This is a genomic window from Pseudomonas sp. GT1P32, from assembly GCF_054897805.1.
This window is the reverse complement of the sequence record NZ_CM142704.1, coordinates 2,551,019-2,607,513: the sequence shown is the minus strand read 5'-3', so window position 1 is coordinate 2,607,513 and position 56,495 is coordinate 2,551,019. Positions and strand designations below refer to the sequence as shown.

At 58.5% G+C, this 56,495-nt stretch carries 52 protein-coding genes (2 of these 52 running past the window's edge); 30 read left to right on the top strand and 22 right to left on the bottom strand.

All coding sequences use genetic code 11. The features are described 5' to 3' along the window. Together ACYZUC_RS11920 and ACYZUC_RS11915 are read right to left on the bottom strand one after the other, a co-directional pair. Positions 1–819, bottom strand: partial view of a LysR family transcriptional regulator gene (locus ACYZUC_RS11920; RefSeq protein WP_461995888.1) — the 5' portion only. It extends 69 nt beyond the left edge of the window; the window shows 819 of its 888 coding nt (coding positions 1–819); the start codon lies at positions 817–819; its stop codon lies beyond the left edge, outside the window. A 133-nt stretch (positions 820–952) separates the two neighbouring features. Further along, entirely contained in the window at positions 953–1,672 is a 720-nt protein-coding gene (locus ACYZUC_RS11915; RefSeq protein WP_008026798.1) for an SDR family oxidoreductase, read from the bottom strand. Positions 1,673–1,953: 281 nt separating this feature from the next. On the opposite strand from ACYZUC_RS11915, the gene ACYZUC_RS11910 reads away from it, so the two are divergent. Together ACYZUC_RS11910 and ACYZUC_RS11905 are read left to right on the top strand one after the other, a co-directional pair. Further along, the gene (locus tag ACYZUC_RS11910; RefSeq protein ID WP_081501757.1) at positions 1,954–2,166 is read left to right on the top strand and encodes a type II toxin-antitoxin system HicA family toxin; all 213 of its coding nucleotides are present in this window, start codon (positions 1,954–1,956) and stop codon (positions 2,164–2,166) included. Beyond that, positions 2,166–2,570, top strand: a complete 405-nt coding sequence (locus tag ACYZUC_RS11905) for a type II toxin-antitoxin system HicB family antitoxin (protein WP_461995885.1) — start codon at positions 2,166–2,168, stop codon at positions 2,568–2,570. The genes ACYZUC_RS11910 and ACYZUC_RS11905 overlap by 1 nt, the downstream gene beginning before the upstream one ends. Positions 2,571–2,681: 111 nt before the next feature. On the opposite strand, the gene ACYZUC_RS11900 is transcribed toward ACYZUC_RS11905, so the two are convergent. Next, a complete protein-coding gene (locus ACYZUC_RS11900) occupies positions 2,682–3,887 on the bottom strand; it encodes an MFS transporter (RefSeq protein WP_461995883.1) in 1,206 nt (401 codons plus the stop codon). A 214-nt stretch (positions 3,888–4,101) separates the two neighbouring features. Between ACYZUC_RS11900 and ACYZUC_RS11895 the strand changes: the two genes are divergently transcribed. Continuing rightward, the gene (locus ACYZUC_RS11895; protein ID WP_461995882.1) at positions 4,102–4,719 is read left to right on the top strand and encodes a hypothetical protein; all 618 of its coding nucleotides are present in this window, start codon (positions 4,102–4,104) and stop codon (positions 4,717–4,719) included. A 185-nt stretch (positions 4,720–4,904) separates the two neighbouring features. Here the strand turns inward: ACYZUC_RS11895 and ACYZUC_RS11890 are convergent, their stop codons facing one another. From ACYZUC_RS11890 to gcl, 8 genes are all read right to left on the bottom strand, one after another. After that, the gene (locus tag ACYZUC_RS11890) at positions 4,905–5,900 is read right to left on the bottom strand and encodes a sulfate ABC transporter substrate-binding protein (RefSeq protein ID WP_461995880.1); all 996 of its coding nucleotides are present in this window, start codon (positions 5,898–5,900) and stop codon (positions 4,905–4,907) included. A 93-nt stretch (positions 5,901–5,993) separates the two neighbouring features. Continuing rightward, entirely contained in the window at positions 5,994–6,818 is an 825-nt protein-coding gene (locus tag ACYZUC_RS11885) for an ion transporter (RefSeq protein ID WP_461995878.1), read from the bottom strand. Positions 6,819–6,839: 21 nt separating this feature from the next. Beyond that, entirely contained in the window at positions 6,840–7,754 is a 915-nt protein-coding gene (locus tag ACYZUC_RS11880) for an urea transporter (protein WP_461995876.1), read from the bottom strand. Positions 7,755–7,891: 137 nt separating this feature from the next. After that, on the bottom strand, positions 7,892–9,307 hold the full coding sequence (gene pyk, locus ACYZUC_RS11875; RefSeq protein WP_461995874.1) for a pyruvate kinase: 1,416 nt from the start codon (positions 9,305–9,307) through the stop codon (positions 7,892–7,894). Continuing rightward, positions 9,297–10,577 carry a glycerate kinase type-2 family protein gene (locus ACYZUC_RS11870; protein WP_461995872.1) on the bottom strand — a complete coding sequence of 427 codons (1,281 nt, stop codon included), beginning with the start codon at positions 10,575–10,577 and terminating at the stop codon, positions 9,297–9,299. The genes pyk and ACYZUC_RS11870 overlap by 11 nt, the downstream gene beginning before the upstream one ends. A gap of 148 nt (positions 10,578–10,725) precedes the next feature. After that, entirely contained in the window at positions 10,726–11,619 is an 894-nt protein-coding gene (locus ACYZUC_RS11865; RefSeq protein ID WP_461995871.1) for a 2-hydroxy-3-oxopropionate reductase, read from the bottom strand. Positions 11,620–11,766: 147 nt separating this feature from the next. After that, positions 11,767–12,549 (bottom strand): hydroxypyruvate isomerase, encoded by a 783-nt coding sequence (gene hyi / locus ACYZUC_RS11860; protein WP_192226085.1) that lies wholly within the window; start codon positions 12,547–12,549, stop codon positions 11,767–11,769. Positions 12,550–12,682: 133 nt separating this feature from the next. After that, a complete protein-coding gene (gene gcl, locus ACYZUC_RS11855) occupies positions 12,683–14,458 on the bottom strand; it encodes a glyoxylate carboligase (protein ID WP_008026775.1) in 1,776 nt (591 codons plus the stop codon). Positions 14,459–14,725: 267 nt separating this feature from the next. Here gcl and ACYZUC_RS11850 point away from each other — a divergent pair, with 267 nt between their 5' ends. Together ACYZUC_RS11850 and ACYZUC_RS11845 are read left to right on the top strand one after the other, a co-directional pair. Next, positions 14,726–15,166 (top strand): GlcG/HbpS family heme-binding protein, encoded by a 441-nt coding sequence (locus ACYZUC_RS11850; protein ID WP_461995868.1) that lies wholly within the window; start codon positions 14,726–14,728, stop codon positions 15,164–15,166. A 197-nt stretch (positions 15,167–15,363) separates the two neighbouring features. Beyond that, positions 15,364–15,822, top strand: coding sequence for an REP-associated tyrosine transposase (locus ACYZUC_RS11845; RefSeq protein ID WP_461995866.1), 459 nt, complete (start codon positions 15,364–15,366; stop codon positions 15,820–15,822). Positions 15,823–15,935: 113 nt separating this feature from the next. On the opposite strand, the gene ACYZUC_RS11840 is transcribed toward ACYZUC_RS11845, so the two are convergent. Next, complete coding sequence (locus tag ACYZUC_RS11840; protein ID WP_008039884.1) at positions 15,936–16,541, bottom strand: TetR/AcrR family transcriptional regulator; 606 nt, start codon at positions 16,539–16,541, stop codon at positions 15,936–15,938. 134 nt (positions 16,542–16,675) lie between these two features. Between ACYZUC_RS11840 and ACYZUC_RS11835 the strand changes: the two genes are divergently transcribed. Then, the gene (locus ACYZUC_RS11835) at positions 16,676–17,590 is read left to right on the top strand and encodes a DUF808 domain-containing protein (protein WP_461995864.1); all 915 of its coding nucleotides are present in this window, start codon (positions 16,676–16,678) and stop codon (positions 17,588–17,590) included. A gap of 241 nt (positions 17,591–17,831) precedes the next feature. Further along, positions 17,832–18,728 (top strand): YncE family protein, encoded by an 897-nt coding sequence (locus tag ACYZUC_RS11830; RefSeq protein WP_461995863.1) that lies wholly within the window; start codon positions 17,832–17,834, stop codon positions 18,726–18,728. Between the two features lie 148 nt (positions 18,729–18,876). Here the strand turns inward: ACYZUC_RS11830 and ACYZUC_RS11825 are convergent, their stop codons facing one another. Together ACYZUC_RS11825 and ACYZUC_RS11820 are read right to left on the bottom strand one after the other, a co-directional pair. Continuing rightward, positions 18,877–19,665, bottom strand: a complete 789-nt coding sequence (locus ACYZUC_RS11825) for an MlaA family lipoprotein (protein ID WP_461995861.1) — start codon at positions 19,663–19,665, stop codon at positions 18,877–18,879. Then, entirely contained in the window at positions 19,658–20,956 is a 1,299-nt protein-coding gene (locus ACYZUC_RS11820) for a serine/threonine protein kinase (RefSeq protein WP_461995859.1), read from the bottom strand. Before ACYZUC_RS11820 ends, ACYZUC_RS11825 begins: the two co-directional genes overlap by 8 nt. A 225-nt stretch (positions 20,957–21,181) precedes the next feature. Here ACYZUC_RS11820 and ACYZUC_RS11815 point away from each other — a divergent pair, with 225 nt between their 5' ends. Then, the gene (locus ACYZUC_RS11815) at positions 21,182–21,550 is read left to right on the top strand and encodes a hypothetical protein (RefSeq protein ID WP_461995857.1); all 369 of its coding nucleotides are present in this window, start codon (positions 21,182–21,184) and stop codon (positions 21,548–21,550) included. A 121-nt stretch (positions 21,551–21,671) separates the two neighbouring features. Here ACYZUC_RS11815 and ACYZUC_RS11810 read toward each other — a convergent pair whose 3' ends face one another. Then, on the bottom strand, positions 21,672–23,267 hold the full coding sequence (locus ACYZUC_RS11810; protein ID WP_008026761.1) for a glycoside hydrolase family 17 protein: 1,596 nt from the start codon (positions 23,265–23,267) through the stop codon (positions 21,672–21,674). A gap of 301 nt (positions 23,268–23,568) precedes the next feature. On the opposite strand from ACYZUC_RS11810, the gene ACYZUC_RS11805 reads away from it, so the two are divergent. The 3 genes from ACYZUC_RS11805 to ACYZUC_RS11795 all read left to right on the top strand — a co-directional run bounded on the left by ACYZUC_RS11805 (position 23,569) and on the right by ACYZUC_RS11795 (position 26,635). Then, positions 23,569–24,420 carry a glycine betaine ABC transporter substrate-binding protein gene (locus ACYZUC_RS11805; protein ID WP_008026760.1) on the top strand — a complete coding sequence of 284 codons (852 nt, stop codon included), beginning with the start codon at positions 23,569–23,571 and terminating at the stop codon, positions 24,418–24,420. 248 nt (positions 24,421–24,668) lie between these two features. Next, complete coding sequence (locus ACYZUC_RS11800) at positions 24,669–24,980, top strand: DUF485 domain-containing protein (RefSeq protein WP_150630181.1); 312 nt, start codon at positions 24,669–24,671, stop codon at positions 24,978–24,980. After that, positions 24,977–26,635, top strand: coding sequence for a cation acetate symporter (locus ACYZUC_RS11795; protein WP_461995854.1), 1,659 nt, complete (start codon positions 24,977–24,979; stop codon positions 26,633–26,635). Before ACYZUC_RS11800 ends, ACYZUC_RS11795 begins: the two co-directional genes overlap by 4 nt. Positions 26,636–27,787: 1,152 nt before the next feature. Here the strand turns inward: ACYZUC_RS11795 and gltA are convergent. Next, a complete protein-coding gene (gene gltA / locus ACYZUC_RS11790) occupies positions 27,788–29,077 on the bottom strand; it encodes a citrate synthase (protein ID WP_008032658.1) in 1,290 nt (429 codons plus the stop codon). Positions 29,078–29,441: 364 nt separating this feature from the next. On the opposite strand from gltA, the gene sdhC reads away from it, so the two are divergent. The 12 genes from sdhC (at position 29,442) to ACYZUC_RS11730 (ending at position 43,949) form a co-directional block, all read left to right on the top strand. Beyond that, positions 29,442–29,816, top strand: coding sequence for a succinate dehydrogenase, cytochrome b556 subunit (gene sdhC, locus ACYZUC_RS11785; protein ID WP_017127965.1), 375 nt, complete (start codon positions 29,442–29,444; stop codon positions 29,814–29,816). Further along, on the top strand, positions 29,810–30,178 hold the full coding sequence (sdhD, locus tag ACYZUC_RS11780; RefSeq protein WP_461995852.1) for a succinate dehydrogenase, hydrophobic membrane anchor protein: 369 nt from the start codon (positions 29,810–29,812) through the stop codon (positions 30,176–30,178). Before sdhC ends, sdhD begins: the two co-directional genes overlap by 7 nt. Before the next feature lie 3 nt (positions 30,179–30,181). Further along, positions 30,182–31,957 (top strand): succinate dehydrogenase flavoprotein subunit, encoded by a 1,776-nt coding sequence (gene sdhA, locus ACYZUC_RS11775; RefSeq protein WP_008032662.1) that lies wholly within the window; start codon positions 30,182–30,184, stop codon positions 31,955–31,957. A gap of 11 nt (positions 31,958–31,968) precedes the next feature. Then, a complete protein-coding gene (locus ACYZUC_RS11770) occupies positions 31,969–32,673 on the top strand; it encodes a succinate dehydrogenase iron-sulfur subunit (protein WP_010456852.1) in 705 nt (234 codons plus the stop codon). Between the two features lie 262 nt (positions 32,674–32,935). Continuing rightward, complete coding sequence (locus tag ACYZUC_RS11765; RefSeq protein ID WP_008032666.1) at positions 32,936–35,767, top strand: 2-oxoglutarate dehydrogenase E1 component; 2,832 nt, start codon at positions 32,936–32,938, stop codon at positions 35,765–35,767. 42 nt (positions 35,768–35,809) lie between these two features. After that, the gene (gene odhB / locus ACYZUC_RS11760) at positions 35,810–37,030 is read left to right on the top strand and encodes a 2-oxoglutarate dehydrogenase complex dihydrolipoyllysine-residue succinyltransferase (RefSeq protein ID WP_461995849.1); all 1,221 of its coding nucleotides are present in this window, start codon (positions 35,810–35,812) and stop codon (positions 37,028–37,030) included. A 108-nt stretch (positions 37,031–37,138) separates the two neighbouring features. After that, positions 37,139–38,575: a dihydrolipoyl dehydrogenase gene (gene lpdA / locus ACYZUC_RS11755; protein ID WP_008032670.1), complete on the top strand. Its 1,437-nt coding sequence runs from the start codon at positions 37,139–37,141 to the stop codon at positions 38,573–38,575. A gap of 196 nt (positions 38,576–38,771) precedes the next feature. Beyond that, positions 38,772–39,938 carry an ADP-forming succinate--CoA ligase subunit beta gene (gene sucC / locus ACYZUC_RS11750; RefSeq protein ID WP_007898980.1) on the top strand — a complete coding sequence of 389 codons (1,167 nt, stop codon included), beginning with the start codon at positions 38,772–38,774 and terminating at the stop codon, positions 39,936–39,938. Next, positions 39,938–40,819 carry a succinate--CoA ligase subunit alpha gene (sucD, locus tag ACYZUC_RS11745; RefSeq protein WP_214381631.1) on the top strand — a complete coding sequence of 294 codons (882 nt, stop codon included), beginning with the start codon at positions 39,938–39,940 and terminating at the stop codon, positions 40,817–40,819. Before sucC ends, sucD begins: the two co-directional genes overlap by 1 nt. Before the next feature lie 428 nt (positions 40,820–41,247). Then, positions 41,248–42,561 (top strand): branched-chain amino acid transport system II carrier protein, encoded by a 1,314-nt coding sequence (gene brnQ, locus ACYZUC_RS11740; protein ID WP_192417000.1) that lies wholly within the window; start codon positions 41,248–41,250, stop codon positions 42,559–42,561. Positions 42,562–42,810: 249 nt separating this feature from the next. Beyond that, complete coding sequence (locus ACYZUC_RS11735; protein WP_008032675.1) at positions 42,811–43,548, top strand: DUF599 domain-containing protein; 738 nt, start codon at positions 42,811–42,813, stop codon at positions 43,546–43,548. Then, positions 43,548–43,949: an MAPEG family protein gene (locus ACYZUC_RS11730; RefSeq protein ID WP_461995845.1), complete on the top strand. Its 402-nt coding sequence runs from the start codon at positions 43,548–43,550 to the stop codon at positions 43,947–43,949. Before ACYZUC_RS11735 ends, ACYZUC_RS11730 begins: the two co-directional genes overlap by 1 nt. A gap of 67 nt (positions 43,950–44,016) precedes the next feature. Here ACYZUC_RS11730 and ACYZUC_RS11725 read toward each other — a convergent pair whose 3' ends face one another. After that, entirely contained in the window at positions 44,017–44,250 is a 234-nt protein-coding gene (locus ACYZUC_RS11725; protein WP_008039236.1) for a hypothetical protein, read from the bottom strand. A 158-nt stretch (positions 44,251–44,408) separates the two neighbouring features. Here ACYZUC_RS11725 and ACYZUC_RS11720 point away from each other — a divergent pair, with 158 nt between their 5' ends. The 3 genes from ACYZUC_RS11720 (at position 44,409) to htpG (ending at position 47,320) form a co-directional block, all read left to right on the top strand. Then, positions 44,409–44,885: a PaaI family thioesterase gene (locus ACYZUC_RS11720; RefSeq protein WP_008032683.1), complete on the top strand. Its 477-nt coding sequence runs from the start codon at positions 44,409–44,411 to the stop codon at positions 44,883–44,885. Continuing rightward, positions 44,882–45,334: a PaaI family thioesterase gene (locus tag ACYZUC_RS11715; protein WP_008039225.1), complete on the top strand. Its 453-nt coding sequence runs from the start codon at positions 44,882–44,884 to the stop codon at positions 45,332–45,334. Before ACYZUC_RS11720 ends, ACYZUC_RS11715 begins: the two co-directional genes overlap by 4 nt. An 81-nt stretch (positions 45,335–45,415) precedes the next feature. After that, complete coding sequence (htpG, locus tag ACYZUC_RS11710) at positions 45,416–47,320, top strand: molecular chaperone HtpG (RefSeq protein ID WP_461995842.1); 1,905 nt, start codon at positions 45,416–45,418, stop codon at positions 47,318–47,320. A 232-nt stretch (positions 47,321–47,552) separates the two neighbouring features. On the opposite strand, the gene ACYZUC_RS11705 is transcribed toward htpG, so the two are convergent. From ACYZUC_RS11705 to purM, 5 genes are all read right to left on the bottom strand, one after another. After that, on the bottom strand, positions 47,553–48,413 hold the full coding sequence (locus ACYZUC_RS11705; RefSeq protein ID WP_461995840.1) for a pirin family protein: 861 nt from the start codon (positions 48,411–48,413) through the stop codon (positions 47,553–47,555). Between the two features lie 61 nt (positions 48,414–48,474). Continuing rightward, on the bottom strand, positions 48,475–48,891 hold the full coding sequence (locus ACYZUC_RS11700) for an OsmC family protein (RefSeq protein ID WP_461995838.1): 417 nt from the start codon (positions 48,889–48,891) through the stop codon (positions 48,475–48,477). A gap of 1,173 nt (positions 48,892–50,064) precedes the next feature. After that, on the bottom strand, positions 50,065–50,778 hold the full coding sequence (locus ACYZUC_RS11695; protein ID WP_008033516.1) for a DUF3108 domain-containing protein: 714 nt from the start codon (positions 50,776–50,778) through the stop codon (positions 50,065–50,067). 8 nt (positions 50,779–50,786) lie between these two features. Then, positions 50,787–51,437, bottom strand: coding sequence for a phosphoribosylglycinamide formyltransferase (purN, locus tag ACYZUC_RS11690; protein ID WP_008039219.1), 651 nt, complete (start codon positions 51,435–51,437; stop codon positions 50,787–50,789). After that, on the bottom strand, positions 51,437–52,495 hold the full coding sequence (gene purM / locus ACYZUC_RS11685; RefSeq protein ID WP_008033526.1) for a phosphoribosylformylglycinamidine cyclo-ligase: 1,059 nt from the start codon (positions 52,493–52,495) through the stop codon (positions 51,437–51,439). The genes purN and purM overlap by 1 nt, the downstream gene beginning before the upstream one ends. Before the next feature lie 385 nt (positions 52,496–52,880). Here purM and ACYZUC_RS11680 point away from each other — a divergent pair, with 385 nt between their 5' ends. The 4 genes from ACYZUC_RS11680 to ACYZUC_RS11665 all read left to right on the top strand — a co-directional run. Next, positions 52,881–53,939 (top strand): DUF2066 domain-containing protein, encoded by a 1,059-nt coding sequence (locus tag ACYZUC_RS11680; protein WP_461995835.1) that lies wholly within the window; start codon positions 52,881–52,883, stop codon positions 53,937–53,939. Positions 53,940–53,977: 38 nt separating this feature from the next. Next, positions 53,978–55,051 carry an AI-2E family transporter gene (locus ACYZUC_RS11675; RefSeq protein WP_461995833.1) on the top strand — a complete coding sequence of 358 codons (1,074 nt, stop codon included), beginning with the start codon at positions 53,978–53,980 and terminating at the stop codon, positions 55,049–55,051. 230 nt (positions 55,052–55,281) lie between these two features. After that, on the top strand, positions 55,282–55,986 hold the full coding sequence (gene hda, locus ACYZUC_RS11670) for a DnaA regulatory inactivator Hda (RefSeq protein ID WP_008033543.1): 705 nt from the start codon (positions 55,282–55,284) through the stop codon (positions 55,984–55,986). Positions 55,987–56,199: 213 nt separating this feature from the next. Then, positions 56,200–56,495, top strand: partial view of a C40 family peptidase gene (locus ACYZUC_RS11665; RefSeq protein WP_008033546.1) — the beginning only. It continues 331 nt past the right edge of the window; the window shows 296 of its 627 coding nt (coding positions 1–296); its start codon is at positions 56,200–56,202; the stop codon falls past the right edge of the window.

Sequence of the window (56,495 nt, the reverse complement as noted above, 5' to 3'; positions counted from 1 at the left end):
CCCGGTTGGAAACACCGCCCACAGTTCCTGAATCGGCAGCGTCCACTCCGTCATCACCTCCCTGACCACTCCGCTGGCCAGCTCCGGTGCAAACATCCACGCCGATGCCATGGTCAGCCCTTGATGGGCCAACACCGCTTCACGCAGACCTTCTGCAGCGCTGACGCGAATCCTGCCACTGACGGTGACGGTTTGTTCTTCACCTGCCTTTTTGAACCGCCAGTGTGCGCCACCGGCCAGCGAGTAAATGACTGCCTGATGCTGGCTCAGATCGGCAGGGCAGGCGGGTTCGCCGTGTTGATCGAAGTACGCCGGCGTACCCAGCAATACACGCCGACATTCGGCGATCTTGCGCGCGGTGAGGTTCGAGTCGCTCAATGTGCCCATGCGCAGGGCGACGTCGATCCCTTCTTCCACCAGATTGACGTTGCGATCATCCAGCATCAGGTCGATGGTTAATTCAGGGTTTTGCTCCAGAAACGGCCCGAGGTGCGGAACGATGTGCATCCGGCCGAAGGTCACGGCGGCGCAGATGCGCAGGTTGCCTGTCAGCCCGTTGGCAGCACCGCGAGCCTCATTGTCCGCTTCATCGGCTTCTTCGATTGCACGCTTGGCGCGTTCGAAAAACGCCAGCCCCGCTTCGGTCGGCGTCAGGCCTCGGGTCGAGCGCAACAGCAGGCGGACCGCGAGCCTCGTTTCCAGTTGTGCGATGGCTTTCGACACGGCGGGCTGGCCGATATTCAGCCGTCGCGCAGCAGCGGAAAACGAACCGGTTTCCACCACGTGGACGAAGGTTTCCATTGCGGCCAAGCGGTCCATCTTTAGTCCTTGTGAAGATCAAAAAAGGTGGGAGCGAGCCTGCTCGCGAAAGCGGCGTTTCAGTCAACATCTCTGTTGAATGTAAAGCTGCTATCGCGAGCAGGCTCACTCCTACAAGGGATGGTGGTGTTGGTTAGAACGCCGCTTTGCCTATTGAAGAACCACCGTCTACAAACAGCGTCTGGCCGGTGATGAACCCGCTCTGTTCGGACAGCAAAAATGCAATCGCCGCGGCAATCTCTTGCGGTTGTCCCAGGCGCCCCATCGGCACACCGGCCAGATAACGCGCCTCGCCCTCGCTTCCCGGCGGGTTGTTGGCGCGAAACAGTTCTGTTTCCGTCGGTCCCGGTGCCACTGCGTTTACCGTCACGCCGGTTTGCGCCAGTTCCAGCGCCCAGGAGCGCGTGAAGCTGATCAACGCCGCTTTTGCCGCGGCATACGCCGTGCGCTGGGTAATCCCGAGTACGGTCAGGCTGGAAATATTCACTACCCGACCCCAACCCTTGGCGCGCATGTTCGGCAGCAGCGCCTGGGTGGCCTGCAACGCCGAATGCAGGTTGACCCGCATCACGTCATCGAACGTATCGAGGTCGATTTCTCCCAACACTTGCGGGCGTACCAGACCGACGTTGTTGACCAGCCCATCGAATTCGTAAGTCCCGGCCAGGTCCGCCAGCACTTCCTGGGTGAGCGCCCTGTCGCTCAAATCCAGCGGAAACAGGATGCCGGGAAAGCTCAGGTCAGGCGTGCGGGCAATGCCGACCACCCGGTGTCCGGCGCGGTCCAGGTGCTCGGCCACCGCGCGGCCAATGCCTTTGCTGGCGCCGGTGATGAGAAAAGTACGTCGGGTCATTGCACACTCCTTGAACAAAACATTCCGCAGGTCAGGCGGCACTTGAACGGGTCAGCTGCGAGTCGCATCCCGCATCGCTTCAGGTTTTGGACGCTGAGTGTAAACCGGGATTACCTCGGGGTGACTGCTTACGCAGAGCGAAAGAATTCATTCTCGGGAAGGAAACGCGGGGCCGCAATCACAAATCGTAAAACAACCGAACGTCGTGATCGGGGTTTTTGTGCTTGAGTAAAGATAACTCTAGAGTTATTTTTGTCTGGGCCGGAGCAAGGAGGCTGTTGGTGCAAAGCAGGTTATTGATCAAGGAACTGCAGGAGGCGGGCTGGACGCTGGACCGGATTACCGGCAGCCATCATCTCTTCACCCACCGATACAACCCGTACACGATTCCCGTCCCTCACCCGAAAAAGGATTTACCGACCGGGACGGTTAAAAGCATCAGGAGGCGAGCCGGGCTGTACTGCCCGCCAGCCAGTCACGCAGGAGATCCATAATGCAATATCCAATCTGTATCGAGTGGGGCGACGAGAACACCGCCATCGGTGTTCAGATCCCCGATATTCCGGGCGCCGTAACGGCCGGGGATACGTTCGAGGACGCCTACAACGCGGCGATCGAGATTGCCCACATCATGCTTCAGGAACTGGCGGCTGACGGGGAGTCGATCCCGATGCCGACTTCGGCTGCCGCCCATCGTGGCAACCCGGACTTCGCCGACATGGGATGGGGAATGCTGGAGCTGGATATCTCGCCGTATATGGGCAAGACCGAGAAGGTCAATGTGACGTTGCCCGGCTATGTGATTCAGCGTATTGACCGGTATGTGCGTGAGCACAATGTCAAAAGTCGCTCTTCTTTCCTGGCAGATGCGGCGATGGAGAAGCTGGTTCGACATTGAGTAGTGCCAGTTACATCGCCTTCGCGGGCAAGTCGGATCGCCGCATCGCTCGCTCCTACAGGAATGAATGATCTGTAGGAGCGAGGCTTGCCCGCGAAGCTTTTTAACGTCTTAAGCAGTTGCGAATGAAGCCTTCTGCGAAACACTCAAAAACCGCAACAACGCCAACAGCGGAAACGCGCTACCCACAATCACGATCCACAACCAGCCACCGTGTTCGTACACCGCACTGGCTACCGAGGAGCCAAACGCACCGCCGATGAAGATGCTGGTCATGTACAACGCATTCAGGCGACTGCGGCTTTTGGCGTCGAGGGCGTAGACCGCCCGTTGGCCGAGGACCATGTTCATCTGTACGCAGAAGTCGAGCACCACGCCGGTGACGGCGAGGCCGATGACGCTGTAGGCCGGATGGATGAATGCTGGCAGGAAGCTCAGGCTGGCGAACAGCAGCGCCAGAAGCGAAGCGATGCGGGTGTGGCCAGCATCGGCGAGTCGACCGGCGATGGGCGCAGCGATGGCACCGATGGCGCCGACCAGGGCGAAGATCGCGATCTGGGTTTGCGACAAGCCATGATTACGCGCCAATTCCAGCGGCACGGCGGTCCAGAACAGGCTGAACGTGGCGAACATGCAGCCCTGATAAAACGCGCGCTGGCGCAATACCGGTTGTTGGCGCAGCAGCGTCCACAGCGAACCGAGTAACTGACCGTAGGAAGCGCTGTGATCAGGCTGACGCTTGGGAATGGTCATGGCCAGCACGATGCTGATGGCCGCCATCAACACTGCCGCAATCACAAACATCGCCCGCCAGCCGAAGTGGTCAGCCACGACGCTGGACACCGGTCGCGCCAGCAGGATCCCCAGCAGCAAACCGCCCATGATCCCGCCGACCACTCGACCGCGAGATTCCTCCGGTGCCAGGTGCGCGGCCAGTGGAATCAGGATCTGTACCGACACCGAGCTGAAACCCACCAATAGCGAGATCAGCAGAAACACATTCGGTTGATCGGTGAACGCGGCGCCCAACAGACTGGCAATCGCCACCACGGTGGTGATGATCATCAGTCGGCGGTTTTCCAGCAGGTCACCCAGCGGCACCAGGAAGAACAGGCCCAGCGCGTAGCCAATCTGGGTCAGCGAAACGATCAGGCTGGCCATGGTGCTGGTCAGGCCGATGTCGGGCGCGATCAGGCCGATGATCGGTTGCGCGTAGTAAATGTTGGCAACGATGGCGCCGCAGCAGAAGGCAAACAGTAGCACCATGCCTTTGGTCATTGTCGCGGCACCGTGGGGCACCTGAGTCGCTGAGTTCATAACGTGTCTCGCTGAACAGAAAGGAATGCGTGAAGGCTAAGTGGCAGGCCGAATCGGCGGAAGAGGGGTTGGAGTGATAGCAGTCATTCCTTTGCGGAATGAGTGGCGCTGGAGCCTGCGCCTGAATCTCAAGATCCGATGATACATTCACTTACATCTTGTTCGATAGCGTGCTTATGTTCTCTTCTACGACTCATCACCGGAAGGCACTTTCATGAACTCGATGTTCCGTTACCTGATTCGCGGCACTTTGATCGGATTGTTCATGGCAAGCCTCGCCCAGGCTGCGGACGCCCCGGGCATGCGCATCGGCGTACGCGGCGAGATCACCGGGGTCAGCCCCGACGTGTTGAAAGTCCACGTCAACAGCGGCGAAAACGTGGTCATCAACCTGACCAAGGACACCAAAATCCGCGCCGTCACCCTGGCCAATATCGAAGACATCAAACCGGGCAGCTACATCGGCTCGGCGGCCATTGCGCAGGAAGATGGCTCGCTAAAAGCGCTGGAAGTCCACGTTTTTCCGCCAGAGCTGGCCGGCAGTGGCGACGGCCATCGACCGTTCGACCTGGTCAAGGGCAGCAGCATGACCAACGGCAGCGTCGGTGATCTGGTGGTCAGTAATGGTCGGGTGTTGACCGTCAACTACAAGGGCGGACAGCAGAAGATACTGGTGCCGGAGGATGTGCCGATCGTGAACCTGATGCCGGGGGATCGCAGTTTGCTGAAGGTGGGTGTGAAGGTCGTGACGTTCGTGACCCAGAGTGCGGACGGAACACTGACGGCCCAATCCATCTCGGCCGGCAAGGACGGCGTGACACCACCGATGTAAGACCTGGCCCGCACCCTTTGTAGGAGTGAGCCTGCTCGCGATAGCGGTGGGTCATTCACATTGATGGTGACTGATACACCGCTATCGCGAGCAGGCTCACTCCCACAGTTGTTGTGTGGCGTGGCGAAAACTTCCACAAAAAAGGCGACCTTCTCAGGTCGCCTTTTTCATTGGGCCATCAGCGTTTACTGAGCGTAAATCTGATCAAAGATCCCACCATCATTGAAGTGCGTTTTCTGCACGGTGCGCCAGTCACCGAAGGTCTTCTCCACCGAAAGGAAATCCACTTTCGGGAAGCGGTCGGTGTACTTGGCCAGTACCGCCGGATCACGTGGACGCAGGTAGTTTGCCGCAGCAATTTCCTGACCTTCCGGCGACCACAGATACTTCAGGTATTCCTCGGCCGCAGCGCGGGTGCCTTTCTTCTCGACCACTTTCTCGACCACGGCCACCGGCGGCTCGGCTTCGGCGGAGACGCTTGGGTAGATCACTTCGAACTGATCACGGCCAAACTCGCGGGCAATCATCTCGGCTTCGTTTTCGAAGGTCACCAGCACGTCGCCAATCTGGTTGGTCATGAAGGTAGTGGTCGCTGCACGGCCACCGGTATCCAGCACCGGTGCTTGTTTGAACAGCTTGCCGACGAAGGCCTTGGCCTTGTTCTCGTCACCGCCGTTCTTCAGCACATAACCCCAGGCCGAAAGGTAGGAGTAGCGGCCGTTGCCCGAGGTTTTCGGGTTCGGCACGATCACTTGCACGCCGTCCTTGAGCAGATCCGGCCAGTCTTTCAGGGCTTTCGGGTTGCCTTTGCGGACGATGAACACCGTGGCCGAGGTGAACGGCGCGCTGTGGTTCGGCAGCAGGGTGACCCAGTTGTCCGGCACCAGTTTGCCGTTGTCTGCCAGGGCGTTGATGTCGGTGGCCATGTTCATGGTGATGACGTCAGCCGGCAGGCCGTCGATCACGGAACGCGCCTGTTTGCTCGAACCGCCGAAAGACATCTGCAGGGTGATGTTTTCGTTGTGCTCGGCTTGCCAGTGTTTCTGGAAGGCAGCGTTGTAGTCCTTGTAGAAATCGCGCATCACGTCGTAGGAAACGTTGAGCAGGGTCGGTGCAGCCTGAGCCACGCTGGTCAATGCCAGGCCAGCAGCCAGAAGTGAGGCGCCAAAGAGTTTTTTCACTGCGCATTCCTTGTTCTAATTTAGATGTGAGGCAATTTGCCAGCGACTATAACCGGGCTCGTATAGTCCTTTAAAGATTAAAAAGCACTTTGCTTATTCCAGTTTTTTGAACAATGCATTACCGCACCGCGAGCAAAATGCAGCGCCGTGCTCGTGGCTGTTTTTCTTGCACACCGGGCAGTCGTGTTGCAACTGCTCGCCGCGCATGGCGTTGGCCAGTTCGGCGGTGAAAATCCCGGTTGGCACGGCGATGATCGAGTAACCGGTGATCATCACCAGCGACGAAATCACCTGGCCCAGCGGCGTCTTCGGCACGATGTCGCCGAAGCCGACGGTGGTCAGCGTCACGATAGCCCAGTAGATGCCTTTGGGAATGCTGGTGAAGCCGTGCTCCGGGCCTTCGATCACGTACATCAGCGTGCCGAACACCGTGACGAGCGTGCAGACGCTGACCAGAAACACCACGATCTTCTGCTTGCTGCCACGCAGCGCCGACATCAGGTAATTGGCTTGCTTGAGGTACGGGCTGAGCTTGAGCACGCGGAAAATCCGCAGCATCCGGATGATCCGGATAATCAGCAGGTACTGCGCATCGGCGTAATACAGCGCGAGGATGCCGGGCACGATCGCCAGCAAATCCACCAGCCCGTAAAAGCTGAACGCATAGCGCAACGGCTTGGGCGAACAATACAGGCGCAGGCCATATTCGATGGCGAAGATGACCGTGAAGCCCCACTCGATGTACGCCAGCACGTTGGCGTAGTTCTGATGAATCGCGTCGATGCTGTCGAGCATCACGATGATGATGCTGGCGAGGATGATCAACAGCAGGATGCCGTCGAAGCGTCGCCCGGCCTTGGTGTCGCTCTGGAAAACCATGACGTAAAGGTCTTCACGCCAGTTTTTGCTGCTGTCCATGGAAAACGCCTGAATCGAGAATCAGCGCAGCCTAGGGTGATTCTCCTCCAGAGTGCAAGGCGTACCGGCGACGGTGGTCTTGCCAAACATTTGCACAGCCGTGCGGATCAGCCAGCAGGCGAGGATGAACGGCGCGGTCAGCGTTGGCAGACCGATGGCGGCAAACACCGGCGTCAGCAACAGCGCCGATACGATGCCGATGAGCGGCAGCCACGGTTGCTGGCGCTGCGAGCTGAAGGCGAGGGCGGCGAGTACGGCGTTATAGCCACCGAGGCCGATCAATGCGCTATAGAAATCTTGATGCAGCAGGCTCCAACCCATGCCCGCGACAGACGCCAACATCGCCCAGCAGAATGCGCGGCGATCCGCGATCAGCAAACCCGTGGCGATCATCGCACCGGCCAGCGGATGACCGAGGAACATCACCTGGCCGAGGCCTTTCAGGGGGGCGAGGAGCATGTTCAACGCATTGACTTCGATCAAATGCGCTTGCGTCGAGGGGGTGGCAAAGCACAGCAGCAACCAGCCCAATCCCACGAAGGGCGCCGTATAGGCCGGCAGGTATTGGCTGACCCGGATGCGTTTGAGCCACTGCTGAGTGAGCATCGCACTCAATCCACCCGCAGCGATGATCAGCGGCGGCAACAGCGCGGACCAGGGGAAATACAGGCTCAGCAGCAAACCGAGCAGGACACCGTTGTAACTGAACAGCCCGGCCTGACGATCGGCCTTGGCGTAGTGGCGACGTTGCGCGGTAAGCAAACCGGCAACACCGCCCAGCAGCGCACCGCCGAGCAGGGCCGGTGCGGTGAATAGAATGGCGAGCAGGCACAACAGACCAAACAGCGGATGGCGCTGGAGGAAAATCTGGCTGAAGCCGTTGAGCAGGGCAGTCGCCCAATCGGGGCAGTGGGTGTTGAAGTGGTTGGCAGGCATTTTTTTTCTGTGTGTCAGGAAGACGGTGTCATCGTTCTTCGCGGGCAAGCCTCGCTCCTACAGGATATGCGTGATCCGGATGTCGGGCACGATCTGTAGGAGCGAGGCTTGCCCGCGAAGAGGCCGGTATGGGCGCTCTAGATCAACGTCTCGATACGCAAAGAGTTAGTCGACCCAGGCTGCCCAAACGGCACACCCGCCGTGATCAACAACGTATCGCCGCGCTGTGCCATGCCCTGCGCCTGCGCAATCTCCAGCGCTGTCGAGCACACCTCATCCACCTGGCGCAGGCGATCATTGACCACCGAGTGCACTCCCCACGCCACGGTCAAGCGGCGAGCGGTCTGCAGGTTCGGCGTCAGGTTCAGAATCGGCACGGTCGGCCGTTCCCGCGCCGCCCGCAGACTCGACGTGCCGGATTCGCTGTAGTTCACCAGCACCGCCACCGGCAACACGTTACTGATGCGACGAATCGCACAGCTGATCGCATCGGAAACGGTCGCCTCGGCTTTCGGCCGGCTGACGTCCAGTTGCGTCTGATAGTCCGGACCGTTTTCCACCTGGCGGATGATCTTGCTCATCATCTGCACGGCTTCCATCGGGTATTCGCCGGACGCGGTTTCCGCCGACAGCATCACCGCATCGGCACCTTCGGCCACGGCGTTGGCCACATCGGTGACTTCGGCGCGGGTTGGCGCCGGGGAGAAGCGCATCGACTCCAGCATCTGCGTTGCCACCACCACCGGTTTGCCGAGTTGGCGGCAGATGCTGATGATGTTCTTCTGAATCTGCGGCACGCTTTCGGCCGGCACTTCGACGCCGAGGTCGCCACGGGCAACCATGATCGCGTCGCTCAATTCGGCGATTTCCCGCAGTTGCGTGACCGCCGACGGCTTCTCGATCTTGGCCATCAAAAACGCTTTGTCGCCGATCAGTTCACGCGCCTCGCGAATGTCTTCCGGGCGCTGCACGAACGACAACGCGACCCAATCCACGCCCAACTCCAGACCGAAACTCAAATCGCGACGATCCTTGGCCGTCAGCGGGCTCAACTCCAGCACCGCTTGCGGCACGTTCACGCCTTTGCGGTCCGAGAGTTCGCCGCCATTGAGCACCGTGGTGTCGATCGCATCGGCGTACTTGGTGACCACGCGCAGTCGCAGCTTGCCGTCGTCGAGTAGCAAATCCATGCCCGGCTCCAACGCAGCGATGATTTCCGGGTGCGGCAGGTTGACCCGGCGTTGATCGCCCGGCGTCGGGTCCAGGTCCAGGCGCAGGGCCTGGCCGCGCAGCAGTTGCACCTTGCCTTCGGCGAACTTGCCGACCCGCAGTTTCGGGCCTTGCAGGTCCATCAGAATGCCCAGCGGATAATTCAGCTGGCGCTCGACTTCACGAATCCACTGGTAGCGCTGGGCGTGGTCGGCGTGATCGCCGTGGCTGAAGTTCAGGCGGAAGATGTTGACCCCGGCCTGCACCAGCTCGCGGATGTCTTCGATCCCGTCGGTGGCCGGGCCGAGGGTGGCGAGGATTTTGACCTTTTTATCAGGCGTCATTTTTTGTGCTCTCGAGAATCAGGATGGCGCGGAAGTCGTTGACGTTGGTGCGGGTCGGCTCGGTGACGATCAACGCGTCGAGCGCCGCGAAATAGCCGTAGCCATTGTTGTTGTCGAGTTCATCGCTGGCGCTCAAACCGAGGGCGGCGGCGCGGGCGTAGCTGTCCGGGGTCATGATCGCCCCGGCATTGTCTTCGGAGCCGTCGATGCCATCGGTGTCGCCGGCGAGCGCGTAGACGCCGGGCAAGCCTTTGAGGCTGTCGGTCAGGCTCAGGAGGAATTCGGCGTTGCGTCCGCCGCGACCGTTGCCGCGCACGGTGACCGTGGTTTCACCGCCCGAAAGGATCACGCACGGCGCGGCCAATGGCTGGCCATGCAAGACCACTTGCCGCGCGATGCCAGCGTGAACCTTGGCCACTTCGCGGGATTCGCCTTCCAGGTCGCCGAGGATCAGCGGACTGAAACCGGCCTGACGAGCTTTCACAGCAGCGGCTTCAAGCGACTGTTGTGGACGGGCGATCAATTGGAAATGACTGCGCGCCAGGCTCGGATCACCGGGTTTAACCGTCTCCGATTCCGGGCTTTGCAGCCAGTTGCGCACCGACGCCGGGATTTCAATGTCGTAGCGCTTGAGGATCGCCAGCGCTTCGGCGGAGGTGCTTGGGTCTGCCACGGTGGGGCCGGAGGCGATGACCGTGGCGAGGTCGCCCGGCACATCGGAAATCGCATAGGTGTAAACAGTGGCGGGCCAGCAGGCTTTGCCGAGACGGCCGCCCTTGATCGCCGAGAGGTGCTTGCGCACGCAGTTCATCTCGCCGATGGTTGCGCCGGATTTGAGCAGGGCTTTGTTGATCGATTGCTTGTCGGCGAGCGTGATGCCTTGGGCCGGAAGGGCCAGCAACGCAGAACCGCCACCGGAGAGCAGGAAGATGACGCGGTCGTCTTCGCTCAGGTTGCTGACCAGATCCAGCACGCGCTTGGCGACGGCCAGGCCAGCAGCGTCAGGCACCGGGTGAGCGGCTTCGACGACTTCGATTTTTTCGCACGGGGCGCCGTGACCGTAACGCGTCACTACCAGACCGGACACTTCACCCTGCCAGCAGCGCTCGACCACTTGGGCCATGGCGGCGGCAGCTTTGCCGGCGCCGATGACGATCACGCGACCACTGCGATCAGTGGGCAAATGAGCTTCGAGGACTTGCTGCGGATGGGCCGCGTCAATGGCTGTGGCAAACAGCTCACGCAGGAATTGTTGCGGATCGACCGACATGGCGGGCTCCCGGATTTTCTTGTTATTAGGGGAAAACTATTTGCCCCTGTAGGAGCGAGGCTTGCCCGCGAACCGGACACCACGGTGTTTCTGCTGCACCGAGGCGCTCCCTTCGCGGGCAAGCCTCGCTCCTACAGGGAGCAATGGCTTACTGCTTATCGCGAATCGAGAAATTCGCCATGTGTTCCAGGCCTTTGATCAGCGCCGAGTGGTCCCAGTTGCTGCCACCGATGGCCGCGCAGGTGCTGAACACTTGCTGGGCGTTGGCGGTGTTCGGCAGGTTGATGTTCAGCTCTTTGGCGCCTTGCAGGGCCAGGTTCAGGTCCTTCTGGTGCAGGCTGATGCGGAAACCTGGATCGAAGGTGCCTTTGATCATGCGCTCGCCATGCACTTCGAGGATTTTCGACGAAGCGAAACCGCCCATCAGCGCTTCACGCACCTTGGCTGGATCGGCACCGTTTTTCGAAGCGAACAGCAGGGCTTCGGCAACGGCCTGAATGTTCAGCGCGACGATGATCTGGTTTGCCACTTTCGCGGTTTGACCGTCGCCGTTACCGCCCACCAGGGTGATGTTCTTGCCCATCGCCTGGAACAGCGGCAAGGCGCGTTCGAAGGCATCGGCATCGCCGCCGACCATGATGCTAAGGGTCGCAGCCTTGGCGCCGACTTCACCGCCGGACACCGGCGCGTCGAGGTACTGCGCGCCTTTTTCGTTGATCTTGGCAGCAAAAGCTTTGGTGGCGGTGGGCGAGATCGAGCTCATGTCGATGACGATTTTGCCTTTGCCGACACCGGCCGCAATGCCGTCGGTGCGGAACAGCACGTCATCGACCTGCGGGGTATCCGGCACCATGACGATGATGAATTCAGCTTCTTGCGCGACTTCTTTCGGGTTCGCCAGCGCAACAGCGCCACCGGCGATCAGGTCGGCAGGCGCGGCATCGTGGTGCGCCGACAGGAACAGGCTGTGACCGGCTTTCTGCAGGTTCAACGCCATTGGGTGGCCCATGATGCCGGTGCCGATAAATCCGATTTTAGCCATGAGAAATTCCTCTTGTTTTTATTGCTCTGTTCGCAAAATTCGTGGGTGTCAGCGAGGGCGCCTTCGCGGGCAAGCCTCGCTCCTACAGGGGCAGGGTTGTTCGTAGGAGCGAGGCTTGCCCGCGAAGAACGATGACGCGGTTTTCGATCAGATCGCGTTATGGGTTTTCAGCCAGCCCAGACCTGCTTCGGTGGTGGTCAGTGGCTTGTACTCGCAACCGACCCAGCCCTGATAACCAATCCGGTCGAGGTGTTCGAACAGGAAGCGGTAATTGATTTCACCGGTGCCTGGTTCGTTGCGCCCCGGGTTGTCCGCCAATTGCACGTGATTGATTTCACTGAGGTGCGATTGCAGGGTGCGGGCCAGGTCGCCTTCCATGATTTGCATGTGATAGATGTCGTATTGCAGGAACAGATTGGCGCTGCCGACCTGCTCGCGAATCGACAGGGCTTGCGCCGTGTTGTTCAGGTAGAAACCCGGGATGTCGCGGGTGTTGATCGCTTCCATCACCAGTTTGATGCCCGCCGCTTGCAGCTTGTCGGCCGCGTACTTGAGGTTGGCGACAAAGGTTTTTTCCACGGTGGCATCGTCGACGCCTTGTGGACGAATACCGGCCAGGCAGTTGACCTGGGTGTTGCCCAGCACTTGTGCGTAGGCGATCGCCAGATCGACCCCGGCGCGGAATTCTTCAACCCGGTCCGGCAGGCACGCGATACCGCGTTCGCCCTTGGCCCAGTCACCGGCCGGCAGGTTGAACAACACCTGGGTCAGACCGTTGGCGTCGAGCTTGGCCTTGATCTCGGCGGAGCTGAAGTCGTAAGGAAACAGGTACTCGACACCACTGAAGCCGGCCTTGGCGGCCGCTTCGAAACGGGCGAGAAAATCCTGTTCGGTGAACAGCATGGACAGGTTGGCTGCGAAACGCGGCATGGTGGTCTCCCGTAAATGTATGGCCCCCTGTAGGAGCCAGCTTGCTGGCGATGCGGTGTGTCAGTCACATCAATGTCGATTGATATACCGCTATCGCCAGCAAGCTGGCTCCTACAAGGGAGACGGTCAGCTGTTAATCGAGCAGCGAAATCGCGGTCGGCGCATCGTTGCCGACCAGCGCCAGGTCTTCGAATTCGTTGACGGCGTTGATCTCGGTGCCCATGGAAATGTTGGTCACGCGCTCCAGAATAATCTCGACGATCACCGGCACCTTGAACTCTTCGATCAGCTCCTGGGCCCTGCGCAGTGCTGGCTGGATCTGAGCCGGTTCGAACACACGCAGCGCCTTGCAACCGAGGCCTTCGGCAACCGCGACGTGGTCGACACCGTAACCGTTGAGTTCCGGAGCGTTCAGGTTATCGAAGGACAGCTGCACGCAGTAGTCCATGTCGAAACCGCGCTGGGCCTGACGAATCAGCCCCAGGTACGAATTGTTTACCACAACGTGGATGTACGGCAGCTTGAACTGCGCGCCCACCGCCAATTCTTCGATCATGAACTGGAAGTCATAGTCGCCCGACAGCGCCACAACCTTGCGGTTCGGGTCGGCCTTGACCACGCCCAGTGCCGCCGGAATCGTCCAGCCCAGCGGGCCGGCCTGACCGCAGTTGATCCAGTGACGCGGCTTGTAGACGTGCAGGAACTGCGCGCCGGCAATCTGCGACAGACCGATGGTGCTGACGTAGCAGGTGTCTTTGCCGAACACCTGGTTCATCTCTTCGTAAACGCGTTGCGGTTTGACCGGCACGTTATCGAAGTGCGTCTTGCGTTGCAGGCTGGCTTTGCGCTGCTGGCAGTCTTGCAGCCAGGCGCTGCGGTTTTTCAGCTTGCCGGCGGCTTGCCATTCGCGAGCGACTTCGATGAACACGGTCAGCGCGGCAGCGGCGTCGGAGACGATGCCCAGGTCCGGGTTGAACACGCGGCCGATTTGCGTCGGCTCGATGTCAACGTGAATGAACTTGCGGCCTTCGGTGTACACGTCGATCGAACCGGTGTGGCGGTTGGCCCAACGGTTACCGACGCCCAGTACCACATCGGACTTCAGCAGGGTGGCGTTGCCATAACGGTGCGAAGTCTGCAGGCCCACCATACCGACCATCAGCGGGTGATCGTCCGGGATCGTGCCCCAGCCCATCAGGGTCGGGATCACCGGAATGCCGGTCAGCTCGGCGAATTCCACCAGCAACTCGCTGGCGTCGGCATTGATGATGCCGCCACCGGCGACCAGCAATGGACGCTCGGCCTGATCGAGCATGGCCAGGGCCTTCTCGATTTGCACGCGGTTAGCGGTTGGCTTGGCCAGTGGCAGCGGTTCGTAGGCGTCGATGTCGAATTCGATTTCGGCCATCTGCACGTCGAACGGCAGGTCGATCAGCACTGGGCCTGGACGGCCGGAGCGCATTTCGTAGAAGGCTTTCTGGAACGCATACGGTACCTGGCCCGGTTCCATGACCGTGGTTGCCCACTTGGTCACTGGCTTGACGATGGTGGTGATGTCGACAGCCTGGAAGTCTTCCTTGTGCATACGGGCGCGGGGTGCTTGCCCGGTGATGCACAGAATCGGGATCGAGTCGGCCGAGGCGCTGTAGAGCCCGGTGACCATGTCAGTACCGGCAGGTCCCGAAGTGCCGATGCACACGCCGATGTTGCCGGCCTTGGTGCGGGTGTAGCCCTCGGCCATGTGCGACGCGCCTTCAACGTGTCGAGCGAGGACGTGATCGATGCCGCCGACCTTTTGCAGGGCGGAGTACAGCGGGTTGATGGCGGCACCGGGGATGCCAAAAGCGGTATCAACCCCTTCACGGCGCATCACCAGAACGGCGGCTTCGATTGCTCTCATTTTGCTCATGGTTTTGTGCCTCTTACGTTTTGTAATTGTATACAAGTGGCTTTGCGCAGAGTGTATTCACGGCGGACGGCGCAGGTCAATCCATTTTCTCAAGCGACTGTTTCATTCGTCGGAAGCCTGTTCTGCTGTGGCTTTTCGTCGCATGTGGCGCTTTTCGATAATTATTGTATACAAAAAAATAACTCATTGTGTTCTATTTGTTGCATCGGGCTGCGGCGCAGGCGCGCAGTCCTTCCGCTTTCCCTATAACAAAATGAGGACGGCACCATGAGCGCTTTAACCTTGAAAGTGGCAGTCAACCTGACCAGTCAGGCCATCTCCGCCGCGCGTGCAATCAACGCGGCCCCTTTGACCATCGCCGTGCTGGATGCCGGCGGGCATCTGCTCTCGCTGCAACGCGAAGACGGCGCCAGCCTGCTGCGCCCGCAAATCGCCATTGGCAAAGCCTGGGGCGCCATTGCGCTGGGCAAAGGCTCACGCCTGCTGGCGCTGGACGCCCAGCAACGCCCGGCGTTTATCGCGGCGTTGAACAGCCTGGGGCAGGGCAGCGTGGTGCCGGCACCGGGCGGTGTGTTGATTCGGGATCAGGACGGGAATGTGTTGGGAGCTGTGGGCATCAGCGGGGATTTGTCGGATGTTGATGAGCAGTGTGCGATCAATGCCATCGAGGCGCTGGGGCTAAGGGCGGACGCGGGGGTGAGTGCTTAGGATCTTTATTGATTGATCTGCCGCTTTCGCGAGCAAGCCCGCTCTCACAATGGATCTGAGTCGTACACAAAACCAATGTGGGAGCGGGCTTGCTCGCGAAAGCAATCTCCCAGACACATCCAGCTAAAAGTCTGTCAGTCAGGCTTCAGTTCACTGGCCTAGCCTTCTCATGAATCCATATTGAGAGAGGCAAAGGAATGCCTGACCTGTCAGCTTCACACCGACTGCGCATCGGTCGGTTTGCCGAACAAAACCGCATCTATCTTCTAACCGCCAATACCCTGAGACGCGAGCCTGTTTTCAGGGATTACACCTTGGGAAGATTGGTCGTACACCAATTCAAACAAGCACAGGTGCAAGGGTTTGCTGACTCCTTGGCCTTTGTTGTCATGCCCGATCATTTTCACTGGCTGATCCAATTGCAAAAAGGGTCACTGGGCCAGTTGATGTGTCAGACAAAATCACTGAGTACTCGAACAATCAATGCTGCCACGGGCAGGACGGGCAGCCTTTGGCAGCAGAGCTTTCATGATCATGCTTTGCGCCGTGAGGAGGATTTGGTGAAGCTTGCTCGGTATGTTGTCGCCAACCCATTGCGGGCGGGGCTGGTCGAAAAGCTTGGCAACTATCCGTTGTGGGATGCGATCTGGGTTTGATCGTAGGACCGAATCGCCTCCTTCGCGAGCAAGCCCGCTCCCACAATGGACCTGAGTCGTACACAAATCCCCTGTGGGAGCGGGCTTGCTCGCGAAGGGGGCGCCACGGTCCTTCAGTCTGGCTCACACCCTTTAAGCACCAACCGGATAATCGTCTGCGCCGCCGCTTCGTAATCCTCTTCATCCAGCTTGGCCTTGCCAGTGATGGCAGTGATCTGCCAGTCAAAGTCGGCGTAGGTCTGGGTCGCGGCCCAGATGCTGAACATCAAGTGGTTGGGGTCGATGGGGGCGATCTGCCCGCGGTCGATCCAGGTCTGGATGCAGTCGATATTGTGTTTCGCCTGGCTGTTCAGTTGTTCGACCAGGTCGGCGCTCAGGTGCGGGGCGCCGTGCATGATTTCGCTGGCGAACACCTTGGAGGCGAAGGGCAAATCGCGGGAGATGCGGATCTTCGAGCGAATGTAGCCGCTCAGCACTTCACTGGGCACGCCATCGGCGTTGAACGGCGTCGAGGCCTGCAGAATCGGCTCGATGATGCTTTCCAGAACCTCGCGGTAGAGGTTCTCCTTGGATTTGAAGTAGTAGTAGACGTTGGGCTTGGGCAATCCCGCCTTGGCTGCGATGTCACTGGTTTTGGTCGCAGCGAAGCCCTTGTCGGCAAATTCTTCACTGGCGGCACGCAGGATCAGTTCTTTGTTGCGCTCGCGGATAGTGCTCATAAACCAGGTGGTTCCTTGCCTGTTCTGGCGGTTGCGCATGGTAGCACCGGCCTCGCGCGGGGCTCAAGAATGCCCCGTGTGGCGCTCGGCCGCGCTATGCTGCGCAGCATTCATTCCAGAAGGACACCTGATTCATGGCAGGAAGCAGTTTACTGTTGCTGATCGACGACATTGCCGCGGTACTCGACGATGTGGCGTTGATGACCAAAATGGCCGCCAAGAAAACCGCCGGTGTGCTCGGTGACGATCTGGCGCTCAATGCTCAGCAGGTCAGCGGCGTACGTGCCGAACGGGAAATCCCGGTCGTTTGGGCGGTGGCAAAGGGCTCGTTTCTCAACAAACTGATTCTGGTGCCGTCTGCGCTGGCGATCAGTGCATTCATTCCGTGGCTGGTCACGCCGTTGCTGATGGTCGGCGGCGCCTACCTGTGTTTCGAAGGTTTCGAAAAACTCGCGCACAAATTCCTGCACGGCAAGGCTGAAGACCAGGTCGAGCATGCCGAGCTTGTCGAAGCGGTGGCGAATCCGGCGGTCGATCTGGTGGCGTTCGAGCAGGACAAGATCAAGGGCGCCATCCGTACCGACTTCATTCTTTCGGCCGAAATCATCGCCATCACCCTCGGCACCGTGGCCGATGCGTCGCTGACCCAGCAAGTCATCGTGCTGTCGGGCATCGCCATTGTCATGACCATCGGCGTCTACGGCCTGGTAGCCGGCATCGTCAAGCTCGATGACCTGGGCCTGTGGCTGACCCAGAAGCCTGGGCAGATGGCCAAAAGCATCGGCGGCGGGATTCTGCGTGCGGCACCGTACATGATGAAAAGCCTGTCGGTGATCGGGACGGCGGCGATGTTCCTGGTCGGCGGCGGGATTCTCACTCACGGCGTGCCGGTGGTTCATCACTGGATCGAAGGCGTGAGTTCGAGCGCGGGCGGCGTCGGATTTATCGTGCCGATGTTGCTGAATGCCGTGGCGGGGATTGTCGCGGGGGCGGCAGTGTTGGCCTGCGTCATGGTGCTCGGCAGGATGTGGCGATCAGCCCGAAGCTAATTGGTTAGAAGCAAAAAAGGCCATTTGATGCGAATCAAATGGCCTTTTTTAGATTTGTATTTGATGATCTGACATCCTCGCGAAATTATTTCGTTCTACCGGCGACCCAATTTCAGTCGCTAATTTACACAGCCGCTTGTCTTTACTGTTATTTATAACAGGTGTAAAACCTCAAAATTTAGAGTTATATGGTTAAGTGTGGCTGAAGTCACTAAATAAGGTTGGCCTTGAGGGAGTCGCTATGTCAAATATTAATTTGAAACTTTTGCATGATGTTGATTTTGGTGAAAGTATTCATGATATGAAAATCAGTCCAGACGGTAAGTTTGCCGCGGTATGTCGTGGAAATACAAAGGTATCGATAGTTGACATCTATACAGGCGTGATCTCAGAAGCCATTTCTTTTGAAGTTCGCCCCACCGCATTATCGTTTAGTAAGGATGGTTTCTATCTGTATGTGGTTCTTGAAGCTGATTCTATTGTTGAGGTTTTTACTGATCGCTGGACTGAAAGTAGGCGCATTGAATGGGAATCTAAACCGTGGGATGTAAAAGTAGTAGCCGGTGAAGATCGTCGTCATGTATATGCTGCATCAAATGGCCGCTTCGATAAAATTGATTTTGAGAATGGTGAGGTTGTAAACAGTCTTCCAATCCTGAATGGGAACAGTGCTTTTGCTTTGCTAGATAATAAAATTGCTTATATCTCGGGGCCAGAAGCACTTCTTGCTTTAGATTTGAAGCGCTGGAAAGTGAGCGTTGTATTGGAATCTGATTATCTCGCCTACGCTAAAGTCGTCACTGTTGATTCGGCTCGTTCGCGTGTATATGTGGGGCGAGACGTAAATGGGAATGGCGTCAGTGCAGTCGATCTTAATACCAATAATATTGTTGTTCGGATAAGTGATATCTATCACATTCAGGATGTTGCTATTGATTCAACAGGTTCACTCGCCTTTGTAGTTGATGGTGGGCCGAGATTGATGTTCGTGTATGATGTGGCTAGTGAGGTTGAAAAGGTTTTGGAGATTGATGTGGGTCGGGCAGGGCAGGTAGCTATTACGAATAATGATAAATATATTTGTATTCGTGAAGGTTCACGATTTAAAGTGTTTGAGCTGCTGTGGGAAAGGGTGTGATGTTCGTAGTTATTATAGCTTGATGTTGCATGTTTCCGGTTGGGGCTGTGTTTTGTTTGGCGGGTGATGTAGTTTCTTGGAATTTCGTGAAGAACCAAATAAAAGGCCATTCGATTCACATCGAATGGCCTTTTTTGTTGCCGATGAATTACTCGGCAATCTGCAACTTGCGCGACTCGGTGTACACGTAACGCACCTTTTCGTATTCGAACGGCGAGTTCAGTTGGCCGTAGCGGAAGCTGGTCTGGTGGCGCTTGTCGATGCTGCGCAACACCCAGATTTCCGGATGGTTGGAACTGACTTCGGAGACGTTCAGGAAGTTAATCGCCGACTCGGCGGTGAAGTCTACGGCCAGGCCGCCGGTGTCACGGATGTTGGATGGGCCGAGGATCGGCAGCACGAAGTAGGCGCCGCCCGGTACGCCGTAGAAACCGAGCGTCTGGCCGAAGTCTTCGCTCTGGCGCGGCAGGCCCATGGCGGTGGCCGGGTCCCACAGACCGGCGATGCCGATGGTGGTGTTGAGCAGCAGGCGCGCGGTGGTTTCCATCGAACGCTGACCCTTGAACTGCAACAGGCTGTTGAGCAGGTTCGGTACGTCGCCGAGGTTGTTGAAGAAGTTGCTGACGCCGGTGCGCAGGAAGCTCGGCGTGATGTAGCGATAACCATCGACCACCGGCAGGAACACCCATTGGTCGAAGCGGTAGTTGAAGTGGTACACCCGGCGGTTCCACTCTTCCAGCGGGTCGTAGACGGCCAGCGCGCTGAGTGTCGAGCGCTCGAATTCGCGCTGGTCCAGGCCCGGGTTGAACTTGAGTTTGCTCAGTGGCTCCTTGAAGCCGTCACTGTCGACGACCACCGGGGCGTTGGCTTTGCTGTTGTCGGCATTGGCGACGCCTGCACAGAGTAACGCTGCGATAAGCAGGAGGTATTTAGCCACGGAAGAACTCCAGCATGGCGTCGCTGTTGACGCGATAGTTAAGGTTGCCGCAGTGGCCGCCCAGTGGATAAACAGTCAAGCGATCACCGAAGGTCTTGCGCAGGAAACCGAGGTCGCCCGGGCCGAGGATCACGTCGTCGGCATTGTGCATGACCGCGATTTTCGGGCTGTCGTGCAGGTAATCCTTCAGGGCATACAGGCTGACCTGGTCGATCAGTTGCAGCAGGCTGCCGCCGTCAGTGCGCGCGCGCCACATCGGGATCACTTGTTCGGTGATGTAGCAGTCGAAGTCGCACTGCAGTGCACGCTTGAGGTACGGCGTGAGGCTGGTGCCTTCGGTGATGGGCGTTTTCGGCGGAGTGATCAGGCCGCGACGGTTGATCAGGTCCGAGGTGAAAGCGATGTCGGCCGCCGAGAAGCGGAACGACGTGCCGATCAGCATGGCCATCTGTTCGTTGGTCAGGTGCTGCTTGGACTGCTGGAAGTCGTAGAGCAGGGCATCGTTGAGGTCGATGTAGCCTTTCTGCTGGAAGTAGCGGGTCAGTTTGTTCAGTACCAGTTCATAGAACGTGGTGGAGTTGGTGATGCCCTTGACCTCTGTCTGGACCAGCTTGTCGAGGTTGGTGATCGAGGTGTAGAGGTTCACCGGCGGGTTCAGCAGCAAGACTTTCTTGAAGTTGAAGCTGCGGCGGGTTTCATCCAGGTGCGCGACAAATGCCGCATCCAGCGCCCCCAGGCTGTAGCCGGTCAGGTAGTAATCGGTGACTGGCAGTTTCGGGTTTTGCGCCCGCACGGCCTGCATCACCCGGTACATGTCTTCCGCGTCATCCTTGGTGATACCCGGTGTGGCAAAGCGTGAAGCGGCGCTCATGAAGTCGAAGCTGGTGGGCGACGACAGCTGCACCACGTGGTAACCAGCCTTGTAGTAGAGTTTTTTCAGGTATTCGTTAAGGCTGCTGTCAAAGCGCGCACCGGTGCCGGCGATCAGGAAGATCAGTGGGGCGGCTTTGTCCTGGGTGGCGATGCGGTAGGTCAGCTTCTTCACTGGCCAGAAGTTGTCCGGCAGTTCGAACTCACGCTCCGGGCGCAACGTGACGGTGCGGGTTTCCTGGTCGATGTCATCGTCCAGCGGCAACTCCGGACGCAGGTCCGGCGGCGTCGTGGCGATGGTCGCCTCGAACGGGTTGGTCAAGGGATAGCCATAACTGGCGGCGTCGATATCGACCGCCAGTGCGGACGCACTCAAGATAAGGCCGCTAAACAGGGCGGCGAAGCGCAAGGAACGGAGCATGACTGGATCCCTTATAGAAAGGTGCCGAATGAAGTTCGCAGGCTATGACCACGGGGGTTGCGCCAAAGTGCCATGTATCGACACCAATCAGGCCTAATTTCAGAGTAATAGTAGCTGGACGATACACTTTGCAGTGATTGAGTGCCCAGTTAACTGTTGTTAAGGCTTGCGTCAGGCTGCCGGGGGATTAAGCTGGCCGCCGTTTTTCGCTGATTGGAGTGCTTCATGTCCCGCCGTTTACCGGTAATTCTGCTGCTTGTTTTGCTGCCTTTATGGCTGGCCGCCAGTTATGGCGCGCGGTATGGCTTCATGGAGGATGCGCAATGGGTCGGCCTCTGCGTGGACGAGGCGAGTCGCTGGGAATGCCTGGTCCGTTCGAACCTGGGCCTGATGATTCATTTCCAGGTGTTGGGTTGGGCGGCAGTGGCCGCCGCCGTGATCGGCTTCGTGTTGCCGGGGCGGGCAGGGTGGTGGTTGGCAGTGTTGGCGCTGGTGTTCGGGTTTCCGGCGTTGGCGTTGTACAACACGACGATGGCGGTGTTTGCGGTGGTGATTGCCGGGTTGCGTCTGGTCCGGGCGTCTCGTAGCGCCTGACAGTCAGTCTTCGCGGGCAAGCCTCGCTCCTACGGGAGCAGATCGTTCACAACATTGATGGACGACTCAGTACCGTAGGAGCGAGGCTTGCCCGCGAAGAGGGTATCCGCCGCGCTGAAGATTATGCCTTGCGAACCCGCAAACAGCGCCACAACGCCGCCACCATCAACACACTCACCAGCGCCCAGCCCCAGGCCTGCTGATTCTGCAAACCTTCGCGATACAGCTGCGGCGCAATGCCGGCACCGATGATGAAGGTCAGAAGCGCGATTTCACGACGCGGCACGCTCACCGGACGGCACAGATAGACCAGCGCGGGCAGAATGAAAGCTACGCTCGGAAAGCTGCGATAACGCGGATCGAACACCAGTTCCAGCATCATCACCGCCGCTGCAAAACCTGCTGTTGCCAGCAACCAGCCGGCCCGACGCTCCAGCACATTAAAGGCCCGTTGACGCCAGCCGCTACGGTCACTCAGTGTCAGCGCTGCATGCACCAGTACCAACAGGTTCAAAGCCGTCAGCAACGCAACCCACAACCATTCACTGGTAAACCGGGTGGTGACGCGTGCCAGATCGCCCCAGGCGCCAATCGAACAGGCAGCCAAAGCGCCAAGCAGCGGTAGCACCAACGCAGAGCGGGTGCTGCGTACTCGACCACCAAGGATCAGCGTGCCAAGGAAAATCATTCCGCCCACCGCCAGCCATTGCGACCAGTACGGCACGTTCGACACCGGACCGGCCAGCACGCCCTTGTCCTGACGGTCGGCGTCAAACAGGCCCCAGTAACCACCAACGGCCCCTTCGCTGGCACGTTTCCAGGGTTGGTCGAAGGCTTCGATCAGGTTGTAGTGCCAGCCTTCCTGCTCGGCCATGATCACAAAGCTGCGAATGAACTTGGCCTCATTGACCCGGCTCGGCAGCGCGGTTTCGCGTTGACGGCCCTCGCTCGGCCAACCGGTTTCGCCAATCATCACGTCCTTGGGCGCGAATTTGTTGCCGAACACCTGACGCACTTCGCGAACATGTTGCAGCGCGGCGTCGATGTTCGACGGATCGTCTTCCCAGTACGGCAGCAGGTGGATGGTCAGGAAGTCCACCGCCGGGGCGATTTCCGGGTGTTTGAGCCAGAACTCCCAGACGTCGGCATAAGTGACAGGTTGCTTGACCTGGCTTTTGACCTTGTTGATCAGCCTGGCCAATTGCGCACCGGTGACTTCCTTGCGCAACAGGGCTTCGTTGCCGACGATCACCGACGTGACCACGTCCGGGTTGGCGTTGGCCGAGGCGATCAGCAGGTCGACTTCTTTCTCGGTGTCCACCGGGTTGCTGTTGACCCACGCACCGATCATCAACTTCAGACCATGCTTGCGCGCCAGATCGGGCAAGGCTTCAAGGCCGGTCATGGAATAGGTGCGAATGCATTCGAAGCGGGTGGCCAGCAGCGCGAGGTCGGCGTCCATGCGCTCGGGGCGCAACTTGAACGGCTGATCGAACGGCGATTGGTCCTTGTCGAACGGCGTGTAGGAGGCGCATTGCAGTTTGTGCGTCGCGCTGGCCACGTCCGGCAGAATCACCGGTTTACCGAGGCCGTACCAAAAACCGCCGAGAGCAAACAGCCCCAGCAGACAGGCAAATAAATAAGCGAAAAAAGGAAAGCGTGATGTCGCGGGCATGGTCAGGCCGTCTGGGAGCAAAGCCGCGCATGTTACCCGCATTTGTCCCGCGCTTGGTGGCCCGCATAATTTTGACATGCAAAGTTCGGGCGGATTGCCCGAGGCCTTTCAGGTGGTCGTGATTAATGGCGTTCTGATGTCGTTTCTCGATGCCTTGAGGTCGCTGACAGCACAGGTTCAGGTTGGCGTCAGGTTGATTATCGATGCGTCAGTGTTCTCATTAATAAAACGCGCTGATGATCGTACGAGTTTGCGGTGAGGCGTGATGGGCGCGCAGTGCACCATAACAATACGTTGACGCGACTCGGCATCCGTCGAGCGCAGCACTTTCGGGGAAGTAACGATGAAGATGCGACGACTTTTAGGCGCGGGTGCCGCACTGGTACTTGCGATTGGCTCCACGATGGCCAATGCCGAGAGCAAAACCCTGAGCATCGGTTACGTTGACGGCTGGTCCGACAGCGTCGCGACCACCCACGTGGCGGCCGAAGTGATCAAGCAGAAACTGGGTTATGACGTGAAGCTGCAAGCCGTCGCTACCGGGATCATGTGGCAGGGTGTGGCCACAGGCAAACTCGACGCCATGCTGTCCGCCTGGCTGCCGGTGACTCACGGCGAATACTGGACCAAGAACAAGGATCAGGTCGTCGACTACGGCCCGAACTTCAAGGATGCAAAAATCGGCTTGATCGTGCCGGAGTACGTGCAAGCTAAAACCCTCGATGACCTGAAAACCGACGACAGCTTCAAAAAACGTATTGTCGGCATCGACGCCGGTTCAGGTGTGATGCTCAAGACCGAGCAGGCAATCAAGGACTACGACCTGACCGGGTACCAACTCAAGGCCAGTTCCGGCGCTGGCATGATTGCCGAGCTGACCCGTGCCGAGAAGAAAAACGAATCCATTGCCGTCACCGGTTGGGTGCCGCACTGGATGTTCGCCAAGTGGAAACTGCGCTTCCTGGAAGACCCGAAAGGCGTTTATGGCGCGGCTGAAACCGTGAACAGCATCGGCAGCAAGGAACTGGCAACCAAAGCACCGGAAGTGGCCAAGTTCCTGAAAAACTTCCAGTGGGCGTCGAAAGACGAAATCGGCGAAGTCATGCTGGCGATTCAGGACGGTGCCAAGCCTGAAGCCGCTGCGAAGGATTGGGTCGCCAAGCACCCGGAGCGCGTTGCAGACTGGACCAAATGATTTGAGCTGACGTTGTTGCTCAGCCCTTCTCGAGGCCCCTTGGCGTTATTGCCAAGGGGCCTTTTGCTTTCTGTAGGAGCCAGCTTGCTGGCGATGGCGTCCGAAAGATCGCCATCGCCAGCAAGCTGGCTCCTACAAATGGCGATTCTGTCATGTCGTTCTAATACTAAGGTCGTCTGGAACCTGCCCCGCAGCCGCATAGAGTGGATACCGTTCCAACAATAATCTGTGCTGCGAGGATAAAAACAATGAACGACAGCATTTACCTCTCGATTCAAAACAGCCCGCGCTTCAAGGAGCTGGTTAGTAAGCGAGAAAGGTTCGCCTGGATTCTTTCGGCGATCATGCTTGGGCTTTACTCCGGTTTCATCCTTTTGATCGCTTACGGGCCGCATATTCTGGGCGCGAAACTCAGCCCTGGGTCATCGATAACCTGGGGCATACCGATCGGTGTCGGGCTGATTCTCTCGGCCTTCATCCTGACCGGGATCTACGTTCGACGCGCCAATGGCGAATTCGACGACCTGAACAATGCGATTCTCAAGGAGGCTCAGCAATGATCCGGCGTCTAATGGCTCTATTGAGCATCGCAGCCTTCGCACCGGGCGCCTGGGCGGCTGACGCCCTGACCGGCGCCGTGCAGAAACAACCGCTGAATATCGCCGCGATCCTGATGTTCGTGGCGTTCGTCGGCGCGACTTTATGCATCACTTACTGGGCCTCCAAGAAAAACAACTCGGCGGCCGACTACTATGCGGCGGGCGGCAAGATCACCGGTTTCCAGAACGGTCTGGCGATTGCCGGTGACTACATGTCCGCGGCGTCCTTCCTGGGTATTTCCGCGCTGGTGTTCACCTCCGGCTACGACGGCCTGATCTACTCGATCGGCTTCCTGGTGGGCTGGCCGATCATTCTGTTCCTGATCGCCGAGCGTCTGCGTAACCTGGGTAAATACACCTTTGCCGACGTGGCGTCCTACCGCCTTGGGCAAACCCAGATTCGCTCGCTGTCCGCTTGCGGTTCGCTGGTGGTGGTGGCGTTCTACCTGATCGCGCAAATGGTCGGTGCCGGCAAGCTGATCCAGCTGCTGTTCGGTCTCGACTATCACGTTGCGGTGATCCTGGTCGGTATCCTGATGTGCATGTACGTGCTGTTCGGCGGCATGCTGGCGACCACTTGGGTGCAGATCATCAAGGCTGTGCTGTTGCTGTCCGGTGCCTCGTTCATGGCGCTGATGGTGATGAAGCACGTCAACTTCGACTTCAACGCACTGTTCTCAGAGGCGATCAAGGTTCACCCTAAAGGTGAGGCGATCATGAGCCCGGGCGGTCTGGTGAAAGACCCGATCTCCGCGTTCTCCCTGGGTCTGGCTCTGATGTTCGGTACCGCTGGCCTGCCACACATCCTGATGCGCTTCTTCACCGTGAGTGACGCAAAAGAAGCCCGTAAGAGCGTGCTGTATGCAACCGGCTTCATTGGTTACTTCTACATCCTGACCTTCATCATCGGCTTCGGCGCGATCTTGCTGGTCAGCACCAACCCGGCCTTCAAAGATGCGGCTGGCGCACTGTTGGGCGGTAACAACATGGCGGCGGTGCATCTGGCCAACGCGGTCGGTGGCAGTATCTTCCTGGGCTTCATCTCGGCGGTAGCGTTCGCGACCATCCTGGCAGTGGTTGCCGGTCTGACCCTGGCCGGTGCTTCGGCGGTGTCTCACGACCTGTATGCCAGCGTGATCAAGAAAGGCAAGGCCAACGAGAAAGACGAGATTCGTGTCTCGAAAATCACCACCATCGCCCTGGCGGTGCTGGCGATTGGTCTGGGTATTCTGTTCGAGAAGCAGAACATTGCGTTCATGGTGGGCCTGGCGTTCTCCATCGCGGCGAGCTGTAACTTCCCGGTGCTGCTGCTTTCGATGTACTGGAAGAAGCTGACGACTCGCGGTGCGATGATCGGCGGCTGGCTGGGTCTGGTCAGTGCTGTTGGTTTGATGGTGCTGGGGCCAACCATCTGGGTGCAGATCCTGGGTCACGAGAAGGCGGTCTTCCCGTATGAATACCCGGCGCTGTTCTCCATGGCCATTGCGTTTGTGGGGATCTGGTTCTTCTCGATTACTGACAAGTCGACTGCTGCGGATAATGAGCGGGCGCTGTTCTTCCCGCAGTTTGTTCGTTCGCAGACTGGGTTGGGGGCGAGTGGGGCGGTTTCGCACTAAGGCTTCAGGATTGTTGATTTAAGTTACGGTAAACAGGAATGCCCCGGTCGAGAGATCGGGGCATTTTTTTTGCTGCATTGCTTTTGTAGGAGCGAGGCTTGCCCGCGAAGGCGGCCTGACAGCCGACCTGTCTTTTGTTGACCGCGTACATATCCATTGCTTCGGTAACGGCCACGTATGGTTTCGCCCTTACGGCGACTCACTTTTTTTCAAACGCCAAAAAAAGTAAGCAAAAAAGGCTCGCCCCGAGCGTCCGGCCCCTCGCCAAGGCTCGGCGTTCCTTCGCTACGGCATTCATCCGGGGGCATCGCCCTCCGGTTGGCTTCGCTGGCACCTACATGCGATGAGTTCGACTGCGTCGAACGGCGCTGCGCGCCAATCCCCGGATGAACACCTCCACTCAGCCTCCCGAAGGGGCGGGTGAGTCAAGATCAAAAGCCAAAGCAAAGCAGCAGCAAAATCAACGACTGGAGTGAGTTCCCCCTGTAGGAGCGAGACCGGCTTGCCGGCGAAAAACGCCCAGACGCCGCGCTCACCCAGACAACCCGCGCCATCGTTGACGTCCATCGCTGGCAAGCCAGCTCCTACAATTTTGACCGTGTGAACCCAATCCCTTGTAGGCGCCGGCTTGCTGGCGATGGCGTTCGGTCAGGCGATAAATGTGTCTACTGACCCTCCGCCATCGCCAGCAAGCCGGCTCCTACAGGGGATTGGTGTACAGGTTCGGAATGAGTGAACGCAGCCAAGAAGGACGGCGCGGGCATCCAAAGTGCCAGGTCGGCTATCAGGCCGCCTCGGCGGCTGTGGCGGTAGTCGCCCCCTCGAGAGGCCGAGCGCAGGTTCTGCGCAGTGGGCAACCCGGCATGGATGCCGGGTTAGCCGCGCACGGCCAGGGATGGCCGATCGCGGCGGGCCCACGGAGCAGGACCGGAGCGAGGGGACCCTGAGCCTTGGCGAAGGGCCGAACGAAAGGGGCAAAAGCGCTTGGTTACTTGCCGCTTTTGCAAGTGACTCGCCGTAAGGGCGAAACCGTCAGCCGCCATTACCGAAGAAATGGATATGCACACAACCCAAAGCGCACAAACAAAAACGGCCTCTATATAAATAGAGGCCGTTCCCGGTACAACTCAACACGCTATCGCAAGAAAGATCTTACTTGCGGTCTTCCAGCTTGGTGATATCACGCGACTCGTAGCCGGTGTACAACTGGCGCGGACGGCCAATCTTGTACGGGCTGGAGAGCATTTCTTTCCAGTGGGAGATCCAGCCGACAGTCCGCGCCAGAGCGAAGATCACGGTGAACATGCTGGTTGGAATGCCGATCGCCTTGAGGATGATCCCCGAGTAGAAGTCGACGTTCGGGTACAGCGAACGCTCGATGAAGTACGGGTCGGTCAGGGCGATCTCTTCCAGGCGCATGGCCAGTTCGAGTTGCGGATCGTTCTGGATACCCAGTTCCTTCAGCACTTCGTCGCAAGTCTTCTTCATCACGGTGGCGCGTGGGTCGCGGTTTTTGTAAACCCGGTGACCGAAGCCCATCAACTTGAACGGATCGTTCTTGTCCTTGGCCTTGGCGATGAACTTGTCGATGTTCGACACATCGCCAATCTCGTCAAGCATGGTCAGAACAGCCTCGTTCGCGCCGCCGTGGGCAGGGCCCCACAGTGCAGCGATGCCGGCGGCGATACAGGCAAACGGGTTGGCACCCGAAGAGCCGGCCAGGCGTACGGTGGAGGTCGATGCGTTCTGCTCGTGGTCGGCATGGAGGATGAAAATCCGGTCCATGGCCTTGGCGAGTACCGGGCTGATCGGTTTGATCTCGCACGGGGTGTTGAACATCATGTGCAGGAAGTTTTCCGCGTACGTCAGGTCGTTGCGCGGGTACATCATGGGTTGGCCCATGGAGTACTTGTAAACCATCGCTGCCAGGGTCGGCATCTTCGCAACCAGGCGGATCGCGGAGATTTCGCGATGCTGCGGGTTATTGATGTCCAGGGAGTCGTGGTAGAAGGCCGAGAGGGCGCCGACTACGCCGCACATGACGGCCATCGGGTGGGCGTCGCGACGGAAGCCGTTGAAGAAGGTCTTCAACTGCTCGTGAACCATGGTGTGGTTCTTGACGGTGCTGACGAACTGGGCCTTCTGTTCTGCGGTCGGCAGTTCGCCGTTGAGCAGCAGATAGCAGGTTTCCAGGTAGTCCGACTTTTCAGCCAGCTGTTCGATCGGGTAGCCGCGGTGCAGCAGAATGCCGTTGTCGCCGTCGATATAGGTGATCTTCGACTCGCAGGAAGCGGTCGACATGAAACCAGGGTCAAAGGTGAAACGGCCCGTGGCCGTCAGGCCCCGAACATCGATAACATCGGGACCAACGGTGCCGGTTAAAATGGGCAGCTCGACGGGGGCTGCGCCCTCGATGATCAACTGCGCTTTTTTGTCAGCCATGTGGCCTCCTATTTATGCTTGAAATCATCAGACAGACCCCCCACGCAGGGCCCGCACCACTATAGTGAGATAAATTCGAATGTCAATTTGCCTAAAGTCTTGCTCCAGAAGGCTTTAACCGGACTTTTTCCTCGAAATTGACTGCCATTTACGCCTTTTATCCAACTTGTGCAATGCGCTATTAGGGGAAGGTGAACGCGTTGTCATTAGTAGCCTAACTGTCTATACTCGGCCACCGACCGCCAAGGGCTTTTGGGCTTGCTTTCATTGGGGGTCGCATCCCTGGGTGGTGGTTACCTGACCAGTGCACTCCCCAACAACTTTGCCCTGATTGTTAGGGGCTCTTCAGTGTGAAAAAAAAGCCGTGAAAAGCCAACGACCTGTAAACCTAGACCTAAGGACCATCAAACTCCCAGTCACTGCTTACACGTCCATTCTTCACCGTATTTCCGGTGTCATCCTCTTTGTCAGCCTGGCCATCATGCTTTACGCATTGGACAAGTCGCTGAGCTCCGAGGAAGGCTTCGGTCAGGTGAAAGCGTGTCTGACCAGTCCGCTAGCCAAGCTAGTGATTTGGGGCATCCTGTCCGCTCTGCTGTATCACCTGGTAGCCGGTGTGCGCCATTTGATCATGGACATGGGCATCGGTGAGACGCTGGAAGGCGGCAAGCTGGGCTCGAAAATCGTTATCGCCGTTTCCGTGGTGGTAATCGTTCTGGCAGGAGTTTGGATATGGTAACTAACGTCACGAACCTGTCGCGTTCGGGCCTCTATGACTGGATGGCGCAACGCGTTTCTGCGGTCGTTCTCGCGGCTTACTTCATCTTCCTGATCGGATACGTCGTTGCCCATCCTGGCATCGGCTACGCCCAATGGCATGAACTGTTCGCCAATAACTGGATGCGTATCTTCAGTCTCCTGGCCCTCGTTGCCCTCGGCGCTCACGCCTGGGTCGGCATGTGGACCATCGCGACCGACTACCTGACGCCAATGGCGTTCGGCAAGTCCGCGACCACTGTACGTTTCCTCTTCCAGGCAGTATGCGGCGTTGCGATGTTCGCTTACTTCGTCTGGGGTGTGCAGATTCTTTGGGGTATCTGAGTCATGTCTACTACTGTTAATACGCTTTCGTTCGACGCCATCATCATTGGCGGCGGCGGTGCTGGCATGCGCGCTGCGCTGCAGCTGGCACAAGGCGGTCACAAGACTGCCGTTGTCACCAAGGTTTTCCCGACTCGTTCGCACACCGTATCCGCCCAGGGTGGCATCACCTGCGCCATCGCCTCCGCTGATCCGAACGATGACTGGCGCTGGCACATGTACGATACCGTCAAGGGTTCCGACTATATCGGTGACCAGGACGCTATCGAATACATGTGTTCCGTAGGCCCGGAAGCGGTCTTCGAGCTCGAGCACATGGGCTTGCCGTTCTCCCGTACCGAACAAGGCCGCATCTACCAGCGTCCGTTCGGCGGTCAGTCGAAAGACTTCGGTAAAGGTGGCCAGGCTGCACGTACGTGCGCCGCTGCCGACCGTACCGGTCACGCACTGCTGCACACCCTGTACCAGGCCAACCTGAAGGCCGGCACCGTATTCCTCAACGAATACTACGGCGTCGACCTGGTTAAGAACGAAGACGGTGCCTTTGTCGGCATGATCGTCATCTGCATCGAAACCGGTGAAACCTCCTACGTTCGCGCTAACGCGACCGTATTGGCGACTGGCGGTGCAGGCCGTATCTACTCGTCCACCACCAATGCCCTGATCAACACCGGTGACGGCGTCGGCATGGCTCTGCGTGCTGGCGTGCCGGTACAAGATATTGAAATGTGGCAGTTCCACCCGACCGGCATCGCCGGCGCCGGTGTACTGGTTACAGAAGGCTGCCGCGGTGAAGGCGGTTACCTGATCAACAAGCACGGCGAGCGTTTCATGGAGCGTTATGCTCCGAACGCCAAAGACCTTGCTGGTCGTGACGTTGTTGCTCGTTCGATGGTTAAAGAAATCATCGCCGGCAACGGTTGCGGTCCGGATGGCGACCACGTAATGCTGAAACTTGATCACCTCGGTGAAGAAGTTCTGCACAGCCGTCTGCCAGGCATCATGGAACTGTCCAAGACCTTCGCCCACGTCGATCCAGCCGTGGCGCCGATTCCGGTCGTTCCAACCTGCCACTATATGATGGGCGGCGTTGCCACCAACATTCATGGCCAGGCAATCACTCAGGACGCTGACGGCGTTGACCAGATCATTCCTGGTCTGTTCGCAGTAGGCGAAGTGGCGTGCGTATCGGTTCACGGTGCCAACCGTCTGGGCGGCAACTCGCTGCTCGACCTGGTGGTATTCGGCCGTGCGGCCGGTCTGTTCCTGGAGCAGACCCTGAAAGAAGGCGTTGATTACGCCCGTCCACGCCAGTCCGACATCGACGCTGCCCTGGCACGTCTCGATGGCCTGAACTCGCGTACCGAAGGCGAAGACGTCGCTACCCTGCGTAAAGAGCTGCAAAGCTGCATGCAGAACTACTTCGGTGTATTCCGTACCGGCGAATACATGCAGAAGGGTATCGCTCAGCTGGCTGATCTGCGTGGCCGTATCGCCAACGTCAAGATCAACGACAAGAGCCAGGCGTTCAACACTGCTCGAATCGAAGCCCTGGAACTGCAGAACCTGCTGGAAGTGGCCGAAGCCACCGCCATCGCTGCAGAGATCCGCAAAGAGTCCCGCGGCGCTCACGCCCGTGAAGACTACGAAGATCGCGACGACGAAAACTGGCTGTGCCACACCCTGTACTTCCCGGGTGACAAGCGCGTGACCAAGCGTGCTGTGAACTTCTCGCCGAAGACTGTTCCGACTTTTGAACCTAAGATTCGGACTTATTAAGGGTGGCCGCCATGTTGCAAGTCAGTGTTTATCGCTACAACCCTGATCAGGACGCCGCGCCGTTCATGCAGGAATTCCAGGTCGATACCGGTGGTAAAGACCTGATGGTGCTGGACGTGCTGGCCCTGATCAAAGAGCAGGACGAAGGTTTCTCCTATCGTCGCTCTTGCCGTGAAGGCGTTTGCGGTTCCGACGGCATGAACATCAACGGCAAAAACGGCCTGGCGTGCGTCACGCCGCTGTCTTCTGTCGTAAAAGGTAACAAGCTGATCGTTCGTCCGCTGCCAGGTTTGCCGGTTATCCGTGACCTGGTCGTCGATATGAGCATCTTCTACAAGCAATACGAAAAGGTTAAGCCATACCTGCAGAACGACACGCCGGCTCCGGCCATCGAACGTCTGCAGACCCCTGAAGAGCGTGAAAAGCTCGACGGTCTGTACGAGTGCATCCTGTGCGCTTGCTGCTCGACCTCTTGCCCGTCCTTCTGGTGGAACCCGGACAAGTTCCTGGGTCCAGCTGCTCTGCTGCAAGCGTATCGCTTCCTGGCAGACAGCCGCGACACCAAGACTGCCGAGCGTCTGGCTTCGCTGGATGACCCGTTCAGCGTATTCCGCTGCCGCGGGATCATGAACTGCGTCAACGTCTGTCCGAAAGGCCTGAACCCGACTAAGGCCATCGGTCACGTACGTAACATGCTGCTGCAAAGCGGCGTGTGATTCAGCTGCTGTACCCGTAGGACCGCTGTACCCGTAGATGCTACGGCGCAGGCTTCAACCGGCGCCGTAGTTTTAACCTGAGCAGCAGCTCACAAAGCTGCCGCTCTTATTTTGAAGAAATGAGACAAGCAGGGGCATCCGGGCTGGTACCCGGACTATCAGCGTGATCCTAAGTGGCTTGTTTTGGTCGCTGCATTCGGACTTCTGCAAGTTTGCTCGGTGTCGACGCCGATGGTGTTCCCCTAACCGAGGGTGACCAAGCATGCAAGAAAGCGTGATGCAGCGCATGTGGAACAGCGCCTACCTTTCCGGAGGTAACGCTGCCTATGTGGAAGAGCTTTATGAGCTCTACCTGCACGACCCTAACGCTGTGCCAGAAGAGTGGCGCACCTACTTTCAGAAGTTGCCGACCGAAGGCAACTCTGCCACCGATGTTTCGCACTCCACAATTCGCGATCATTTCGTCTTGCTGGCAAAGAACCAGCGCCGCGCCCAACCGGTTTCCGCCGGCAGCGTGAGCAGTGAGCACGAGAAGAAGCAAGTTGAAGTGCTGCGATTGATCCAGGCCTACCGTATGCGTGGCCACCAGGCAGCCCAGCTTGACCCGCTGGGACTGTGGCAGCGTCCTGCACCTGCAGACCTGTCAATCAATCATTACGGCTTGACCAATGCCGATCTTGATACGACCTTCCGTGCCGGCGACCTGTTCATCGGCAAAGAGGAGGCGAGCCTACGCGAAATTCACGAAGCGTTGCAGCAGACATATTGCCGCACCATCGGCGCTGAATTCACGCATATCACCGATTCCGAGCAGCGCCAGTGGTTCCAGCAGCGTCTGGAAAGCGTGCGTGGTCGTCCGACGTACTCCGCCGACATCAAGAGCCACCTGCTCGAGCGCGTCACTGCCGGTGAAGGCCTGGAAAAATACCTGGGCACCAAATACCCGGGCACCAAGCGTTTCGGTCTGGAAGGCGGCGAAAGCCTGATTCCGATGCTCGACGAGTTGATCCAGCGTTCCGGTTCCTACGGCACCAAGGAAATCGTGATCGGCATGGCCCACCGTGGTCGTCTGAACGTGCTGGTCAACACCTTCGGCAAGAACCCGCGCGAGCTGTTCGACGAGTTCGAAGGCAAGAAGAAGGTCGAGCTGGGTTCCGGTGACGTTAAATACCACCAGGGCTTCTCGTCCAACGTGATGACCGCCGGCGGTGAAGTTCACCTGGCCATGGCGTTCAACCCGTCCCACCTGGAAATCGTATCTCCAGTGGTCGAAGGTTCGGTTCGCGCCCGTCAGGATCGTCGTAACGACCCTACCGGCGAGAAGGTTCTGCCGATCTCCATCCACGGTGACGCGGCATTCGCCGGTCAGGGCGTGGTGATGGAAACCTTCCAGATGTCGCAGACCCGCGGTTTCAAGACCGGCGGCACCGTGCACATCGTGATCAACAACCAGGTCGGTTTCACCATCAGCAACCCGCTGGACTCGCGTTCCACCGAGTACGCGACCGACGTTGCGAAGATGATCCAGGCGCCGATCCTCCATGTGAATGGTGATGATCCGGAAGCCGTGTTGTTCGTGACCCAGCTGGCCATCGACTACCGCATGCAGTTCAAGCGTGACGTGGTGATCGACCTGGTCTGCTACCGTCGTCGCGGCCACAACGAAGCCGACGAGCCTAGCGGCACCCAGCCTCTGATGTACCAGCAGATCACCAAACAGCGCACCACCCGTGAACTGTATGCCGATCGCCTGACTCAGAGCGGTGTGCTGGATGTTGAGCGTGTTCAGTCGAAAGTCGACGAATACCGCAACGCGCTGGACAACGGTCTGCATGTTGTAAAAAGCCTGGTCAAAGAGCCGAACAAAGAGTTGTTCGTGGACTGGCGTCCGTACCTGGGCCACGCCTGGACTGCACGTCACGACACGCGTTTCGATCTGAAGACCTTGCAGGAACTGTCCGCCAAGCTGCTGGAAATTCCAGAAGGCTTCGTGGTTCAGCGCCAGGTTTCGAAAATCTACGAAGACCGTCAGAAGATGCAAGCCGGCGGCCTGCCGATCAACTGGGGTTACGCCGAAACCATGGCGTACGCGACCCTGGCGTTCGAAGGTCACCCGATTCGCATGACGGGTCAGGACATCGGTCGCGGTACGTTCTCGCACCGTCACGCTGTCTTGCACAACCAGAAAGACGCGGGTACCTACATCCCGTTGCAGAACCTGTACAACGGCCAGCCACGTTTCGACCTGTACGATTCGTTCCTGTCCGAAGAAGCGGTTCTGGCGTTCGAGTACGGTTATTCGACCACCACGCCTGAAGCGCTGGTGATCTGGGAAGCCCAGTTCGGCGACTTCGCCAACGGTGCCCAGGTGGTTATCGACCAGTTCATCACCAGTGGCGAGCACAAGTGGGGCCGTCTCTGCGGTCTGACCATGCTGCTGCCGCACGGTTATGAAGGTCAGGGTCCGGAGCACTCGTCGGCTCGTCTGGAGCGTTACCTGCAGCTGTGCGCCGAGCACAACATTCAGGTAGCCGTACCGACTACGCCGGCTCAGATCTACCACTTGCTGCGTCGTCAGGTGATTCGCCCGCTGCGCAAGCCATTGATCGTTCTGACTCCGAAGTCGCTGCTGCGTCACAAGCTGGCCATCTCGACTCTGGAAGATCTGGCCGAAGGTTCGTTCCAGACCGTTATCCCGGAAATCGATGCACTGGACCCGAAAAAGGTCGAGCGCGTTGTTCTGTGTAGCGGCAAGGTCTACTACGACCTGCTGGAAAAACGCCGTGCCGAAGGTCGTGATGACATCGCCATCGTGCGTATCGAGCAACTGTACCCATTCCCTGAGGACGACTTGAAAGAAGTCCTGGCTCCTTACACCAACGTCAAAAATGCCGTGTGGTGCCAGGAAGAGCCGATGAACCAGGGTGCGTGGTACTGCAGCCAACACCACATGCGTCGTAGCATCAGCAATCTCAACAAGTCTCTCGTACTTGAGTACGCGGGCCGTGAGGCTTCTGCTGCACCTGCATGCGGTTACGCATCGATGCACGCTGAGCAGCAGGAAAAACTGCTGCAAGACGCCTTTACTGTTTAACGCCTTCGCGCACCTGAAACCGAATTTAAGGACTCACAGATAATGGCTATCGAAATCAAAGCCCCCACTTTCCCGGAATCGGTTGCCGATGGCACCGTTGCCACCTGGCACAAGCAACCGGGCGACGCTGTAAAGCGTGACGACCTGATCGTCGATATCGAAACCGACAAGGTTGTGCTGGAAGTGTTGGCTACTGCTGACGGCGTGCTGGGCGCTATCGTCAAGAACGAAGGCGACACCGTTCTGTCCGACGAAGTCCTGGGCTCCATCGAAGCGGGCGGCGCTGCTGCCGCTCCAGCCGCTGCCGCTGCTCCGGCTGCTGCACAGGCTGCTGCTCCAGCCGCCGAAGGCGAAGACGATCCTGTTGCTGCACCGGCTGCTCGCAAGCTGGCTGAAGAAAACGGCATCAACATCGCTTCCGTTGCCGGCACCGGCAAAGGCGGTCGTGTGACCAAGGAAGACGTGGTTGCAGCTGTTGCTGCCAAGAAAGCCGCTCCGGCTGCCGCGCCTGCCAAGGCTGCCGCTCCTGCTGGCGCTGCTCCTGTGTTCGCCGCTGGCGACCGCATCGAGAAGCGCGTACCGATGACCCGCGTTCGCGCTACCGTGGCCAAGCGCCTGGTAGAAGCTCAGTCGAACATGGCGATGCTGACTACCTTCAACGAAGTCGACATGACCGAAGTCATGGCCCTGCGTTCGAAGTACAAGGACCTGTTCGAGAAGTCCCACAACGGCGTACGCCTGGGCTTCATGTCGTTCTTCGTCAAGGCTGCCACCGAAGCGCTGAAACGCTTCCCGGCTGTCAACGCATCGATCGACGGTAGTGACATCGTTTACCACGGCTACGCTGACGTCGGCGTTGCAGTGTCCAGCGACCGCGGTCTGGTTGTACCGGTTCTGCGTAACGCCGAACTGATGAGCCTGGCTGAAATCGAAGGCGGCATCGCCACCTTCGGCAAGAAGGCTCGCGACGGCAAACTGTCCATGGACGAAATGACCGGCGGTACGTTCACCATCACCAACGGTGGTACCTTCGGTTCGATGATGTCGACTCCGATCGTCAACCCGCCGCAAGCGGCCATCCTGGGCATGCACAACATTCTGCAGCGTCCTATGGCGATCAACGGTCAGGTCGTAATCCGTCCGATGATGTACCTGGCTCTGTCCTACGATCACCGTCTGATCGATGGCAAAGAAGCTGTGACCTTCCTGGTTACCATCAAGAACCTGCTGGAAGACCCGGCTCGTTTGCTGCTGGATATCTGATTTCGTTGCATGGGCCGTGCAGGATGGCGGCCCGTCTGTAATGACCAGCTTCGTCCCACGACGGTCCCCATAAGGGGCCGTCCGGTTTGATTCGAGAAGGAATGACACATGACTCAGAAATTCGACGTGGTAGTGATCGGCGCGGGCCCTGGCGGCTACGTGGCTGCCATTAAAGCAGCGCAACTGGGCCTCACCACTGCCTGCATCGAGAAATACACCGACAAGGAAGGCAAACTGGCCCTCGGCGGTACTTGCCTGAACGTCGGCTGCATTCCATCCAAGGCGCTGCTGGACAGCTCCTGGAAATACAAGGAAGCCAAAGAAGGCTTCGCGATCCACGGTATCAATCACGCTGGCGTGACCATGGACGTGTCGGCAATGGTTGGCCGTAAAGCCAACATCGTCAAAGGCCTGACCTCTGGCGTTGCCACCCTGTTCAAGGCAAACGGCGTCACTTCCCTGCAAGGCCACGGCAAACTGCTGGCCGGCAAGAAAGTCGAACTGACCAAGCCAGACGGCAGCGTTGAAATCATCGAAGCCGAGAACGTGATTCTGGCTTCGGGTTCGCGTCCGATCGACATTCCACCGGCTCCGGTTGACCAGAAAGTGATCGTCGATTCGACCGGCGCACTGGAGTTCCAATCCGTACCTAAGCGTCTGGGCGTTATCGGCGCTGGCGTAATCGGTCTGGAACTGGGTTCGGTATGGTCGCGCCTGGGCGCTGAAGTGGTTGTTCTGGAAGCGCTGGAGAAGTTCCTGCCGGCTGCTGATGACGCCGTTTCCAAAGAAGCCTACAAAACCCTGACCAAACAAGGTCTGGACATCAAGCTGGGCGCTCGCGTCACCGGTTCCAAAGTGAACGGCGACGAAGTCGTTGTGAACTACACCGACGCCAACGGCGAACAGAGCATCACCTTTGACAAGCTGATCGTTGCCGTTGGTCGCCGTCCAGTGACCACCGAACTGTTGGCTGCCGACAGCGGTGTGACCATCGACGAGCGCGGTTTCGTATTCGTTGACGACCAGTGCGCCACCAGCGTACCGGGCGTTTACGCGATCGGTGACGTGGTTCGCGGCATGATGCTGGCGCACAAGGCGTCCGAAGAAGGCATCATGGTTGTTGAGCGCATCAAGGGCCACAAAGCGCAAATCAACTATGACCTGATCCCTTCGGTTATTTATACTCACCCGGAAATCGCATGGGTCGGCAAAACCGAGCAGACCTTGAAGGCTGAAGGCGTTGAAGTTAACGTTGGCACCTTCCCGTTCGCAGCCAGTGGCCGTGCCATGGCAGCCAACGACACCGGCGGTTTCGTGAAAGTCATTGCCGATGCCAAGACTGATCGCGTATTGGGCGTCCACGTGATTGGCCCGAGCGCTGCAGAACTGGTTCAGCAGGGCGCGATCGGTATGGAATTCGGCACCAGCGCTGAAGACTTGGGCATGATGGTTTTCTCCCATCCGACCCTGTCTGAAGCCTTGCACGAAGCAGCTCTGGCAGTGAATGGCGGCGCCATCCACATCGCCAACCGCAAGAAGCGTTAAGACAATAAGAAACCACGGCGGTATGGCCCGTCGTGAGCCTTGCATGCAAGACTCACCGCGGAATATCCGCTGGACGCAGTCTTGCGTAGCTGCACCGGTTGTCCGGAAAGGCTACGCAAGCAGCAGTCACAGGTGGTGCGGCACTTGAACAAGTGCAGCACCGAATGCGCAGTACCTAACGAAGACGGTAATAAGCATGAATCTTCACGAGTATCAGGGTAAGCAGCTGTTCGCTGAATACGGCCTGCCAGTTTCCACCGGTTATGCGGTAGACACCCCGGAAGCAGCAGCAGAAGCTTGCGACAAAATCGGCGGCACCGAGTGGGTTGTCAAAGCCCAGGTCCACGCTGGTGGTCGCGGTAAAGCGGGCGGCGTAAAGCTGGTTCGCAGCAAAGAAGACGCCAAAGCCTTCGCACAGCAGTGGCTGGGCAAGCGTCTGGTGACTTACCAGACTGACGCCAATGGTCAGCCAGTCACCAAGATCCTGGTTGAATCGTGCACTGATATCGCTAAAGAGCTGTACCTGGGCGCTGTCGTTGACCGTTCGAGCCGTCGTATCGTGTTCATGGCTTCCACCGAAGGTGGCGTGGACATCGAGAAAATCGCTCACGACACTCCAGAAAAAATTCTGAAAGCCACTATCGATCCACTGGTTGGCGCTCAGCCATTCCAGGGTCGCGAGCTGGCATTCCAGCTGGGTCTGGAAGGCAAGCAGGTTGCTCAGTTCGCCAAGATCTTCGTAGGTCTGGCCAAGCTGTTCAAGGATCACGACCTGGCTCTGCTGGAAGTGAACCCGCTGGTGATCAAGGCTGACGGCGATCTGCATTGCCTCGACGCCAAAATCAACATCGACGCCAACGCCATGTACCGTCAGCCTAAGCTGAAGACTTTCCACGATCCGTCGCAAGACGATCCGCGCGAAGCGCACGCTGCCAAGTTCGAACTGAACTACGTAGCGCTGGAAGGCAACATCGGTTGCATGGTCAACGGTGCTGGCCTGGCCATGGGTACCATGGACATCGTCAACCTGCATGGCGGCAAACCAGCCAACTTCCTCGACGTTGGCGGCGGTGCTACCAAAGAACGCGTTACCGAAGCTTTCAAAATCATTCTGTCCGACACCAACGTCGCTGCAGTACTGGTTAACATCTTCGGCGGCATCGTTCGTTGCGACATGATTGCCGAAGGCATCATCGGTGCAGTGAAAGAAGTCGGCGTGAAAATCCCGGTTGTTGTTCGCCTTGAAGGCAACAACGCTGAGCTGGGCGCTAAAGTACTGGCAGAAAGCGGTTTGAACATCATCGCTGCTACCAGCCTGACCGACGCTGCTCAACAAGTCGTTAAAGCTGCGGAGGGCAAATAATGAGCGTCCTGATCAATAAAGACACCAAAGTTATCTGCCAGGGTATTACCGGTTCGCAAGGTAGTTTCCACACCCAGCAAGCCATCGAGTACGGCACCAAGATGGTTGGTGGTGTAACTCCTGGTAAAGGCGGCACCGAGCACCTGGGTCTGCCAGTGTTCAACACCGTGAAAGACGCTGTAGCTGCCACTGGCGCCACCGCCAGCGTGATCTACGTTCCGGCTCCTTTCTGCAAGGACTCCATCCTGGAAGCAGCATTCGGCGGCATCAAGCTGATCGTTTGCATCACCGAAGGCATTCCTACCCTGGACATGCTGGACGCTAAAGTTAAGTGCGACGAGCTGGGTATCACCCTGATCGGCCCTAACTGCCCAGGCGTGATCACTCCAGGCGAATGCAAGATCGGCATCATGCCAGGTCACATTCACTTGCCAGGCAAGGTCGGTATCGTTTCCCGTTCCGGCACCCTGACCTACGAAGCTGTTAAGCAGACCACTGACGCCGGTTTCGGTCAGTCGACTTGCGTCGGCATCGGCGGTGACCCGATCCCGGGTTCGAACTTCATCGACATCCTGAAGCTGTTCCAGGAAGACCCGAAGACCGAAGCGATCGTGATGATCGGCGAGATCGGCGGTTCGGCTGAAGAAGAAGCGGCTGCCTACATCAAGGCACACGTGACCAAGCCGGTTGTTTCCTACATCGCTGGTGTGACTGCTCCTCCGGGCAAGCGCATGGGCCATGCTGGCGCAATCATCTCTGGCGGCAAAGGCACTGCAGACGAGAAGTTTGCTGCCCTGGAAGACGCAGGCGTTAAAACCGTGCGTTCGCTGGCAGACATCGGCAAGGCTTTGTCCGAGCTGACCGGTTGGGCTGTCAAGTAAGCCTCGCGCTTAACTGACGCTTCACCAAACAAAGGCCACCTTCGGGTGGCCTTTGTCGTTTCCGGGGTTTGTATCGTTGGTGCCGGCCCCTTCGCGGGCAAGCCTCGCTCCTACAGGTTCTTCGTCGTTTGCCGTACTTGTGATCGACGAAGAGCCTGTAGGAGCGAGGCTTGCCCGCGAAGGCGTACTTACAGACGCCAACCACTTACATGCAAAAACGCGACACGAAAATGTCGCAGATCGGATAGTTCGCCCTCTAACAGTGCGTTTGTCGCTCAAATTCGTTAGGCTAGCCGCCATTTTTGCGTCCGCATCCCACAAGGAAGCTTCGCGCTAAAGGGTCGGTCCTATACGGGTCGACAGCATTTCCCTCACCCATAAGGGAAATCCCTCTCTAAATTCCGATTCAGTAGTGTGGTATTTCCTTAATGAAAGTGTTGAAAGGCCAGGACATCCTGGCACTTGGTTTTATGACGTTTGCCCTGTTCGTCGGGGCTGGCAACATTATCTTCCCGCCTATCGTCGGTTTGCAGTCCGGGCCTCATGTCTGGATGGCGGCGCTGGGCTTTCTGATTACCGCGGTCGGTCTGCCGGTGATCACTGTCGTTGCCCTGGCCAAGGTCGGTGGTGCGATGGATGCCTTGAGCAGCCCGATCGGCAAAGTCGCTGGTGGCTTGCTGGCCGCTGCGTGCTACCTCGCCGTTGGCCCGCTGTTCGCGACGCCGCGCACCGCGACCGTATCGTTCGAAGTGGGCCTGGCGCCGCTGACCGGCGAAAGCCCGCTGGCGCTGTTCCTCTATAGCTCGGTGTACTTCCTGCTGGTGTTCTTCATCTCGCTCTACCCGGGTCGATTGCTGGACACCGTAGGACGTTTCCTCGCGCCGCTGAAGATTATCGCCCTGGCCGCTCTCGGCATCGCCGCTTTCGCGTTGCCGGCCGGTGATATCGGTGTGGCGACACCTGAGTATGTCGCGGCACCGTTTTCCCAGGGCTTCATCAATGGTTATCTAACCATGGATACCCTGGGCGCGCTGGTATTCGGCATCGTGATCGTCAACGCCATCCGCTCCCGTGGCGTGGATTCTCCGGCGCTGATCACCCGTTACGCGATCATTGCCGGGCTGATTGCCGGCGTTGGTCTGGCGCTGGTGTACGTCAGCCTGTTTCGCCTCGGTTCGGGCAGCCATGAAGTGGCCGCCGGTGCGACCAACGGCGCGGCGGTGTTGCACGCCTACGTTCAGCACACCTTTGGGTCCTTGGGCAGTGGTTTCCTTGCCGTGCTGATTTCGTTGGCCTGCCTGGTCACAGCGGTCGGTCTGACGTGTGCCTGTGCCGAATACTTCAGCCGTGTGCTGCCACTGTCCTACAAGACTTTGGTCATCATCCTCGCTGCGTTCTCCCTGCTGGTGTCCAACCTGGGCCTCACCAAGCTGATTGCGTTCTCGATCCCGGTACTCACCGCGATTTACCCGCCGTGCATCGCGCTGGTCGCCCTGAGCTTCTGCAAGGACTTCTGGCACGAACAGGGCCGCATCGTCGGTCCGGTGATGTTGGTGTCGTTCATCTTTGGTCTGATCGACGCGCTCAAGGGCGCGGGTCTGGCGGACTGGATGCCGACGCAATTGGCGCATTTGCCGCTGAGCGAACAAGGCCTGGCGTGGCTGGTGCCGTCGGTCATGACCCTCGTGGTCGCGGTGGTTTGCGATCGCATGCTGGGCAAGCGCGAAGAAGCGCTGGCTTAAGGCGTATCACGGCCCGCCATAAGCGGGTCCTGAGCGAACATGGAAATGCCCCGTATCAATCGATACGGGGCATTTTTTATGCGCGTGAGGCAGTGTCTTTTTCCTTAAGCTAACGTCGAAGCACTACCTGTAGGAGCGAGGCTTGCCCGCGAAGAGGGAGTAACATTCGACCTAATCTTCGACAGGTACACCGCCTTCGCGGGCAAGCCACGCTCCTACAGATTCAACCAACGTCTCACAAGGACCTGCATGTCGTTCATCCACGCCAACCTGATCCACATCCTCGCTGCCATCTGGTTTGTCATCTGCTGGGGCGGCTACACCCGTTATGCGACATGGAAGGGCCGCGACACCGCGTGCCTGGCCAGTGTGTTGCACCTGTACCGCGAAGACTGGATGCGGCGCATGCTGATGCGTGACAACCGCATCGCCGATGCCAGTGTGATCGGCAATCTGGAGCGCAATGCTTCGTTCTTCGCCTCCAGCACACTCATCATCCTGGCCGGTATTCTCACCGTGCTCGGTGCGTCGGAACGGGCGGTGTCATTGTTGGCGGACATCCCGATGGTGCAACAGGCCTCCCAGGGCATGTCGGAGATCAAGTTGCTGTGCCTGGCGCTGGTGTTTGTGTATGCGTTCTTCACGTTCAGCTGGTGCATGCGCCAGTACAACTTCGCTGCGATTCTCGTGGGGTCGGCCCCCATGGTCGGCGAGCGGCATGTTTCCGAGCTGGAGCGTAAAGCCTTTGCCGCACGGGCGGCGCGTGTCATCTCCATGGCCGCCAACCAGTTCAACTTCGGCCTGCGTTCCTATTACTTCGGCATGACCATGCTGGCGTGGTTCGTCAGCCCCTGGTTGTTCATGCTGATGAGCGCTGGCGTGGTGCTGGTTCTGTATCGCCGGGAGTTTCATTCCGACGTTCTCGACGTGATGGTCTATACCCCTACAGAGGCGCCATTGCCCGAGGCGAACCGAGAGGCCGCTTGATGAGTATTCCGTTCTGGTGTGTGTTTATCAGTGCCTTGCTGATCTATGTGGCCCGCATGCCGGTGGCCAGGGCCATGAAAGAGCAGGGCGGTTACGACAATCATCTGCCGCGCCAACAACAGGCACAACTCACGGGGTTTGGCGCTCGCGCGGTGGCAGCTCATCAGAACAGTTTTGAGGCGTTTATATTGTTTGCCGTAGGGGTGTTGATGGCGCACACCACGCAAACGGCGGGGTGGCTGATTGATACGCTGGCAATCATCTTTGTGATTACTCGGGTCATTTACTTAGTGTGCTATTGGAGTGATCTGGCCTGGCAGCGGAGTCTGGTGTGGTTTGTCGGGTTAGTGTGTTCGCTGCTATTGATGATTAGTCCGACTTTTAGAACTATTTTGCTCTAGCAAGACAAATGACAGGCAAAAGAAAACCCGCACTTGGCGGGTTTTCTTTATCACGCTAAAAACTGTTTTAGTTTTTAGGTGCTTCTTTTGCTGCAGCTGCATCCGATTCAGCCTGAGCTTTGGCAGCTTCGGCGTTTTCTTTCGCAGCGTCGTTCACTTTATCCTGAGCTTTGCTCATGTCTTGCTGAGCTTGCTCAGCATGTTTATCGGCTTCTTGAGCTTTGTCCTCGGATTTTTTATCGCAGGCAGCGAGACCGAGGGAAGCGGTCAACATCAAGGCAATAGCTAAAGTCTTACGCATGGGGTGTTTCTCCTGATGGAAAATATCTATCTGGCCTTTCGAGCGTGGACATCAGGGTTAAGTTCCTCAATTCGTTCAGATATATAAGATTATTCCTACGGGAACTTTTACGAATACACCTAATACAATCTCCGAGTACTAAGAAGAGTGTTTATCAGATGGCCGAAAACCCCGTTTTTGAGCGCGCGACACGATTCCTTTCGGCGCTCAGGCATTGCCAGGTACTTGGTTTGCGCGTTCACAGCGCCAGCAGCGACGGACTGACGGTCATCCTGCCGTACAGCCCGCAAATTGTCGGCAACCCGCAGACCGGCGTGATCCATGGCGGGGCATTGACCTCCCTGATGGACACCGCGTGCGGCATGGCCACACTCTGCGTTCTGCCCGAATTCGAAGTCTGCCCGACCCTCGATCTGCGCATCGACTACATGCATGCCGCCGAACCGCATAAGGACGTCTATGGTTTTGCCCAGTGCTACCGGGTCACCACCGACGTGATCTTCGCCCGTGGCTTTGCTTATCAGGACGATCCCGAACAGCCTATCGCCCATGTCGTCGGTACGTTCATGCGCATGGGCAAGGGCGTCAAAGGCACCAAAGGGTTTGGTGGCGCCATTGCCGGAGGTGCGAAATGACCGACAACTTCAAGGAACAACTGCAACAGGCCCATGAACAGGGCGACTATGCCTCGCTGCTGCATCTGATTCCCTACGCCAAACTGATCGGTGTTGAGTGTTCGCGGGTGGGGGATGACCTGCTGTTTCGTCTGCCGGCGAACAAGGACAACATTGGTAACCCTTTACTGCCGGCGATTCACGGCGGCGTCATTGCCGGGTTCATGGAGCTGTCCGCGGCCTTGCACCTGCTGATTTTTACCGGTTCACCGGGTGTGCCGAAGATCATCGATTTTTCCCTCGACTACCTGCGCGCCGGGCAGTTTCGCGATACATGGGCGCGCTGTCAGGTGTGCCGTCAGGGGCGGCGTGTCGCAAACGTGGCAGTGACCGCCTGGCAAAGCACCGAATCCGAACCCATCGCCACGGCCCGCGCCCACTTCAAAATCGATGAGCCCTTGAAATCCTGATCCTCGCCCCCAACTTTGATGACAACCCGCCGCCGACCCTCTAGGTCGCGGCCACTGCCATCTGATTGGAGTTTGATGACCATGAGTGTGGAAACTCAAAAGGAAACCCTGGGCTTCCAGACCGAGGTGAAGCAGCTGCTGCACCTCATGATCCATTCGCTGTATTCCAACAAGGAAATCTTCCTTCGCGAATTGATCTCGAACGCCTCTGACGCTGTCGACAAATTACGTTTCGAAGCCCTGTCCAAGCCTGAGTTGCTGGAAGGTGGCGCCGAACTGAAAATCCGTGTGAGCTTCGACAAGGACGCTAAAACCGTCACCCTCGAAGACAACGGTATCGGCATGAGCCGTGAAGATGCGATCACCCACCTGGGCACCATCGCCAAATCCGGCACCGCCGATTTCATGAAGCACCTGTCTGGCGATCAGAAAAAGGATTCGCACCTGATCGGTCAGTTCGGCGTGGGTTTCTACTCTGCCTTCATCGTCGCCGACAAAGTCGACGTGTTCAGCCGTCGTGCCGGTGCAGCCGCCAGCGAAGGCGTGCATTGGTCGTCGAAGGGCGAAGGTGATTTCGAAGTTGCCACCGTCGAGAAAGCCGAGCGCGGCACCCGCATCGTTCTGCACCTGAAGTCCGGTGAAGACGAGTTCGCCGATGGCTGGCGTCTGCGCAACATCATCAAGAAGTACTCCGACCACATCGCTTTGCCGATCGAGTTGCCGAAAGAAGTGGCAGCCGCAGAAGGTGAAGAGAAGCCGGCTGTTGAGTGGGAAACCGTCAACCGCGCCAGCGCCCTGTGGACCCGTCCTCGCACCGAGATCAAGGACGAGGAATACCAGGAGTTCTACAAGCACATCGCTCACGATTACGAAAACCCGCTGAGCTGGAGCCACAACAAGGTCGAAGGCAAGCTCGAATACAGCTCGCTGCTCTACGTACCGACCCGCGCTCCGTTCGACCTGTACCAGCGTGAAGCGCCGAAAGGCCTGAAGCTGTACGTGCAGCGTGTGTTCGTCATGGATCAGGCTGAGTCGTTCCTGCCGCTGTACCTGCGCTTCATCAAGGGTGTGGTCGACTCCAATGACCTGTCGTTGAACGTGTCGCGGGAAATCCTGCAGAAAGACCCGATCATCGACTCCATGAAGTCGGCGCTGACCAAGCGCGTGCTGGACATGCTGGAGAAACTGGCGAAAAACGAGCCTGAGCAATACAAAGGCTTCTGGAAGAACTTCGGTCAGGTCATGAAAGAAGGCCCGGCAGAAGACTTCGCCAACAAAGAGAAAATCGCCGGCCTGCTGCGTTTTGCGTCCACTCAGGGCGAAGAAGGCGAGCAGGTTGTGGGTCTGGCCGAATACCTGGCTCGCGCCAAGGAAGGTCAGGACAAGATTTACTACCTGACCGGCGAAACCTACGCGCAAGTCAAAAACAGCCCGCACCTGGAAGTCTTCCGCAAGAAAGGCATCGAAGTGCTGCTGCTGACCGACCGCATCGATGAGTGGCTGATGAGCTACCTCAACGACTTCGACGGCAAGAGCTTTGTCGACGTGGCGCGCGGTGACCTCGACCTGGGCAACCTGGACTCGGAAGAGGACAAGAAAGCCGCGGAAGAAGTCGCCAAGTCCAAAGAAGGTCTGGTTGAGCGTCTGAAAACTGCGCTTGGCGAATCCGTTGCTGAAGTGCGGGTTTCCCATCGTCTGACCGACTCCCCGGCGATTCTCGCCATCGGCGAGCAGGACCTGGGCATGCAAATGCGTCAGATCCTGGAAGCCAGCGGTCAGAAGGTTCCGGATTCGAAGCCGATCTTCGAATTCAACCCGGCACACCCGCTGATCGAGAAGCTCGACAACGAGCAGAGCGACGAGCGCTTCGGCGATCTGTCGCACATTCTCTTCGATCAGGCGGCCCTGGCGGCCGGCGACAGCTTGAAAGACCCGGCCGCGTATGTGCGCCGTCTCAACAAGCTGCTGGTTGAACTGTCGGTTTAACGACGTTGTAAAAAAACCCGCTTCGGCGGGTTTTTTTATGACCTGAAATTTTTTGGCTGTGAACCCGATCCTGTAGGAGCCGGCTTGCTGGCGATGGCGATTTCGACGCCGTCATCGCCAGCAAGCCGGCTCCTACAGTAGACCGCACTCCAATGTGGGAGCAGTGATTGCGACTCGGTCTACTGTAGGAGTGAGCCTGCTCGCGATGGCGGCGGCAATAACGCCACAAATCTCAAGGCAGCTCAATACGCTCGCTTTCACCTGGCACCGTCGGCCAATCCCCGGCCGCCCAGCGCCGACGCGCTTCGTCGATAGCCGCCGGATCGCTCGCCACAAAATTCCAGTTAATCCGTCGCGGCCCATCCAGCGGCGCGCCGCCGAACAACACCGCATGACAGTCGCTCTCGGCAAACAACGTCATTTCTTCCCCGGCAGGCAGCACCACTAGCGAGTACGGCTCTATCGGCTCGCCATCGAGCTGCGCCTCACCGCTCAACACATACAACGCCCGCTCTTCATGCTCGGTGGGAATCAGCAGCGTGGTTGCTGTCTGCAGGTTCAGTTCCGCGTACAGCGTAGGAGAAAGCACCGGCACCGGCGATTCCAGGCAAAAGCCTGACCCGGCGATCATCCGGATCTTCACGCCAAGGTTATCGCTGACCGGCAGTGTGGCTGCCGGGTGATGGCTGTAGTGGCCCGGGCCTTGCTCATGATCCTTGGGCGATGCCAGCCAGATCTGCAAACCGTGCATCGTGAAACCGCTGGCCTTCAGGGCTTCGGGCGTGCGCTCGACATGGGCAATGGCGCTGCCAGCGGTCATCCAGCTGACGTCGCCGGCCTCCACCACCTGATCGGAGCCGAGGCTGTCCTTGTGCTGGATTTGCCCTTGGAACAGGTAGGTGAGGGTGGAGAGGCCAATGTGCGGGTGCTGACGAATGTTCATGCCTTTGCCCGCTGGATAAACGGTTTCGAGCATATGGTCAAAAAACACAAAAGGCCCGACGCTGCGGCATTTGGCTGACGGCAACGGGCGAAAAATCGGTTGGCCTTCGACATCTTCGGCGCGGGGGCGAATCACGAGCGGAGTGTTCATGGTGCATTCCAGGCTGAGCGGGTGACGCGTGGAGCATAACCCGCTTGCCCGAGCCTTGCCGCTATTGGCTGAACGCGCCTTCGGACAGATGGGTTTCGATGCTGACTTCGCTGGTGGTCATCAACTTGTGGATCGGGCAGCGGTCGGCCACGCGGTGCAACTCATCGCGCTGGGCGTCGGTGAGTACACCCTTGAGGGTCAGTTTGACGTGCAGGGCGTATTTGCCTTTTTGCTCCTGGCTGTTGTCGCGCTTGACCTCTACGCCAACGCCTGTCAGCGGGATGTCTTTTTTCTTCGCGTAGAGCTTCAGGGTCAGGGCCTTGCATGCGCCCAGCGCGGCATCGAAGTAGTCGTGTGGCTCAGGCGCCGAGCCTTCGCCGCCGGACGATGTCGGCACATCGGCGAAGAGTTCGTGGTCATCGATTTGTACGCTGTGGCGAAAACCTTCGGCGGAAACGGTATTGACGGTGACTGTCATGGGGAACCTCGGCAGTAGGAAAAGTCATTCGATCAAAAAAGACCTTGAAGGTATAGAGCATTCCTTCTTTGACGCGTTCCACTTTCTTGCCAAGGGGATCTTGGTCCTGGTTTCGGGGCGAAGTCTGTGGCATGCGATGGTTTTTTTTGGTGTACATATCCATTTCTGCGGTAATGGCCACCATTGGTTTCGCTTTTACAGCGAGTCACTTGGAAGAGCCCCAAGTAACCAAGGGCTCTTGCCCCTTTCGTTCGGTGCCTCGCTAATGCTCGGCATGCCCTCGCTCCGGTCCTGCTCCGTGGGCCCGCCGCCATCGGCCATCCCTGGCCGGGGGCGGCTAACCCGGCATCCATGCCGGGTTGCCCACTGCGCAGAACCTCCACTCGGCCTCTCGAGGGGGCGACCACCGCCACAGCCGCCGAGGCGGCCTGAAAGCCGACCTGGCTCTTTGGTGTACGCGTTCCCTCATTCCGGACATGTACACGGATCCCCTGTAGGAGCCGGCTTGCTGGCGATGGCGTCCGTCCAGCCAATACATACGTTGACTGACCCACCGCTATCGCCAGCAAGCCGGCTCCTACAGTTGATCGTATTTATCCAAACACAGATGCATTTCACTTGTAGGAGCCAGCTTGCTGGCGATGGCATCCGTCCAGTCAATGCACACGTCGACTGACCCACCGCCATCGCCAGCAAGCCGGCTCCTACAGGGGATCGCGTTAGCTTTTGATTTTCACCACTCATCAGGCCGAGCGTTAGCTCGCCTTCAGCTTTTGATCTTGAGGTACACGCCCCCTCGAGAGGCCGAGCGCAGGTTCTGCGCAGTGGGCAACCCGGCATGGATGCCGGGTTAGCCGCCCCCGGCCATGGATGGCCGATGGCGGCGTGCCCACGGAGCAGGACCGGAGCGAGGGTATGCCGAGCCACAGCGAGGCACCGAACGAAAGGGGCAAGAGCGCTTGGTTACTTGGCGCTTCTCCAAGTGACTCGCTGTAAGAGCGAAACCAATAGCCGCCATCACCGCAGAAACGGATATGTACACCATCAAAAAAACCATCGCCCAACACAGAACCTTCACCGGCAAGCCGGTCTCGCTCCTACAGGTTTGAGCCGCTACTTTTTCAAGTCGAAAAAAAGCCCCGCAATTGCGGGGCTTTTTCGTATCACTGCGGATCAGCTGCCTTTGACAGCCTTGCCGTTGACCTTGCCGTCGAGGAGCATGATGTTGTACTCCTTGCCGTCGGTTTCGACCTGTTGCAGGCGAACCAGCAGGTAATCCCAATCCTTGGCGAACCACAGCACGGTGATGCGCTTGCTTTGTGTCGGGTCGCGCACGCGCTCGACCTTGATCGCGTCGATCTGGCCAGCCTTGGTGTCGACTTTTTCCGAACCCAGCACGCGGAAGTCATAAGTATCGACTTCACCATCATCGACTACCTGATAACTCATGCTTTTCTTGCCGGCGGCCACATCATGCTGCAGGGCCAACTGGTAAGTGGATTTGTCGACCATGCCGCGGTTGAGCGGGATCTTGACCGCGTCGCCGCGATCGGTGCCGGTGACCATTTTGGTGGTCCAGTCGAAATCCAGGTCAGCCTTCTTGGATTTGCCCAGGCCGCCGCGCTCAAAGTGGTAGGACTGTGGCAGCAGGGTGTCCTTGTCCAGGGTCAGCGTGCTTTCTTCGGTCAGGCTGGCGATCATCATCGATGCCTTGAAGCTGAGCTTCCAGACGCCGTTGGCTTCCTTGGTCAGGCTGCGCTCGGCGGTGCCGCTCATGGGCAACTGCTTCCAGTCGGCGGTGTAGCTGGCGGAGAAGGGTTGAAGTTCCGCAGCCTGCGCGAAAGGCAGGGCAAGCAGAGCGCAAGCGAAGAGCAGGGCGCGACGCATAAAATCTCCTAGGTTCGAATCAAGTGGCCACTGGCCGCGAGTAACTTGCCATCCAGTAAAGCACCTTGTTCACCGAGTGATAAGCGACCTTCTGCAAACCAGCGTACGGCCATCGGGTAGATCAGGTGTTCCTGGGTGTGAACTCGCTGCGCCAGACTCTGCGGCGAATCGTGCAACTCTACCGGTATTACTGCCTGTACGACCAGTGGTCCGCCATCGAGTTCCTCGGTGACAAAGTGCACGGAACAGCCGTGTTCAGTATCGCCGGCCTCCAGCGCGCGCTGATGAGTGTGTAACCCTTTGTATTTGGGCAGCAGCGAGGGATGGATGTTGAGCAGGCGACCCGCGTAGTGACGCACGAAATCAGCGCTGAGGATGCGCATGAAACCGGCCAGGACCACGAGTTTGGGATTGAAAGCGTCGATCAGTTCGATCAGCGCGGCATCGAAGGCTTCGCGGCCTTCGAAAGCCTTGTGATCCAGGGAGCGGGTGTCGATACCCGCGTCCCTGGCGCGTTGCAGGCCGTAGGCATCGGCGCGGTTGGATATCACCGCAGCGATGCGGACCGGGCTGTCGCCGGTCCGCGTGCTGTCGATCAGGGCCTGCAAGTTACTGCCGGTGCCGGACAACAGCACCACCACATCACAGGTGACGGACATTAATGAGCCTTGAGGTTCTTCAGTTCAACCTGGGCCGCGCCTTCGGCAGCGGTGGCGATCTGACCGATGACCCAAGGCTGCTCGCCAGCTTCACGCAGTACGTTCAGCGCGGTTTCAACGTGCTCTTGAGCCACGCAGATCACCATGCCGACGCCGCAGTTCAGTACGCGGTGCATTTCGTTTTCGTCGACGTTGCCTTTCTCTTGCAGCCAGTCGAACACGGCAGGGCGGTTCCAGCTCGCCACGTCAACCACCGCTTGAGCGCCTTTTGGCAGCACGCGCGGGATGTTGTCCAGCAGGCCGCCACCGGTGATGTGGGCCATGGCTTTGACCGCGCCGGTTTCCTTGATCAGCTTCAACAGCGGCTTCACGTAGATGCGGGTCGGGGCCATCAGCAGGTCGGTCAGCGGTTTGCCGTCGAGCTGGATGTTTTCGATGTCGGCACCGGAGACTTCGATGATCTTGCGGATCAGCGAGTAGCCGTTGGAGTGCGGGCCGGAAGACGGCAGGGCGAGCAGGGCATCGCCGGCAGCGACTTTCGAACCGTCGATGATTTCGGATTTCTCCACGACGCCGACGCAGAAACCGGCCAGGTCGTAGTCTTCGCCTTCGTACATGCCAGGCATTTCAGCGGTTTCGCCGCCGACCAGGGAGCAGCCGGACAGTTCGCAGCCTGCGCCGATACCGGTCACGACCTGGGTCGCGGTTTCAACGTTGAGTTTGCCGGTGGCGTAGTAGTCGAGGAAGAACAGCGGCTCGGCGCCGCAGACCACCAGGTCGTTCACGCACATGGCCACCAGGTCGATGCCGATGCTGTCGTGTTTGTTCAGGTTCAGCGCCAGGCGCAGCTTGGTGCCGACGCCGTCGGTGCCGGAAACCAGCACAGGCTGCTTGTAGCCGGCCGGGATTTCGCAGAGGGCGCCGAAACCGCCCAGGCCGCCCATGACTTCCGGGCGCGCAGTGCGCTTGGCGACGCTCTTGATGCGTTCGACCAATGCTTCACCGGCGTCGATGTCTACACCGGCGTCCTTGTAGCTCAGGGAGGGTTGCTTGCTCATGATCCAGGCCTTTAGGGGGGATTCAGGGGTAACGACCGGGTCCAGTGGGACTGTCGGAACAGACGAAGGCGAGTGCCATGCGCGCTATTCCGACACTGCCCGGCTGTTGCCGGTCTGCGAAGGCGCGCGATTTTATCAGGCTTGAGGGGCAGCGGCCATCCTCAGGCCGACAGCAGGGGCATATCGATACAAAAAAACCATAATTGCCCGTGTTGGTCGCGTCCCGCTTGGCTGTATAAGGTATCGCGATTATCCGTCTATCGTTATGGCAGTGCGAAAAACTTAACCGGGACGTGTGAATGTTTTGCGTCGGGCGATGGTCACAGCCTTGCTCGATTGTCTTCATGCGGTCAGTTCCAGCCGCTCTTGTCGTCAGGAATCCTCCATGCGTTTTTTCAGATCATTGTTTGTGGGTTGTTTGTCCCTGGTCAGCCTGGCGAGTCATGCTGAAACCGTAAAAGGCCTTTATCAGGTGCGCGAGCCAGTCACCAGTCAGGCGCCTGAAGAGCGCGATCAAGCCACCCAGCGCGCGCTCGACACGCTGGTGTTGCGCCTGACCGGCGATCCCAAGGCGGCGCAAAGTCCGGGGTTGGCGGCCGTCCGCAAGGACCCGCAGCAGATCATCAGTCAGTACGGCTTCGACGCCGGCCCGCCGGAAGTGCTGAAAGTCGATTTCGACCCGGCGTCCACGGAACAGGCGTTGCGCCGTGCCGGGCTGTCGCTGTGGGGGGCAAACCGGCCGTCGATCCTCGGTTGGTGGTTGAATGATTCCACCGAAGGTTCGAGCCTGGTCGGTGATGGTCAGGCCTCTGCTGCGCCGCTGCGTCGCGCCGCACAGCATCGTGGTCTGCCGCTGCGTCTGCCATTGGCGGACTTGAGTGAGCAATTGGTCGCCACCGCACCGAATCTGGAAGGTACGGATGCAGCGCCACTGCGCGGTGCATCGGAACGTTACAACGCCGATGCCTTGCTGGCGGTGCATGCCCGGGAAGAGGGCGGTCAGTGGCAGGCCAAATGGCATTTGTGGCTGGGCGATCAGAAGGAGGCGGGCAGCGTGCAGGGCGCGGATCAGGCCGCTGTGGCTGACGCGGTACTGCTGGCGGTCAGTCAGCGTCTGGCGCCACGGTTTGTGGTCAAGCCAGGAGCTTCGGGTGAGCAGCTGCTGGAAGTGCAGGGCATGAACCTTGAGCACTATGCAACGCTCGGGCGTTTGCTTGAGCCGTTTGGCGCGCGCCTGCAAAGTGTTGACGGTAACCGTATTCTCTACCGGGTCAATGGCAGCGCCGAGCAGTTGCGCTCGCAGTTGTCGCTGGCGAAGTTGCAGGAGATTCCGGCGGGTGAGGCGCCGGCTGCGACGGCGCCTGTTCAGCCGGTGGTCCAGGGTTCGGCGCCCGCTGTTGCGCCAATGCCTGCACCGGTGCCGCAATTGCGTTTCCGTTGGTAAGGTTCTCTTTCTTTATATAGATGCATATGGAGTGGTACATGGCCGATACGCGGCGTTGGTTCTGGTTGGGTGGAGTGGTTCTGCTCTGCGCGTTTATCTGGCTGTTGCATCCGATTCTGACGCCGTTCCTGGTGGCGCTGCTGTTGGCCTACTTGTTCGACCCGCTGGTGGATCGCCTGGAAAAGGCCGGGCTCTCGCGGACCTGGGGCGTGGTGGCGGTGTTCGCGTTGTTCTCTTTGATTTTCACCACGTTGTTGCTGGTGCTGGTGCCGATGCTCGCCAAGCAGTTGTTTCGCTTGTATGAGCTGGCGCCACAGATGCTCGACTGGTTGCAGCACACTGCATTGCCGTGGGCGCAATCGAAGTTCGGGTTATCGGATGGTTTCTGGAAATTCGACAAACTCAAAGCGGCGATCAGCGAGCACATGGGCCAGACCACCGACATTGTCGGCATCGTGTTGAGTCAGGCGACCGCTTCCGGCCTTGCGTTGATCGGTTGGCTGGCCAATCTGGTGCTGATCCCGGTGGTGAGCTTTTACCTGCTGCGGGACTGGGACGTGATGATGGCCAAGATCCGCAGCCTGTTACCCCGCGCTCGTGAAGAGCGCGTCGTGATTCTGGCCGGCGAATGCCATGAAGTGCTGGGGGCGTTCGTACGCGGGCAATTGCTGGTCATGGTGGCGTTGGGTGTGATCTATTCGGCGGGCCTGATGCTGGTCGGGCTCGAGCTGGGGTTGCTGATCGGGATGATCGCCGGCCTGGCCGCGATTGTGCCGTACATGGGGTTTGTCATCGGGATTGGCGCGGCGTTGATTGCCGGTCTGTTCCAGTTTGGTGGCGACCTGTACCCGATGATTGGCATCGTTGTGGTGTTCATGGTCGGCCAGGCGCTGGAAGGCATGGTGCTGACGCCGTTGCTGGTGGGCGACCGGATCGGCCTGCATCCGGTGGCGGTGATCTTCGCGATTCTGGCCGGCGGTGAGCTGTTCGGTTTTACCGGCGTGCTGCTGGCGCTCCCGGTAGCGGCGGTGATCATGGTTCTTGTGCGCCATGTTCATGATTTGTATAAAGATTCTGATATCTACAGTGGCATCGATGAACCTGAGCTGTAAGGTTCGCTGATGGTCCGTCACGGGCGGCCTGGTTCAGTGCCAGGCTGGCCCGTATCCCTTGCGCGGCTGTCACATGCGCCGCCAAAGAAACTGTCATAAAACCGGTGCGATAACGCAAACCTTTGATTTTGCTTATGGTCTGTCGCATTGTGCGGTCAGCGTCACGGGTATAAACTTCGCAAACTTTACACAGAGGCCACTAACGGTTCCTTTGGAACTGTTCAGTCAGCATGAAACCGATTCAGCTGCCCCTAGGTGTGCGTCTGCGTGATGACGCTACCTTTATCAATTACTACCCAGGCGCCAATGCCGCTGCACTCGGCTATGTCGAGCGGCTTTGCGAAGCCGACGCCGGCTGGACCGAAAGCCTGATTTATCTCTGGGGCAAGGACGGGGTAGGGCGTACGCATCTGCTGCAGGCGGCCTGTCTGCGCTTTGAACAGTTGGGGGAGCCGGCGGTGTACCTGCCGTTGGCCGAGCTGCTGGATCGCGGTATCGAAATCCTCGACAACCTCGAACAATACGAACTGGTCTGCCTCGACGACTTGCAAGCGGTTGCCGGGCGCGCGGATTGGGAAGAGGCGTTATTCCATCTGTTCAATCGCCTGCGTGACAGCGGTCGGCGCTTGCTGATTGCAGCATCGACCTCGCCGCGTGAGTTGCCGGTGAAGCTGGCGGACCTGAAATCCCGTCTGACCCTGGCGCTGATCTTCCAGATGCGTCCGCTGTCCGACGAAGACAAATTGCGTGCCTTGCAACTGCGTGCATCCCGTCGCGGCCTGCACCTGACCGACGAAGTCGGGCATTTTATTTTGACTCGCGGTACTCGCAGCATGAGCGCGCTGTTCGAGCTGCTTGAGCGTCTCGATCAGGCCTCCCTTCAAGCTCAGCGCAAGCTGACCATTCCGTTCCTGAAAGAAACGTTAGGCTGGTAAGGCCCAGGTTTTTCAGGGGTTGCGGCATATTTCAGGCGCCACAAAATCCGCTTTCCTGCACGGGGCAGGCTGCGCGAGCGTCTAAATGGGGCTTAAGCGCTTAGATGTAAACGCGAAACCAAGAAGTCACATAAAGTTCGATTGAATTTGCAAATGAGGTTGATAGCGGGCATAGTCTCGGCTTCTTTACAACTATCAGCCACGGTCGTGCCCATGCTAAATCGCTTCGCACCCCTCGTGCCTCTCGCACTCGTCACCCTGTTGTTCGGTTGCGCTGCTCACTCTCCAGTGTCCCAGCAAGAGCAACAACAGCAGGTTAAAAATTCAGTTACCGCGCAATCTTCTTCCGTTCTTTTCCAGGAAGAGCTGGCCACCGATAAAGAACTGGCAGACTTCGCCGACGGCAAGTCCTATCAGCTTCCGGTTCTGGCCGACAGCATCCTCGAGCGTGGCATGTCCCTGATCGGTACCCGTTACCGTTTCGGCGGCACCTCCGAGGCTGGCTTCGA

Excerpts from the sequence above, each read along its gene's own strand:
- ACYZUC_RS11815 (WP_461995857.1), top strand. The coding sequence starts at position 21,182 with ATGTCCCGCCGTTTACCGGTAATTCTGCTGCTTGTTTTGCTGCCTTTA.
- purN (WP_008039219.1), bottom strand. The coding sequence starts at position 51,437 with ATGTCCGTCACCTGTGATGTGGTGGTGCTGTTGTCCGGCACCGGCAGT.
- ACYZUC_RS11865 (WP_461995871.1), bottom strand. The coding sequence starts at position 11,619 with ATGGCTAAAATCGGATTTATCGGCACCGGCATCATGGGCCACCCAATG.
- ACYZUC_RS11830 (WP_461995863.1), top strand. The coding sequence starts at position 17,832 with ATGTCAAATATTAATTTGAAACTTTTGCATGATGTTGATTTTGGTGAA.
- lpdA (WP_008032670.1), top strand. The coding sequence starts at position 37,139 with ATGACTCAGAAATTCGACGTGGTAGTGATCGGCGCGGGCCCTGGCGGC.
- ACYZUC_RS11795 (WP_461995854.1), top strand. The coding sequence starts at position 24,977 with ATGATCCGGCGTCTAATGGCTCTATTGAGCATCGCAGCCTTCGCACCG.
- htpG (WP_461995842.1), top strand. The coding sequence starts at position 45,416 with ATGAGTGTGGAAACTCAAAAGGAAACCCTGGGCTTCCAGACCGAGGTG.
- ACYZUC_RS11800 (WP_150630181.1), top strand. The coding sequence starts at position 24,669 with ATGAACGACAGCATTTACCTCTCGATTCAAAACAGCCCGCGCTTCAAG.
- odhB (WP_461995849.1), top strand. The coding sequence starts at position 35,810 with ATGGCTATCGAAATCAAAGCCCCCACTTTCCCGGAATCGGTTGCCGAT.
- ACYZUC_RS11870 (WP_461995872.1), bottom strand. The coding sequence starts at position 10,577 with ATGTCGGTCGATCCGCAACAATTCCTGCGTGAGCTGTTTGCCACAGCC.
- gcl (WP_008026775.1), bottom strand. The coding sequence starts at position 14,458 with ATGAGCAAAATGAGAGCAATCGAAGCCGCCGTTCTGGTGATGCGCCGT.
- ACYZUC_RS11810 (WP_008026761.1), bottom strand. The coding sequence starts at position 23,267 with ATGCGGGTAACATGCGCGGCTTTGCTCCCAGACGGCCTGACCATGCCC.
- ACYZUC_RS11675 (WP_461995833.1), top strand. The coding sequence starts at position 53,978 with ATGGCCGATACGCGGCGTTGGTTCTGGTTGGGTGGAGTGGTTCTGCTC.
- sdhA (WP_008032662.1), top strand. The coding sequence starts at position 30,182 with ATGTCTACTACTGTTAATACGCTTTCGTTCGACGCCATCATCATTGGC.
- ACYZUC_RS11905 (WP_461995885.1), top strand. The coding sequence starts at position 2,166 with ATGCAATATCCAATCTGTATCGAGTGGGGCGACGAGAACACCGCCATC.
- ACYZUC_RS11700 (WP_461995838.1), bottom strand. The coding sequence starts at position 48,891 with ATGACAGTCACCGTCAATACCGTTTCCGCCGAAGGTTTTCGCCACAGC.
- sucD (WP_214381631.1), top strand. The coding sequence starts at position 39,938 with ATGAGCGTCCTGATCAATAAAGACACCAAAGTTATCTGCCAGGGTATT.
- gltA (WP_008032658.1), bottom strand. The coding sequence starts at position 29,077 with ATGGCTGACAAAAAAGCGCAGTTGATCATCGAGGGCGCAGCCCCCGTC.
- brnQ (WP_192417000.1), top strand. The coding sequence starts at position 41,248 with ATGAAAGTGTTGAAAGGCCAGGACATCCTGGCACTTGGTTTTATGACG.
- hyi (WP_192226085.1), bottom strand. The coding sequence starts at position 12,549 with ATGCCGCGTTTCGCAGCCAACCTGTCCATGCTGTTCACCGAACAGGAT.
- ACYZUC_RS11845 (WP_461995866.1), top strand. The coding sequence starts at position 15,364 with ATGCCTGACCTGTCAGCTTCACACCGACTGCGCATCGGTCGGTTTGCC.
- ACYZUC_RS11835 (WP_461995864.1), top strand. The coding sequence starts at position 16,676 with ATGGCAGGAAGCAGTTTACTGTTGCTGATCGACGACATTGCCGCGGTA.
- ACYZUC_RS11895 (WP_461995882.1), top strand. The coding sequence starts at position 4,102 with ATGAACTCGATGTTCCGTTACCTGATTCGCGGCACTTTGATCGGATTG.
- ACYZUC_RS11820 (WP_461995859.1), bottom strand. The coding sequence starts at position 20,956 with ATGCTCCGTTCCTTGCGCTTCGCCGCCCTGTTTAGCGGCCTTATCTTG.
- ACYZUC_RS11715 (WP_008039225.1), top strand. The coding sequence starts at position 44,882 with ATGACCGACAACTTCAAGGAACAACTGCAACAGGCCCATGAACAGGGC.
- ACYZUC_RS11705 (WP_461995840.1), bottom strand. The coding sequence starts at position 48,413 with ATGAACACTCCGCTCGTGATTCGCCCCCGCGCCGAAGATGTCGAAGGC.
- ACYZUC_RS11695 (WP_008033516.1), bottom strand. The coding sequence starts at position 50,778 with ATGCGTCGCGCCCTGCTCTTCGCTTGCGCTCTGCTTGCCCTGCCTTTC.
- ACYZUC_RS11805 (WP_008026760.1), top strand. The coding sequence starts at position 23,569 with ATGAAGATGCGACGACTTTTAGGCGCGGGTGCCGCACTGGTACTTGCG.
- sucC (WP_007898980.1), top strand. The coding sequence starts at position 38,772 with ATGAATCTTCACGAGTATCAGGGTAAGCAGCTGTTCGCTGAATACGGC.
- ACYZUC_RS11735 (WP_008032675.1), top strand. The coding sequence starts at position 42,811 with ATGTCGTTCATCCACGCCAACCTGATCCACATCCTCGCTGCCATCTGG.
- purM (WP_008033526.1), bottom strand. The coding sequence starts at position 52,495 with ATGAGCAAGCAACCCTCCCTGAGCTACAAGGACGCCGGTGTAGACATC.
- ACYZUC_RS11770 (WP_010456852.1), top strand. The coding sequence starts at position 31,969 with ATGTTGCAAGTCAGTGTTTATCGCTACAACCCTGATCAGGACGCCGCG.
- ACYZUC_RS11680 (WP_461995835.1), top strand. The coding sequence starts at position 52,881 with ATGCGTTTTTTCAGATCATTGTTTGTGGGTTGTTTGTCCCTGGTCAGC.
- ACYZUC_RS11900 (WP_461995883.1), bottom strand. The coding sequence starts at position 3,887 with ATGAACTCAGCGACTCAGGTGCCCCACGGTGCCGCGACAATGACCAAA.
- ACYZUC_RS11880 (WP_461995876.1), bottom strand. The coding sequence starts at position 7,754 with ATGCCTGCCAACCACTTCAACACCCACTGCCCCGATTGGGCGACTGCC.
- pyk (WP_461995874.1), bottom strand. The coding sequence starts at position 9,307 with ATGACGCCTGATAAAAAGGTCAAAATCCTCGCCACCCTCGGCCCGGCC.
- ACYZUC_RS11885 (WP_461995878.1), bottom strand. The coding sequence starts at position 6,818 with ATGGACAGCAGCAAAAACTGGCGTGAAGACCTTTACGTCATGGTTTTC.
- ACYZUC_RS11840 (WP_008039884.1), bottom strand. The coding sequence starts at position 16,541 with ATGAGCACTATCCGCGAGCGCAACAAAGAACTGATCCTGCGTGCCGCC.
- hda (WP_008033543.1), top strand. The coding sequence starts at position 55,282 with ATGAAACCGATTCAGCTGCCCCTAGGTGTGCGTCTGCGTGATGACGCT.
- ACYZUC_RS11725 (WP_008039236.1), bottom strand. The coding sequence starts at position 44,250 with ATGCGTAAGACTTTAGCTATTGCCTTGATGTTGACCGCTTCCCTCGGT.
- sdhD (WP_461995852.1), top strand. The coding sequence starts at position 29,810 with ATGGTAACTAACGTCACGAACCTGTCGCGTTCGGGCCTCTATGACTGG.
- ACYZUC_RS11850 (WP_461995868.1), top strand. The coding sequence starts at position 14,726 with ATGAGCGCTTTAACCTTGAAAGTGGCAGTCAACCTGACCAGTCAGGCC.
- ACYZUC_RS11765 (WP_008032666.1), top strand. The coding sequence starts at position 32,936 with ATGCAAGAAAGCGTGATGCAGCGCATGTGGAACAGCGCCTACCTTTCC.
- ACYZUC_RS11720 (WP_008032683.1), top strand. The coding sequence starts at position 44,409 with ATGGCCGAAAACCCCGTTTTTGAGCGCGCGACACGATTCCTTTCGGCG.
- ACYZUC_RS11730 (WP_461995845.1), top strand. The coding sequence starts at position 43,548 with ATGAGTATTCCGTTCTGGTGTGTGTTTATCAGTGCCTTGCTGATCTAT.
- ACYZUC_RS11915 (WP_008026798.1), bottom strand. The coding sequence starts at position 1,672 with ATGACCCGACGTACTTTTCTCATCACCGGCGCCAGCAAAGGCATTGGC.